This window comes from Spectribacter hydrogenoxidans (assembly GCF_031846275.1).
Classification (GTDB): Bacteria; Pseudomonadota; Gammaproteobacteria; order Nevskiales; family Salinisphaeraceae; genus Spectribacter; species Spectribacter hydrogenoxidans.
Genome location: NZ_JAVRIB010000007.1, coordinates 115,344 through 171,033 on the forward strand (window position 1 = coordinate 115,344; position 55,690 = coordinate 171,033).

Genomic DNA, 55,690 nt, shown 5'->3' on the forward strand with positions numbered 1-55,690 from the left:
CAGTCGGGCCGTGCGATAGTGTCGGCAAACGGGTACAGGTTGACCACCACCAGGTCGATCGGCTCGATGCCGTGCTCGGCCATCACCGCGCTGTCCACGTCGCGGCGTCCGAGAATGCCGCCGTGAATGCGGGGGTGCAGCGTTTTTACCCGCCCGTCCATGAGTTCCGGGGCGCCGGTGTGTTCGCTGACATCGGTGACCGGCAGGTCGGCCTCGCGCAGCGCCCGGGCGGTGCCGCCGGTGGAAAGCAGATGGACGTTCTGTTCGACCAGGCCGGTGGCCAGCGCGACCAGCCCGCGCTTGTCGGAAACACTCAGTAATGCGCGACGCACGGGCCCGGCATCGGCCATGTTCAAACTCCTTCGGGATTGGGCGCCGGACTAGCGATCCAGCGCGTACTGTTTCAGTTTCTTGCGCAGCGTGCCGCGGTTGATCCCCAGTACCTCGGCGGCACGTGACTGATTACCGGCGCTGTATTCCAGCACTGACGACAGTAGCGGCTTTTCCACCTGTTCCAGCACCATTCGGTACAGATCGCTGGGCGGTTGACAGCCATTGAGGGCCCGGAAGTACGCATCCAGACTATCGCTGACATGATGACTCAGCGGGATCGGTTGGTCCGGGCGACGGTCAGTCATCGGCGATACGGAGCACGCGCGTCAGCGGTAAGCGGTCGATCACTATAACCGCAAGCTCGAAACAGGCAAACCCCAAGCGCACTCGGGGTTGCCTAGGACGGGAAGAAGCGAATCGGATAGTTGCCGCGCCATACGGGCACGCCCTCCTGGGCACCGAAATTGATCAGGCGGACACGATTGAGAATCTTGTCCTCCAGTTCCGGGTTGTCCAGGTCGCTGGACACGATGGATGCCGAGGTGACTTCCCCGGAGGGCTGGATCTCGAGTTCCAGAACCACCGTGCCGCGCATGCCGGGATTGGTGCGCAGCCCACGCTGGTAGATGGAAAACAGCGAACTCTTGTTGCGATCAAACACCACCTGAATGGATTCCACCGATCGCGCGGCCTGACCGCCGCTGCCACTGCGGCCACTGCCGCCGCCAACAGCCTGGCCGCCGCCCGGTGGCCCCTCGACCCGGGTGGTGCTGCGGCCGGCCAGTTCGGTGCCGCCGCCCAGTTCACCCGGCGACCCCACCTGGGACTGGATGCCGGTGCTGCCTTCACCCAGATCGCTGGTGATCAGCCGGCGGGTATTGGTGTTGGCCGCTGCGCCTGCGGACAGGTCGCGCTGGGAGCGCACCGACTGCGTTGCCTGGTTGTTGCGCACGTCCTGAAGCTGATCGGCGAAGGCCATCACGCCGGAATCGCGCGCCCGCGGCTGGGGTGTGGGTTCGGCCACCTCTGGTTCAGGCTGGGGTTGCGGTTCGGGTTCCGGCGTCGGCTCGGGTTCGGGCTCCGGCACCGGTTCCGGCGGTGGTTCCTGCTGTTGTACTGGTTCCGGTGGGGGAGGCGGTGGCGGCGGCTCCTGCTGCTCGATCACCAGCTCCGCCAGCCTCGGCGGCAGTTCGTCATCCTGTTCGTCTTCCGGCAGCTCGAACAGCGGCAGCAGCGGCATCAGCAGCGACAGCAGCAGGATCGGCAGCAGGATGCCGAACAGGATGCCGGAGAACCGGCGGTCGGCGCGGTCGTCCGCGCTCCATGGCAGTTGCGGGCCAAGGGCGATCGCACTCATCCCTGGGGTTCCTGTAGGACGGCCAGCGATACTCGCCCGAATTCGGCGGCGGTACCGGTGAGCATGACTTTCCGGATCAGGCGATAGGGTAGTTCCTTGTGCGCCATGACGGTGATCTGGCCGCGACCGACGGGTGCTTCGCCCTCGGCTGCCGGTTCGGGGTCATCAAGCGCGCTGCGCTGCAGGGCCTCGGCCAGCGCCGGGATGGTGGCCTCGTCACCGGCCATTGCGCTTTCGTGATCGATGATCTCCCGGCCGTTCACCAGGATTCGGTCACGGGTCAGCATCACCACGATGGTGTCCTCGGCCTGCTTTTCGGCGCTGGATTCGGGCAGATCCAGATCCTTGGGGCTCGGCAGCGTCTGCACATCCGACGCATTCACCAGCAGGAAGAACACCAGAATGGTGAAGATATCCATCAGCGACACGAGGTTCATCGTCGGCCGCCGGTTCTGGCGGTTGTGATGACGCTCCATGCGGCGGGCGCGGCGAGAGGTCCTCATGGCGCATCTCCGAGCGCGATTTCCGGGAACAGTTCCGTCGATACGGATTTGCCGGGGTTGTCTGGATCCGGCTGTTTGGTGATGCGCACGGCATCCATCACGTTGACCAGGATGTCGTATTCGGTATCCGGCTCCAGCAGCACGCTTGCCTCGGTGACATCAGGGTTCTCGGCCTTGATTGCCTGCATGATTTCCGAGAGGCGCTCGTAGTCGAAGCTGCTGTCGTCTGTCTGCTCGATGGTGGCCACGCGCCGGCGCCCGTCACCGACGATCAACGCCGTGTCGCGCACGATTACCTCCAGCCGCAGCTTGTCCTCCTCCTCGGTCTGCTCGCTGGCGCTGGGCAGGTTGAGTTCCAGGATCGCGAGCTTGGTGAACACCGCGGTGATCAGCAGGAACGGTACCAGGATCACCATCAGGTTAAGGAACGCGGTGATATTGAGTTCACCGACGTCCTTGTCACGCCGGTGGGAAAATCGGCGACGCATCAAACTGTCTGCCCGTCCTGCTGACGCTGTGCCGGCACTGTGTTGAGGAACTTCACCGACGCCATTTCCAGGCTATCCACCACATGGGTGGTCTTGGTGGACAGCAGGGCGTGAATGAGCAGCAATGGAATTGCCACCATCAGCCCGAAGGCGGTGGTGTTCATGGCCACTGAGATGCTGGCGGACAGCAGATCGGCTTTCTCCGCCGGATCGGCATTGGCCACCGCGGTGAAGGCCTGAATCAGGCCAATGATGGTGCCCAGAAGGCCCAGCAGGGTGGCGATGTTGGCGAAGGTGGCCAAGTAATGGGTGCGGCGCTCGAGGTTGGGCACCGTCTCCATCAGTGATTCCTCCATGGCCATTTCCACGTCCTCGCGGCGGCGGCTGGTACGCAGGCGCGACAGGCCGTAGTTGAGGATGGTGCCGATCTCGGCCTTGGAATCCGCGGTGGCGGACTGGGCGCGGTCGTAATCGCCGCTGGCCAGGATCGGGCTCAGGCGGTCCCATTCCTTGCGGTTGCGGATTTCGGTGCGGCGAAGATGCCACCAGCGCTCCAGTGCAATCGCCAGGCCCAGTCCCAGAATGAACACGATCGGGAACATGAATGGCCCGCCGTTCTGGAAAAAGCTGACGATGGTGTTGTAGGCCTCCATTGAACAATCTCCTTGATTTGTATGCGCCCCGGTCCGGCGCCCGGTGCCGGTACGGGCCTGTGGGACCGACGCGGGCCCTGATTACTGCCCTTGTGCCTGTTCGTAGTATTCCAGCCGACGCTGGAATTCGTCGGGATCAATCGGTTCCAGCGGCTCCTCGACCAGCCGGGTGGGCTCGCTGGTCAGTTCGCCCACGCTGCCCTTCTTCCACGGCACGATGGTCAGGCCCTTGGGCAGTTCCTGGGAACCGAAGATGTTGCTGCCGGCTTCCGGCCCGGCGGCCGGCTGTCCTTCCGGTTGCGCCAGGGCCAGGCTGCTGACGGCCAGCATCAGCCCGGCGGCTAGAGTCGTTGCTTGATGTCGGCGATCCATAGCGCCACCTCGTCGTCTGGCTGTTCGGAGAGCGCCTGAAAGCGCTCATAGTGTGTCAGAGCCTGCTGCGGCCGACGCAGATACACGTCGTACAGAATGCCGAGATTCAGATTCGCATAACGGTTGTCGGGTTCCGCGTTCAGTGCCGCCTTGTAGGCCTGCTCCGCTTTCTGGAACTGGCCGTCGCGCCGGTAGAGCACGCCCAGACGCACCAGTGCCTCGGTCAGACCGGGCTCGAGTTCCACCGCCTTTTCGAATGCCGCGCGCGCCTCATCGTCGCGCGATTGCAGCATGCGCGCCGTACCCAGGTTGGCGTGGGCCTCCGCAAGGTCCGGTACTTCGCGGGCGAGCGCATCGAACACCTCGGCGGCGCGCTCGGCGTTGCCGGCGCGCAGCGCGCTGGCGCCGCTTTCGAAGCGGGCCGCCTGATCGCCGGACAGCCCGGTCGTGCGGGCCGGCTTGGAGGCGGTGCCGTCCTGGTCGGGACCGGGGGCCACGGCACAGCCGGCGGCCAGCAACGCCACTCCGGCGACCAGCGCCAAGTGCTTACTCAACCGTAACAATGCCATCGCTCATGCGCTCCGTCTTGGCGTACCGGGCGGGCAGCAGTTCGGCCAGTTGCGCCAGGCTCTTGCGTACCCATTCATCGTAAATGCCGTTGCCGATGCGCTCGACATTGGCTTCATGGATGCCGATGGCATCCTCCTCGAACGGGAAGGCCTGCTCCTCGAGCAGGATTTCGTATTGCGCCTTCTCGTTGCCGGACAGTTCCGACGGGCGCGGCGATTCCAGCAGCGCCTGACCGAAATCGTAATACAAATCGCCGGTGTGGTATGTGGCGGCGGTGGTCACTTCGGCGATGCCATAGTCTGCGGCCTGCCCGTAGGCGTCCAGTGCCGCCTGCAGCCGGTCCTTCTTGGCCGGCAGACTCTGTTCCAGCGGCAGGCTTAGGCGGGTGGAGTCGAACGCGGCGCGCTTGTCCCCGGCCAGCTTGAGCGAGGCCCGGGCGGCCAGCGTCCGGGTACGCTCGGTGGCCGCGCCGGCATTGTCGGCATGGGTGTCGATCAGGCGCTGACGCCAGTCGTCAGCCGCCGCCGTATCGCCGCCGTCCCGATGCAGGTCGATCAACGCGTGCTGGGCTTCGATGGTGGTCTCGAAATCCGGCGAATGCTGTGTCAGCAATGACTCGTAGGCGGCGATCGCCGCGCTCGTGGAGCCGGCCTCGGCGCTGAGCTGGGCCGTCTGCATCGCGGCGTCCAGACGCTGGGCCGACTCCAGCTGGGTCTGCTGGCTGATGCGGGCGAACTCGTCGGCCGCCGCCAGCTTGTTGCCGTCTTCCAGATGCAGTTCGGCCAGCTTGCGGGTGGCCTCGTCAGCCAGCTCGTTGCTCGGGTATTCGCTGCGGAAGGATTCCAGCAGGCTGATCGCGGCGCCGGTATTTTCTGCGCGGATCTGGGCGGCGGCGGCGTCGTACAGGGCGGTCGCGCGCACGTCCTCGGCGGTGCCGGCGGGCACCAGGCTCCGCAACCGCAGGAACTCCTCGGCGGCCGCTTCGTCCTCCCCGGCATCCACCAGGACTTCGCCCTGCTTGTAGATTGCCGTGGCTAACTGCTGTTCCCAGTTCTCGCCTTCCTGCGGCGTGGCGTTGTTGAGCAGCCAGCGCAGAGCGGTTTCGGAGTCGGCGTAGGCTTCGGCATCCTGGGCGGCGGCGGCCCGGATACGCCAGGCATTGGTCAGCTGGGTGTTGTTGGGCGGCGGCTGGTGGTCGATCAACTGCTGTGCCAGTTCGTCGGCGGTGGCCAGTTCCCCGGCGCGATAGCGGTCCTCGGCCAGGCGGGCGAGAGCGTTGATGGCGTTTTCCTCGGCCGGATACTGCTCGGCGAAGCGCTGGGTGGATTCCAGCACCCGCGGATCGGTTGCGGCGGCATCACCGGCGGCTTCGCGCCATGCCAGGATCGCCGCGTAGCCGGCTTCCGCAGCCTTTTCATTGGGCGCCGCATCGTAAGCCACCTGCTCATACATGGTAGCGGCGTCGGCGAAGCGATCCGCCTCGAACAGGACTTCACCGCGCAGGAAGGCCAGCTCGGCGGCGCGCGGGGTATCGGGGAAGATGGATAGATAGCGGGCGTACCACTCGGCGGCGGCTTCGTAGTCCACGGTCAGCCCGGTCTCCTGGGCGCCCGCGTGCAAGGAGCTGGTGATGCTGTCCAGGTACTCCTGCAGTCGTTCGCGAACCTCGTCCACGGTGAGCGGGTCCTCGCCGTACCAGGACTGCTTGTCGATGCCGTAGCGGGTCACGTAGGCCTGTTTGGCCTCCAAGGCAGGTTTGTCGAAGCCGCCGGCCTCGAGGGCCTCGATGGACGCCACTTCCAGCGCCTTGGCCTGGGGGTGTTCGGGATTGCGGCGGGCGAAGGCCAGCGCCGTTTCCGAGGCGTCAGTGTAGCGCTCCTTGTCCAGGTAGTAATCCATCAGCCTCTGCGTGAGCAGGTACTCGTAGGGCTGGGCCTGCTGCTGATCGACGAAGTCGGCCGGGGTGTACTCGGCGCCCAGCAACGCGAAGTTGAGCGTCATATTGCGCAGGGCATCCTGGGCCACTTCGGCGCTGGCCTGGGAGATATCCGACACCGCCAGGGTACCGTCCTCGGCAATGCCGTCGGTACCGACCAGCTGCCGGATCACTTCGAGTTCGTCGGACAGCGAATCCTGGTGACGTGCCAGCTTGTAATACGACCAGCCCCGCTTGTAGAGCGACTGGATATAGAAGCTGGCATCCTCGCCGCGCTCGATCAGCCAGGTGTAGTCCTCGGCCGCCACCCGGTAGCTGCCATTGACGAACCGGGTTTCGGCACGGCGGAAATAGGCCTCCGGAATCAGCTTGAAATCCGGGTAACTGTCGATCAGCCGGGTCAGCGCGGTGATGCCGGCGGCGGTGTCACCGGCCAGGTCCGCGGCGTGCGCCGCACGATAGAGCAGGTCAGCTTCTCGTTCGCGGTAGCTCTGCACCGCGACCAGACGCTGGTAGATGTTGAGCGCCCGGCGGGCGGGTTCCCGCGGATCATCGGCCTGGCTGGCGATGGCCAGCTCGGTGTCAGCCAGGCGGCGGAGAATGGGATTGCGCTCGCTGGGGTCCTGCGTGAGCTTCAGCAGTTCCCGGTAATTCTCGCGCATCTCCTCGAGACCGGCTTCGCGCGGCTCCGAGGGGGTGATCTCGATCTGGCGCTCTTCCAGGCTCTTGAGCGTGGCGGGGGCTTCATCCTGTGCCTGGGCCAGTGCCGTGGTCAGACCCACCGCGACCCCCAGGCCGAGACTGTGAAACCAGCGTGTCATGGTGCACCCCCCTCCGAGGCCCCGGCGGCAGCCGTGTCGAATAATGTGGCCCGTCCGCGCCGGATCTGGGCCAGATATGCGTCGAGAAACGCCTTGCGGCGACTCAGGATACGGTGAGTTTGCCCGCGCAGGAAGTCGGCATGCTGCTTGAGGGTTGCGATCAACTGCGATCGGGTGGCCTGAATGCGCTGCGCGGCTGCGCGCAGACGGTCGCGGCGTTGTGCCAGGCGGGGCGGCAGGGTGTCGGACGCGAGCACCTCTCGGAACACTTCCCGCTGGACCGGCTGTTCCAGTTCGGCGACTCGCTGCTGCCAGTGGTCGAGGCGGTCGAAGTTCATGCTGAGATCGTTTATGTCCGCGATGGTGGTTTGGACCCCCGGCCGGGCGAGAATGTCCGCCAGCGGCACCGGCAGCGCCGCTGCCTGGATATCCAGTGCCTGTAGCAGACGCGCCTCGGGATCGGTATCGGCCGACTGACGCGGCTCTGCAATCGTGGCGGACGTGGATAGCCGGTCCAGCAGGTCCTGGGTGGCCTGGCGCCGGGGCAGGAGCTGGTCCAGCGCCTCGGCATAGGCGGTCTCCGCGCGCTGATTGGCCGCCAGCTGCTGGAAGGCGTGGCCGGTCGCCATCAGCGCTTCCTGCACGGCGACGTCGTCGGCATTGCGTTCGGCCAGTTCCAGCCACGGTCGCAGGGCCCGGCGATAGCGTTCCTCCGCGGTGTCGCCGCCGTCCTCCCACTGGAATTCGTCGCTGTCGCGGAACATCCGTGGCCGGCCGCAGGATTCACGTGGCATCCGGCGCAGCACCGGCAGGGAATCAGGCAGCAGCCGGGCGGGATCCTCCAGGCAGCGGATGCGTCGCATCAGCACCAGGTCCTGCGGTTCGCCGTCGGGCGCCAGTTCCGACCAGCCCAGGCCGAGCAGGGCCTTGTCCGAGAACGGCCCGTCCAGGCGGATGCGCTTGAACAGCCCGCGCGCGGTGGCACCCTGGCCGAGTTCCAGAAAGCCGAAGGCCAGGACCAGATTCGCCTTGTCGCGTAATGCCCGTGCGCTTGCCGTTTCCGCATCCATGCGTCCGATTTCGTTGAGTTCGCCGGCGCCTTCCTGATTCCGGCCGGCGCGTACCAGCGCCACGCCGAGATTGTAGCGCGCGGTGAGATCGTTATCGTGATCCTCGATCCAGCGGCGCAGCGTCGCTGCCGCCTCAGCGGGTTGGCCGGCCGCCAGCTGGAGCTGCCCGCGCAACCCGCCGAGGCGGCCGGCGATGTCATCCGGGATCATGAGCACCACCCGGTCCAGGGCGGCCAGCGCCCGTTCTGGCGCGCCGCGTTGATGCCGGGCTCTGGCCAACTCGAACCACAGCCGGGTGCGCTCGGTCGCGGGCGGCTGGTCGCTCAGTGTCTGCAGGATTTGCTCAACCCGGTCGAGCAGACCCGCGGCCAGCAGCGACCGCGCGCGTGCAAGTCCCTGGGCCTCACGTGTTTCCTGATAATGGATCAGCACCTCGTGCGAGGCGCCGGTCTGCTGCAGATACTGCGCATGGGCGCCATGGAGCTCGTTTGCCGGAGCCGCCCGCAGGGCCTCGGCGGCGCCGACCGGCGCAGCGGCACAGGCCAGGCAGAAGCCGAAGGCCGCGGAGTGCCAGACTGTCATGGAAGGTCGTCGTAGCTGCGTGCGAGCAGTCCGGGCCCACCGTTGTTGCGGCCGGCGTTGTCCACAGTGACCTCGGGGGACAGCCGCAGTTCGAGCAGCCGCGGGCCCTCGGGTTTGTCGATGGTGAAGCGCTGCTCGCGGCGATAGGGCTGATTATCCAGCTGTCCCTCGAATCGCACCCGCACCCGGTGCGGGCCGGGGTTGAGCCCCGCGATGAACAGCTTCTGGGCGCCCTGGTTGGCCAGGGCTGCCCGCTCCTGGTCGCTGTAGCGATGGCGCGTGACCACCGTGCCGTCGACGCTGAGTTCCACCGCGTCGAGCATGAAATCGGTCATTGCCGGATCCACGGTGAAGAACACGGTCCAGCGGCGCGGGGCGGGATAGCTGATTTCCTGTTCGAGATCGGTCAGCTCCGCCTCGAGGTCAAGCATCTCCTGCTTGAGATTCTGGGTGGCCTGATCGAGCTCCCTCAGTTCGATCTCGGCATCCGGTTTGGCGGCAGTGGCGGCAATCATCGTCAGGGCCAGGATGACCCCGATGATCTGGCAGGCAGGGCGATTCATAAGGGGGCTTTTGCGGGACTCGTCGCTTGAAGTCATCGGCGAACTCGGTTGAAACCTTGAGTCGTCGCCGCGCGAATCCCGAGTATAGACAACCGTTGCCGAAACTGTCATGGCGTATCCGGATTGCCGGCCCGGTAGAGTGCTGCCAGCCCCTGGCGGGCATGGCTCAGGTAGCGATTTAATTGCTCGGTCACGAGGTCGCGGCGCTGTTGCTGCTGTTGTTCGACCGCCTGGCTGAGCTGCTGTTCCAGCGCCGCATGGCGGGTTGCAAGCTCTTGCACTCGTTCAGCCAGGCGGCGCAGGCGCGCCTCGTCCGGGGCAGCGGTTACCGCCGAAGCGTTCCGGGTCGATGGCAGGGCCGTGACCACACCGCCGTGCGGCATCAAGGTCAGGGCCGATCCGCGACCGTTGTCCGCGCGCCATGCATTCAATGCCGCCGCCAGATCCTGCACCGGTGCCGAGTCGGGGAGACGCGCCAGTTGTCCGGAAAGGCTGCCACCGCGGGCGCCCAGATGCTGATGCATCGTCCGCAGGTTGTTCGCGATCGCGCCCAGGGCGCGCCGAGTGGTGTCGGGCCGGCCGGGCGGTGCGGCACCCGCCGCGTCGGCCACCGCGGTTTCCAGCCGGCCGATGGCCCGCTGGAAACCCTGTTCCGCGCCGGTGGCGTCGCCTGCACGCCACAGCGCATGGGGCAGGGCGGCGAGGGCCTCGGCGACCACGGGATCGGTGGGGGCACCGCCGCGGATCGCTGCCCGCCAGGCCACTGCGGCACGACGGTATTGCGAGGATTCCGTGGCCTGCAGAGCGGCCGAATCCATCAGGCGCTGGTCGTCCTCGAAACGCCGTTGTCGACAGCTGCGGCGGCTCACCTGGTGCAGGGGGTCGGCGTCGGCCCAGAGTTCGGCATCCTCCGGCGGGCAGACCTGTAGCTGACGCTCCAGGATCGATTGCGTGAGTGCCCCGGCGCTGATTTCCGACCAGCCCAGTCCGAGCATCGCCTTGCGGCTCAGGGGTCGGTTCAGACGTACCCGTAGAAACGCCTGGCGTGCCTGGCTGCCGCGATTGCGGTTCAGCAGCCAGAAGCCGAGTAGCACGTTGGCCTGGTCGGCCAGCAGCTTGCCGGCGGGATCGGGGCCGCTATAGGTGCCCAGTGCCTGGAGGATGCCGAGACCCCGTTCGGGTTCGTCAGTCTGCAGCCAGGCCAGGCCCAGGTGGTATCGGGCCAGCCGCGGCAGGGTCTGGATTTCGCGCTGGCCTGCCAGCGCCAGGGCGGCTGGATCCCCGCGACCCAGATGCAGCTGGGCCCGGGCGAGCAGCCGGGCGCGCGCCAGCGCAGCCTCGGGGTCCAGTTGCAGCCGCATGCGGGTCAGCGCGGCGATGGCGGCTTCGGGATCGCCGGCGGCGAGCCGGGCACCTGCCAGCGCCAGATGGGCGGTATCCGCGCCGCGGTGGCGTTCCAGAATGGCGCCGGCCGAGGTGGTCAGGCCCGCCCCGGCGTAAAGCTGCGCGGCGAGCGGCTCATCATCGAGCTGTCGGGCCCGCAGTTGCGACAAAGCGGAAAGCGGTCGGTCGGTCGCGGCCTGCCAGCGGGCATCGGCCTGGTGCAGCCGCTCGGCTTGCCAGGCCGCGGATCCTGCTGCAACCAGGGAAGCCGCGACCAGCAGTACTGCGACCAGGCCGTGCGGTGCCCTCATGGCAGGTGGGTAGTCAGGGGGCCAGCAGGGCGGTCAGCCCGGCCTGCGCCTGCTGCAGGTAGGCAGCCAGCATCCGATCGGTGGCCTGTTGCTGGGTTTGACGGGCGGTCTCGGCGGTCTCGGCGAGATCGCGGGTGAGTTTTGCCAGCGTTACCTGTTGCCGGTCCAGGGCCTCGGTCAACTCTGCCCGCCGCGCGGTATTGTCCGCGAACGCCCTGTCGTAGGTGTCGAGCGCGTCCAGTCCGAGCTTGAGCTGCCCGCGTTCCACCGCGCTCGGCGAGCGTGGCGGCAGCGACCAGTCCCCGCCGCGCCGGAGTTCGGTCAGCACCTGGCCGAGCCGATCCAGCGCCTGTTGCCTGCCCGGCCCCGGAGCAGAGAGGCGTTCGGCGCGGCTTGTCTGTTCATTCAGATGTTGCTGCACGTCATCGAGGCGCTGGTTCTGTTGTCGGAATTGCGCGGCCAGACGATTCGGGAGCGATGCGTCATTGGATGTCAACTCGGCCCGGGCCTGGTTGAGGGTCTCGATTGCCTCGCGATAGGCGCGCTCGGCACTGTCCGCATCGCCGGATCGAGCCAGGACATGGGGCAGGACGGCCATCGCTTCGGCCACCACCGGGTCGGTGGGCGGACCTTTTCGCGTGGCGGTCTGCCAGGCCACGAGTGCCCGCTCCCGCTGGGTGCTGTCGCCCATGCGCAGGCGGATGAAGTTGACCATCCGGCGGCTCTGGTCGTACTCGCGGGTGCGGCATTCCCAGCGCTTGCCCTGGTCACGGCTGGCGTCGTCCTTCCACAGCTGGGCGCTGCCCGGACGGCAGCTTCGGACGTCGGTGCTGGTTTTCACCTGGGGCAGATCGAGCATCCCCAGCTGCGCCCAGCCAAGACCGAGCATGGCCTTGGCGGTGAGGGCCGTGTCGGTATCCATGCGCAGGAACACGTCACGCGCGCTGCTGGGGCGGTCGCGTTCCAGTAGCCAGTAGCCCAGTGCGAGATTGGCCTGGTTGGCCAGCAGGCGGGGCTCGGCCTCCTCGCCGCCATAGCGGCCCAGTTCGTCGAGCATTTCGGCAGCGGCCTCGTCGGCACCGATGGCCATCCAGGCAGCCGCCAGGTTGTAGTTTTCCAGCGGGGTAAGGTCGCGTTTCTCGCGCTGGCGATACAGCACGTCGACGGCATCCCGCGGACGGTCCGCCCGGAGCATGGCCAGGGCCAGCAGGTGCGATTCGTCGGGGGACAACTCGTCGGCATGCGCCAGCGTAGCGATGACCTGCTCCGGCCGGTTATGGGCGGACTGTGCACGAGCGAGGGCGGTTCTTGTCTCGCGCCGGCTTACGGGTTCGTCGATGGCAGGGACATGCTTGCCGGCACTGCCGGTCAGGTCGAGCGCCAGCAGGGCCTTTGCGGCCGCCGCCGTCGGGGTGGCGACATTGCGCCAAGCTGCCATCGCCTGCGCCGGTTGACCCGTATCGGCGAGCCAGCGGCCGTGATTCCGGTGCAGGTTCTCGGCCGGCGACGCCGCAGCGATGCCGGTGATGGCCAGAATCGAGCAGAGAAGCAGCAGCCGGTATGTCATGGCTATGCGGGTTTTCAGTGCCGGACGGCGTCGAGGCGGACCCAGCCGTCGCGGGCGGCGCCGCCCACGAAATCGAAGTCCGCGGTATAGGCCTCCTGTACTGCGTCCGCCTGCTCTGCGAGCAGGCCGGACAGACACAGGTCACCACCGGAATGAACCAGAGACGCCAGTGTGGGCGCCAGGTCGATCAACGGCGCGGCCAGGATGTTGGCCAGCACCACATCCGCCGGCGTCGCGGCTTCCACGGAACCTACGTCGACCCGCTGCTCGAGTCGATTGGCGCCCGCGTTGTCACGGGTGGCGACGAGCGACTGCGGGTCTATATCCACGGCCTGTACGTAGGCGGCGCCGAGGCTGGCGGCGGCCAGCGCCAGCACGCCGGAGCCGCATCCGTAGTCGAGCACGCGGCGGCCTACGGGCGGATGAACGTCCAGCCACTCCAGGCACAGCGCGGTGGTGGGATGGGTGCCGGTGCCGAATGCCAGGCCGGGATCCAGCCGGATGATGGCCTGGTCTGGCGACGCGGGATCCGCGGCGACCTCGGCATGGTGTGGGCAGACCCACAACCGCCGGCCGAAACGCATGGGGCGGTAATCCTGCATCCAGGCCCGCACCCAGTCACGGTCCTCGATCAGGGCGGGGCGGCAGTCGACCGACCGCGGGGCCAGCGCGTCGCGCAGTGCCGCGGCAAGTTCGGCCGGATCACGGTCGCCGGGGAACAGGCCGGTGACGGCGGCACGGTTCCAGGCCGGGGACTGGCCGGGGGCGGTTTCCACCAGCATCTCGTCACCCGAGCCGCTGACGGTGACGGCCACCGCGCCCTCCGCTTCCAGGACGGCCTCCAGCAGAGCCGGGCTGGCCCCGCTGGTCTCGATCTGCAGCCATGCGGGCGCCGCAGCGGTCACGACCCGCGCAGCAGCTGTTCGAGATAGTGAATGTGCACGCCGCCGTCGATGTGGGCGTGTTCACCCAGGATGCGTTGGTGCAACGCGATGTTGGTGTGGATGCCCTCCACCACCATTTCGGTCAGGGCGTTGCGCATCCGGGCGCTGGCCGCGGCGCGGTTCTCGCCGTGGGCGATCAGCTTACCGATCATGGAGTCGTAATGCGGCGGCACGGTATAGCCGCCGTAGGCGTGCGAGTCCACCCGGATGCCGGGCCCGCCGGGGGCATGATACTTCTCGATCCGCCCCGGCGCCGGCACGAAGGTTTCGGGATGCTCGGCGTTGATCCGGCATTCGATCGCGTGGCCGGTAAAGCGGATATCCTCCTGGCGCCAGCGCAGTTTCTGACCGTCGGCGATGCGCAGCTGCTCGGCGACCAGGTCCACCCCCGTGACCATCTCGGTGACCGGGTGCTCCACCTGGATGCGCGTGTTCATCTCGATGAAGTGGAATTCGCCGTTCTCGTAGAGAAACTCGAAGGTGCCGGCGCCGCGGTAGCCGATGCGCTGGCAGGCCGCTACGCACAGGGCGCCGATGCGCTCGCGTTCCTCGGGGGTGATGCCCGGGGCCGGACTTTCCTCGATCACTTTCTGGTTGCGCCGCTGGACCGAACAGTCACGTTCGCCCAGATGGATGACATTGCCGTGATGGTCGGCCAGCACCTGGATCTCGATGTGGCGCGGTGTCTCCAGGTACTTCTCCATGTAGACCAGCGGGTTGCCGAAGGCGCTGGCGGCCTCGCGCCGGGCCATGTCGATCGCCCCGGCCAGCGCGGATTGTTCGTAGACCACGTGCATGCCACGGCCGCCGCCGCCGCCTACCGCCTTGACGATCACCGGATAGCCGATTTCCTTGGCAATGCGGCGGTTCCCGGCGTCGTCATCCGCCAGCGGACCGCCGGAGCCGGGCACGCAGGGCACGCCGGCCGTCTGCATTTCCTGGATCGCGGATGTCTTGTCGCCCATCAGCCGGATGGTCTCGGCGGTGGGGCCGATGAAGATGAAGCCCGAGCGTTCGGCCGATTCCGCGAAATCCGCATTCTCCGACAGGAATCCGTAACCCGGATGGATACCGGTGGCGCCGGTAACCTCGGCCGTGCTCATCAGCGCCGCCATGTTCAGGTAGCTCTGGGCGGCCGGCGCCGGACCGATGCACACGGCTTCTTCGGCCAGCAGCACGTGTTTCTGCTCCCGGTCGGCGGTGGAATAGGCCGCAACCACATCAATGCCCAGTTCGCGGCAGGCCCGCAGGATGCGCAGCGCGATTTCGCCGCGGTTGGCAATCAGAACCTTATCCAGCATGGCGCGCTCAGCCGATCACGAACAGGGGCTGGTCGAACTCCACGGGTTGCCCGTTTTCGACCAGGATGGCGGTGATCTCGCCGCTCACGTCGGCTTCGATCTGGTTGAGCATCTTCATCGCTTCGATGATGCATAGCGTCTGATCGGCGGCCACACGATCGCCCACCTCGACATAGGCGTCCGCGTCCGGCGAGGGGGCGCGGTAGAAGGTGCCCACCATCGGGGCGCGCACGACATGGCCGTCCCGCGTGTCATCAGCTGGGGCCGCTTCGGCTGCCGCGGGCTGGCCGGCGGATTCAGGTGCCGCAGGTGGCGGCGCGGCGGCCGGGGGCGCGCTGGCGGGCATGCTGCCGGCCGGCGGATACCGGCCGATGCGCACGGATTCCTCGCCCTCGCTGATCTCGAGCTCGGCAATGCCCGAAGACTCGACCAGCTCGATGAGTTTCTTGAGCTTGCGTATGTCCACGCTGGTTTCCCCCTGCTGTTGTGATCAGGCGCGGTCGGCGGCGAGCCGCGCCAGTGCCGCCTGCATGGCCAGTTCGTAACCGTGGGCGCCCAGCCCGCTGATCACGCCGACGGCAATATCGGAAAAATAGGAATGGTGCCGGAACGCTTCCCGCGCCCAGATATTCGACAGATGGATCTCGATGAAGGGCGTGTCGACCGCCAGCAGCGCGTCGCGTAACGCCACGCTGGTATGCGTGAACGCCGCCGGGTTGAGCAGGATGATATTCACCCCTTCCTCGGCGCTCTGGTGGATTCGCTCGATGAGAGCGGCCTCGGCGTTGGACTGCAGGCAGGCGAACTCGACGTCGGCATCGTCGGCCTGCCGTGCCAGTCGTTGCTCGATGTCACCCAGCGTTTGCATGCCGTAGAGGCCGGGCTCGCGTTGTCCCAGTCGATTGAGATTGGGACCGTTGAGCAGAAGAATCTTGGCCACGCATGCGCCCTGATCGAAGTTGGCCCGATTGTGCCGCAACCAACCGGCGATGTACACAGCCGGCTGTTTTCGTGTCAGATCACGCCCGTTCGAGGCAAGATGGCGTCCGGTCGACCGGGCCGGATCAGGGTTTTTTCAGCAATGGCGCCAGCATTTCGTCCAGGCCTTCGCGGGTGATTTCGCCAACCGCCCGGGCCTCGATGCGTCCCCGGCGATCAATTACCAGCGTTACCGGCAAGCCCTGACCGGCGCCTAACTGGTCCTGCACCCGCATTACCGCACTGGTGTCGGCCAGCACCGGGTAGTTGATGTCGTAATCCCGGGCGAATCGGGCGGCGGTATCGGCATCGTCCACGGCCAGGCCGATGATTTGAACGCCCTGATCGGCCAGCTCGCGCTGTGCGGCGACCAGCATGGGAACCTCTTCGCGGCAGGGCTTGCACCAGGTGGCCCAGAAATTGACCACGCGAATCTGCCCGGCCCAGCTTTCGAGGGTTTTCGGATCACCGTCGAGATCGGCGATTGCCACATCCGGCAGTTCGGGCGGGGGCGCCAGGGCCAGCCACGCCGTCAAGCCGCCGGCGCCGCCCAGCAGCGCTAGGCCGATCAGCCAGCTGGCGGTGCGGCGGGTCACGGCGAGACCGCGTCGCGCAGGCGCCGGACGAAGCCGGCGGCGTCGGTTTGGCCGATCAGCCGGTAGTCGCGGCGTTCCTCGCCGTCGGCGCCGATGAACAGGATCGTGGGCGGGCCAACCACGCCGAATTCCCGCATCAGGGCGCGATGGCCACCAGTGTACTCGGTCACGTCAAGCTGCAGGGCCGCCACCCCGTCCAGCGCATCGCCGACTTCGGGCTGGTTGAATACGCGGTGTTCCATGTTCACGCATTCCACGCACCAGTCGGCATAGAAATCCACTACCGCGGGTCGACCATCGCCCGCGGCCTGCTGCATGGCCTGGCGCAGGGCATCGCTGCTCTGCACGCGCGTGAAGGGGGTCTTCGCGGCATTCGCCGCCGTGCTGGCGGACCCGCTGGTAAATGGTGCCAGCGGGCGTAGCGGATCACCCGCACCGCCGCTGGCGCCCACAACCAGCACCGCGGCATAGATCAGGGCAAGCAGGCCGGCGCCTTGGCCGAGGCTCTGAATGCCCGCGCCACGCCCGGCGGCTCGGCCAAGCGCCGATAAATGGGCCCCGTAGCCGGCAAACAGGCCTGCCCACAGCACCAACTGGACCGGTCCCGGCACAATCCGACCCAGCAGCCAGATGGCCACGCCCAGCAGAATGATGCCGAACAGCACGTTGATGTGCTGCATCCACTGTCCGGCGCGCGGCAGCACGCCACCGCCCACCGTGCCGAGCACGATCAGCGGCAGACCCATGCCCAGGCCTAGGCAGAACAGGGCCAGGCCGCCCAGCAGCGCGTCGCCGCTGGTGCTGATGTAGAGCAGGGCCCCGGCCAGCGGCGGGGCCAGGCAGGGGCCCACGATCAGCGCCGACACGAAGCCCATGAGACCGGCGCCGGCAAGGCCGCCGCGATCGCGCCCCACGGCGGACAGGCGAGCCTGCAGCTCGGCCGGTAGCTGTAGCTGGTAGAAGCCGAACATGGCGAGCGACAGCGCGACGAACACCAGCGCGAACGGGGCCACCACCCAGGGCGACTGCAGTGCGGCCTGGAGGTTGAGCCCACTCAGGGCCGCGATCACGCCGAAAACGGTGTAGGCGGCCGCCATGGCCAGCACATAGGCTGACGACAGCAGCAGGCCCCGCCAGGGCCCGACCGCGCCCGACTGGCCGACGATGATGCCCGACAGGATCGGAATCATCGGCAGCACGCAGGGCGTGAAGGTCAGCAGCAGGCCGAGGCCGAGGAACGTGGCCAGGGTCCACAGCCGCCCGTCGTCGCTCAGGGTATCGGCCAGCCGGTCCTGCTCCGCGCGGAAACCGGTAGGCGGGTCGTCGGGTGAGGACGCACCGGCGCTGCCGTCGGTGAGCGAAATTTCACGGGTTTCCGGCGGATAGCAGAGGCCGGCGTCGGCGCAGCCCTGGTAGGTGACGGCCAGCCGGGCGTTGTCGCCGATGTCCCCCTCGATCGGAATTTCCACCGACAGTGAGCGGCGGTAGGTTTCCACTTCGCCGAAGAATTCGTCTTCATGGACCTCGCCGTCCGGTATCTCCGGATCGCCCAGGCGCAGATCGTTATCGCCGACCGGTTCGAAGGCGAGGGCGTGACGGTACAGGTAGTAGTCCTCGGCGATCTGCCAATGCAGGGTCAACTTGCCCTCGGCGGGCTCGACATCCAGCACGAAGGCTTCGTCCACCGGGAGGAAGTCGCGATCGCTGCTCTGCAGCAGCCCCGACTGACCGAATGCGAGGGCGCTGATCGTCAGCAGAAGCAGCGCCAGGCCGGCTCTCGATACCTTCATGCGGGTTCCGTGGTCTCCTTGACCCATCGTAGATAGCCGTCCAATCCGTCCGCGGCTCGGACCGCCAGGATCTCGGGGAGTTCGTCGGGATGCAGTGTCAGCACCCGGGCTTTCAGCGACTCGAAACGATCGGCCGTGGTCTTGATCAGCAGGAGGAGTTCCTCGTCCACCTCTACCTGACCCTGCCAGTGGTAAACCGATTGCAGGCCGGGTACGACATTGACGCAGGCCGCCAGGTGTTCATCCACCAGGGTGCGCGAAATCTCGCTGGCCACGGCCGGCGCCGGGCAGGTGACGTAGACGACATAAACCGCCGTGTCGCGGGTTTCGGTCACGGATGGAACCTGTAGTTGCTGAGAGGGCAGCCGCCGATGGTAGGAAGCCGTGATTCCTTTGTCACTAAAGATATAACCATGACATTGGTTGAAAAGCGCGGCATATGCCCTTAGACCACCACTCCGGGCAGCAACATACAACCGATGGAGTATTCCCATGGCATTGCGACTTGGCGACACCGCGCCGGATTTCGAAGCCGATACCACCGAAGGCCGTATCCGTTTTCACGACTGGATCGGGGATTCTTGGGTGGTCTTCTATTCTCACCCCGCCGATTTCACGCCGGTCTGCACCACCGAACTTGGCGAAACGGCGCGCCTGAAGGCCGAGTTCGACAAGCGCAACGCCAAGGCGATCGTGCTTTCGGTGGACTCGGTGGAGGATCACCGCGCCTGGTCGGGTGACATCGAGGAAACCCAAGGCAGCGCCGTGAACTTCCCGATCATCGCCGATCCGGACCGCAAGGTATCCGAGCTCTACGACATGATCCACCCGGGTGCGGGCGACACCTCCACGGTGCGGTCGGTCTTCGTCATCGACCCCAACAAGAAGGTTCGCATGACCATGACCTACCCGAAGAGCGCCGGCCGCAACTTCGCGGAGATTCTGCGGGTGGTCGACTCGATCCAGCTGACCGACGGCCACAAGGTGGCCACGCCGGTCAACTGGCAGGCCGGGGAGGACGTGATCATCCTGCCGACGCTTTCCGACGACGAGGCCAGGGAACACTTCCCGGATGGCTGGAAGGAGCTCAAGCCCTATCTGCGTGTGACCCGGCAGCCGGGCTGACCACGACCGCGCCTGCATCCGCTCGACAGGGGGCGCCCATCGCGGGCGCCCTTTTTTGTGGGCGGCCCCGATGCGGGCATAATGGCGCGCCTTCTCCACGCCACCGGGAGCCTCCAGATGGGCCAGAGCGACGAGCGCAAGCGCCGCAGCAGCGTTATCACCCAGGGTCTGGCGCGCGCGCCCAATCGCGGCATGCTGCGCGCCATGGGTTATTCCGATGCCGATTTCGACAAGCCCATTGTCGGGGTGGCGAATGGCTACTCGACCATCACGCCCTGCAACGTCGGCCTCAACGTCCTGACCGATCGCACCGTGGACGCGCTGGAGTCCGGCGGCGCCAAGGCCCAGACCTTCGGTACCATCACCGTGTCCGACGGCATCTCGATGGGCACGCCGGGCATGAAGTACTCGCTGGTGTCGCGCGAGGTGATCGCGGATTCCATCGAGACTGCGTGCCAAGCCGAGAGCATGGATGGCGTCATTGCTTTGGGCGGCTGCGACAAGAACATGCCGGGCGCGATGATCGCCATGGCGCGCATGAACATTCCCGGTATCTTCGTTTACGGCGGTACCATCAAGCCGGGGCGCCTGGACGGCGAGGATCTGAACCTGGTGTCGATCTTCGAGGCGGTGGGTCAGTTCTCGGCCGGCACTATCGACAACGACCGGCTGCGGGCGGTGGAATGCAACGCCTGCCCGGGGGCCGGCTCCTGTGGCGGCATGTATACGGCCAATACCATGTCCAGTGCGTTCGAAACCATGGGCATGAGTCTGCCGTACTCCTCCACCATGGCCGCGGAGGACGATGAGAAGGGCGAGAGCGCGGCTGCGTCCGCCCGCGCGCTGATCGAGGCCATCGAACAGAATATCCGCCCGCGTGATCTGCTCACCCGCCAAGCGTTCGAGAACGCCATCGCGGTGATCATGGCGCTGGGCGGCTCGACCAATGCGGTGCTGCACCTGCTGGCGATCGCCCATGCCGCCGAGGTGGATCTGAGCATCGATGATTTCGAACGCATCCGGGGCCGGGTGCCGGTGCTGTGCGACCTGAAGCCCTCGGGGCGCTATCTCACCGTGGACCTGCATGCCGCCGGCGGTGTGCCGCAGGTGATGAAGATGCTGTTGACGGCCGGGTTGCTGCACGGTGACTGCCGGACAATCACCGGAGTGACCCTGGCGGAGGTGCTGGCCGACGTGCCGGACGCCCCGCCTGCCGGCCAGTCGGTGATCCGGCCGATGAGCGATCCGGTCTATCAGGCCGGACATCTGGCCATCCTCAAGGGCAATCTCGCCGAGGAAGGGGCGGTGGCCAAGATCACCGGCCTGAAAAAGGCCGCCATCAGTGGCCCCGCCCGGGTGTTCGACTCCGAGGAAGAGGCGATGGGCGCCATCCTGGAGGATCGCATCCGGGCCGGCGACGTGGTAGTGATTCGCTACGAAGGGCCGAAGGGTGGCCCAGGCATGCGCGAAATGCTGTCCCCCACGTCGGCGCTGATCGGGCGCGGGCTGGGCGAAAAGGTCGGCCTGATCACGGATGGCCGTTTCTCCGGTGGCACCTACGGTATGGTGGTCGGCCACGTGGCGCCGGAAGCCGCCGTGGGCGGCGGGATTGCGCTGGTCGAGGAGGGTGACACCATCACCATCGATGCGGAACGCCGTTTGCTGCAACTCGAGATCGACGACACCGAACTGGAACGCCGGCGCGCCGCCTGGCAGCCGCCGGCACCGCGGGTCACCCGGGGCGTACTGGCCAAGTACGCGCGGCTGGTGTCCACCGCAAGCCGTGGCGCAGTGACCGATTGATCCCGGCGCCAGCGCCCGGCTGATTCGGTTGCAAACAAGAAGGCCCGGCCCGCGAAACGCGGACCGGGCCTGATTTTCCCGCCTGAGGTTGGCTACTCGTCGATGACGTGCAGCTCCACGCGGCGGTTTTCGGCACGACCGGCCGGGTTGTCGCTGCCGTCCGGCTTGGTGTTCGGCGCCACCGGACGCGTCTCACCGAAGCCGCGGGTCACGAGTCGGCTGGCACGGATGCCGTTATCCACCAGATAGGCCTTCACCGAGTCGGCCCGATCCTGGGACAGATCAAGGTTGTACTCGTTGGAGCCGATGCTGTCGGTATGGCCCTCGATGCGCACGTCGAAGTCCTGCGACGACTTGAGCGCATTCACGACATTGTCGAGTCGGCTCTCTGCGCCCGCCGTGAGCGTGGCGGAATTGAACTCGAACTTCACGCCCTTGAGGACGATCGGTGCGTCTTTCTCCACTGGACAACCGGTGGCGTCCACTTCCGTGCCGGCGGGTGTACCCGGGCATTCGTCGTTGGCGTCGATCACGCCGTCACCGTCGGAATCCTTCGGCTCGGGTTCGGCTTGCGCCACCTTGTCGCCGCATTCTTCACGCGGCGCTTCCTTGGGCGCGTTCGGCGTATACCAGCATTCGCCGTCGGCATTCATCCAGACGTCACCGTCCGGATTGGTCCAGTAGGCACCATCACCACCCGAGTGATCGTCGGCCAGCGCGCTGGTTGCCGGCAACCCCATCAAGGCCCCCGAGCAGGCAATTGCCGCGAAGCCTTTTGCCAATGTCCAATTCCCCATGAGTCCTCCACCGTATTTTTGTGCGAGCACTACGACCTTATCGGCAAACGACGCCGGAGACAATTGAAGATTTCATGTCTGCGCGAGGAGCGCCGCGGTGCACGCGGTGAATGTCTTCAGGAAACCTTCCGCTCGGCGGGTGTTTCGGCGATGCGAAAGAACGCACGGGCGGTAGCGCTGGTGCTGCGTGCCAGAGCCTCGGGCGCGGTGCCGCGTGCCTCGGCAAGCCGCGTCAGCACATGCGGCAGATGCATGGGCTCGTTGCGCCGTGTACGCGGTTTGGGGCGGATGCTGCGAGGCATCAGATAGGGGGCATCGGTTTCGATCATCAGCCGTTCGGCCGGCACGCTGTCTACCATGTCGAGTAGGTGGCGACCGCGGCGCTCGTCGCAGATCCAGCCGGTGATGCCGATATGGCAATCCAGGTCGAGGCACTCGAACAGGGCGCGGCGATCGGCGGTAAAACAGTGCACCACGCAGTCCCCCAGGGCATCCCGGTGTTCCCGCAGCACCGCGATGAAACGGTCGTGGGCATCGCGCTGGTGCAGGAACACGGGCAGGCCGGTGGCCGCTGCGATCTCGAGCTGACGGGCAAACACCCGTTCCTGGATGGGTCGCGGGCACAGGTCGCGGAAGAAATCGAGTCCGGTTTCCCCCACCGCCACGATCTGCCCGTCGCGCGCCGATGCGGTGATCTGCGCATAAAGGTCGGCATCCGCCTGATCGGCATGGTGCGGGTGCAGGCCGGCGGTGGCGTGTAGCTGCCCGGGGTAGGCCCGCGACAGTTCGGCGGCGCGACGGTTGCTGTCGGCATCCGAGCCGGTGACCACGATCTGCGCCACGCCCGTCGCGTGGGCGCGATTGATCACTGCGTCCAGGTCCTCTTCAAAGCTCTCGTGCGCCAGGTTGGCGCCTATATCGATCAGATCGTCCATGCCGTCGGCATCCCGTTGGTCGTGAGTCTCGGGCGGACCGGGGTGCCGCGTGCATCCCGAATCAGGGTCCCTGACAGGCAGGCGGGCGGTCCGGCCCGTCGCAGTTGATGTCATTGGTGGGTGCACCGGTGCCCCCGGGTTCCCGGTCGCCCTCGTCAATCGCGCCGTCCACCACGAGGAACAGGATCACCGCACCACTGGCCGCTACGGCCACGGTGCCGAGGTTGTTCTTGAGGTAGTCGACAACACCGCCGGATTCATCGTCCTGCCTGAGAATCAGTTCGCGCGACACGATTGGCGTGCCGCCCAGGTGGAGGTGGTCGAACCCGTTTCGGTCGAACTGCCATTCTACCAGTGCGGCTTTACGATCCTGTTGCTCGACGCGCCAGTCGTGATCCAGGCGCAGGCCGTAATTCAGGCCGGCTTCGGTGCCGGTGGGACCGTCGAAATCGAAGCCCATGTACAGGGAGGCGTTGGCACCGTAATCGATCTCGGCGGCAGCGCCACTGGAGGCGCCGAGACAAAACGCCCCGATAACCATCATCCGTTTCAACATCGTGTTCCCCTCCCCCTCGGGCCGGCGGCTGGCCGGCGATTTTTTATCGAAACCGGAATGAGGTTAGCGGCGCGCTGAACCTCTGGCAAGGCGCATTGTCGGATTGCGATCAGGTGTCCTGAAGCGGGCCCTGCGGCGTGCAATGTCCTGTCATGGCTCGCGCCTTGCGGTGACTTGCTACAATCTCGCGCCTTTACCGTTTGGCTACCTGGTGGGCTATGGGGCTTATGTCGTCGCGCGTTTGTGCTGCCGTATTGCTGGTTTTTGTGGTTACCGCCGCTTCAGCGGCGGATCGCTATGTCAGCGATGAACTCTCGATCAATCTTCGGCGCGGGCCGGGCAATGACTATCGCATTACCCAGCTGCTGGACGCCGGCGAACCGGTGACGGTGATCGAGACCGGCGACGGCTGGACCCATGTCCGTACGGAAGGCGGCTCGGACGGCTGGGTGCTGACCCGCTTCCTGTCAGATGAGCCGGCCGCCCGCACCCAGCTCGCCGAGATGCGCGAACGCGTGACGGAGCTGGAGGAGAGCAATGCCTCGCTGCGGGAAGAGCTGTCCGAAGTAATGGAAGGCTCCTCCGAACTGGGCGCACTGAAGAAAGAGCTGGTGGCCGAGAACAAGGCCCTCAAGCAGGAACTCAGCCAGATCAAGGAGACGTCGGCGAACGCCGTCCGTATCAATCGCGAGAATCAGGAGTTTCGCGAGCAGATTCTGTCGATGGAAAGCGAGGTCGAGCGCCTTCGCCACGAGAATCAGGCCCTGCAGAGCCGGCGTGACGGCATGAAGGTAGGGGCCATCATCCTGCTTGGCGGTATCCTGCTGGGTCTGGTGTTGCCGCTGTTTCGCCGGCGTTCCCGTAACAGCTGGGATTCAATCTAGCCCTTCTCCCGCGCGGCTGCGCCCCGCGCCGTCAATCGAGATCATCGATGGAACATCAGCTCGGCCATACCCTGGTTCTGATCGTCTTTCTAGGCGTCTTCTCCCAGTGGGCGGCATGGTGGCTGCGCATGCCCGCCATCGTGCTTTTCCTGGTGTCCGGCGTGCTGGCCGGGCCGGTACTGGGGCTGGTGGATCCCAGCGCGGACTTCGGCGATATCCTGCGCCCGGTGGTGGGCCTCGCGGTGGCGGTGATCCTGTTCGAGGGCGGGCTGAGCCTGCACTGGCACGAATTCCGCGAAGCCGCCGCCGGGGTGCGGCGCCTGATCACCGTGGGCGCGGCGCTGACCTGGGCCTTCGCCAGCACCGCCGCCTATTTCATCGGCGGCCTGTCGCTGCCGGTATCGCTGGTATTCGGGGCGATCCTGATCGTGACCGGCCCCACCGTGATCATTCCCATGCTGCGGCAGGCGGGCCTGAACCGCCGCACCGCCTCCTACCTGAAGTGGGAAGGCATCATCAACGATCCCATCGGCGCGCTGCTGGCGGTGCTGGTGTTCCAGTATTTCGTGGTTACCGGCGATACCAGCAACGGCGCGCAGGTGTTCGTCGACCTGGGCTGGGCGCTACTTGTGTCCCTGGCGATGGGAGCGGGTACCGGTTCCGCGCTGGGGTGGGCGTTCAACCGGACGCTGGTGCCGGAATACCTCAAGGCCCCGGCCACGTTCGCGCTGGTGCTGGTGATCTACACCCTGGCCAACATGGTCTTTGCCGAGGCCGGTCTGCTGGCGGTCACGGTCATGGGCATGGTGATGGGCAACATGCAGATTGCCGGCATGGTGGAGCTGCGCCGGTTCAAGGAATACATCACCATCCTGATGGTGGCCGTGGTGTTCGTGGTGCTCACGGCCGATCTCGATCCCCAGGTGTTGTCCCATCTGGATTGGCATGCCGCCGCGCTGGTGCTGGCGGTGATGTTCGTGGTTCGCCCGGCGGCAGTGCTGCTGTCCACCATGTTTTCCGGCATGGACTGGCGCGACCGGGTGCTGCTGGCCTGGATTGCCCCGCGCGGCATCGTGGCCGCGGCCGTGGCCGGTGTGTTCGGGCCGTTCATGGTCGAGGCCGGCTACGACGGGGCCGAACTGCTGCTGCCGCTGATCTTCGCGGTGGTGTTTTCCACCGTGATCCTGCATGGCTTCACCCTGGGCCGGCTGTCCCGCTGGTTGCGGTTGTCCGCCGATCCCCATGGCGTGCTGATCGTGGGTGCGTCGCCCTGGACCACGGAACTAGCCCGGGCGCTGACCAACGAACTCAACGTCTCCACCCTGCTGGTGGACTCCAGCTGGCACCGGCTGCGCCAGGCCCGGCTGGCCGGGGTGCGCGTGCTCTACGGTGAGGTCCTGTCGGACCAGATCCAGCAATCCCTGGAACTCAATGAAATTGCCTGCCTGCTGGCCGCCACCAGCAACGATGCCTATAACGCCCTGGTCTGCAATGCGTTTTCCAAGAATCTGGAGCACGACCGCGTATTCCAGCTGCCAATGTATGCGGCCGATCAGAGCAACGAGGCCAAGCTGGTGGCGCAGCCGCTGCGGGGCCGCCCGGCGTTCCACGAGAACGCCCAGTACGAAGAGCTCTGGCGCCGGCATTTCCAGAACTGGCAGTTCTTCAAGGCGAGGCTCAGCGACACCTATGGCTACGAGGACTTCCGCCGCGACCTGCCGCCCGAAGCGTTCGTGATCGCGGTGCTCTACCAGGATGGCATTCTGTTGTTCCGGCCGGCCTACCGGAATGGCCACCGCCCCTCGGCGGGCGACACCATCGTCTACTACGCACCCCGCCGTTCGCAGACGGCCCGCTCGGATACGGATGCCACGGAAGACGCCGAGGATACGGATGCGGGCACTCAGCCTGCCTCCTGAGTGATGACCTGGCCCGACCGCAATCAGCGCCGGGAAGCCAGTGTCCCGGGGCCGGTGGGAAATCTCGCCGCCACCATTGAAACGGGTGCCGAGGCGCCGCGTGGCATCGCCGTGATTTGCCATCCCCATCCGCTACATGGCGGTACGCGTCAGAACAAGGTGGTCACCACCCTGGGGCGGGCCGCCCGCGCGGCCGGATTCGATGCGCTGCGGTTCGATTTTCGTGGTGTCGGCGACAGTCAGGGCGAGCACGACGACGGCATTGGCGAACAGGATGATTGCCGGGCGGCTGTCGCGTATGCGCGGGATGCATGCGCTGACTTGCCGATCGCGCTGATGGGGTTTTCCTTCGGGGCGGCCACCGCGTTGCGGGTTGCGGCCGCCGACGGTGCCGCGGCACTGATCACCGTCGGCCTGCCGGCTGGCTATTTCGAGGGCAGGCTTCCGACGCCCGATTGCCGATGGCTGGCCGTGCATGGCAGTGCTGACGAGATCGCGGATCCGGACGCGGCACGCGCCGCGCTGACCACGTTGACGACGCCGCCGCAGATGCAGTGGATGCCCGAGACCGGCCACTTCTTCCACGGCCGTCTGGGCGAGCTAAAGCAGATGGTGGCCGACTTTCTCCGGGCGGAGCCGATGTGAATGCCATGCGGCGGCTGCTCCCAGCTCTGATCTGGCTGGCGATCGGGCCGGCGGCGGCCGAACGGGTCGATCTCGGTCCCTTCTCCGGAGGCGAGATCGACGGCTGGCAGACGCTTGGTTTCGACGACATTGCCGCCAGCGACTATGCCCTGGTCGAGCAGGATGGAAGCCGGGTGCTGCGCGGACAGTGCGACAACGGCGCCGCCGTGTTCGGCATCGAACAGCGCATCGATCTCGAGCAAACCCCGTATCTGCACTGGTCCTGGCGGGTCGATAACGTTTACGCCGATCTTGATGAGCGCACGCGGGCCGGAGATGATTTTCCGGCCCGCGTCTATGCGGTAATCGATGGTGGCTGGCGAATCTGGCGGACCCGCGCCATCAACTACGTCTGGGCCAGCCGCGAACCGGTCGGCGCCGCCTGGCCCAACCCGTTTAAGGAACAGGCCATGATGGTCGTGGTCGAAAGCGGACCCGGTGGCTGGCAGCACGAAGCGCGCAATGTTCAGGCCGATTTCCGCCGCCACTTCGACCGTGACACCGATCATATCGATGGCATCGCCCTGATGGTCGACTGCGACAACCTTGGCGGCCGCGGCCGTGCCTGGTTCGGTGACATTTTTCTCAGCGACAGCCCGGAAAGGACACCCTAGACGTGAATCTGCTGGAACGACTCAAGACCACCCTCAACGATCCCGCCACCCGCGACAGCAATCCCGAGCACACCCGCGAACTGGCCGCCGCGGTGTTGTTGCTGGAAATGGAACATGCGGATCACGAGCACGATCCGCGTGAACAGGACGAGATCCGGCGGCTGCTGCGCGAGACCTTCCACCTGACCGGGGACGAGGTCGCCGATCTGCTGGAAGCGGCGCGGCCGGCCCAGCGCGAGGCGATTTCGCTGCACCGCTTCATCCAGGTGCTTAACGACGGCATGGATGTCACCGACAAGCGCCGGGTGCTGGAGATGCTCTGGCAGGTGGCCTACGCCGATGCCCATCTGGATGCGCACGAGGAGCATCTGCTGCGGCATCTGGCCGAGCTGCTGCACCTGCCGCATCGGGAATTCATTCAGGCGAAGCTGGCGGTTCAGGGCGAAGCCCCCTGATCGGCGGCGTGGGTCAGCGCGGGTCCCGTCGCAGCCGATATAGGGCGATTTCACCCAGCAGGTTGGGCAGCAGGCGCATGCCCCAGGTGCTGCGATGGGCGTGGTTGACCATGTGGCGGCGCGTGATGGTGATGCCGAGCATGCGGCACAGCCGTTCGAAATCTCGAACCGTGCACAGATGGATGTTGGGCGTGTCGTACCATTCGTCGGGCATCGCCCGGGATATCGGCATCACCCCCCGCAGCGCAATCGACAGGCGCGGTTTCCAGTGGCCGAAATTGGGGAAAGTCACCACACTTTCGCGACCGATGCGCAGCATCTCCGCCAGCAGCAGGTCGGGGCGCCGCACTTCCTGCAGGGCGGCGGTCATCAGTACCACATCGAAGCTGTCGTCCTCGAACTGGGATAGGCCGTCGTCCAGGTCCAGCTGCAGGACGTTGACGCCCGCCGCCACCGAGGCGATGACATTGTCCGGATTGATCTCCAGCCCGTAACCGGTCACGCCCTGGGTGGCCATCAGCCGCGCCAGCAGGGTGCCGTCGCCACAGCCGAGGTCGAGCACCCGCGCGCCCGGCTCGATCCAGCGGCTGATGATGTCCAGGTCGGCGCGCAACTCGCCGGTTTCCGATACGGCTGGGTCGGTACTCATACGCCGGCCTCCTCGGCCACCCGGTCGAGGTACCCGTTCAGGGTGCGAACGTAGTGGGGCATGGTCAGCAGGAAGTCATCGTGGCCGACATCGGAGGTAATCTCGGCGTAACTGACGTGCTTGCCGGCATCGACCAGGGCATCCACGATTTCCCGCGATCGGGCCGGTGAAAAACGCCAGTCCGAGGTGAAGGAAATCACCAGGAAGCGGGCCAGCGCCGGGGCGAAGGCCTGGGCCAGCTTGCCGTCGGCCCGGGCGGCCGGATCGAAGTAGTCCAGCGCCTTGGTCATCAGCAGGTAGGTGTTGGCATCGAAACGGTCCACGAAGGACTGGCCCTGATAACGCAGATAGGATTCCACCTGGAATTCGACGTCGAACCCGTAGTTGATCCGGCCGCCGCGCAGGTCGCGGCCGAACTTGGCGCGCATGGCCTCATCCGACAGGTACGTGATGTGGCCGAGCATCCGGGCCAGCATCAGGCCGCGACGCGGTACCACCCCGTGCTCGTAATAGCGGCCGCCGTGGAACTCCGGATCGGTGACGATCGCCTGTCGGGCGATCTCGTTGAATGCGATGTTCTGGGCGGACAGCCGGGGCGCCGCCGCAATCACCAGTGCGTGGCGCAGCGCCTCGGGATAATCGATGGACCACTGCATCACCTGCATGGCCCCGAGGCTGCCGCCGGCCACCGCAGCCCAGCAGTCGATGCCCAGGTGCCGCTGGAGGATGCGTTGCGAACGCACCCAGTCGGCCACCGTGACAACCGGGAAGTCGGGACCGTAGGGCCGGCCGGTGGCCGGATTGTGGTCGCCCGGGCCGGTGGAGCCCTGGTAACCGCCCAGATTGGCCGGGCAGACCACGAAGAATCGGTTGGTGTCGAAGGGCTTGCCGGGCCCGATGCACTTGTCCCACCAGCCCGGCTTGTCATCGTTCTCGCTGTGGTAACCGGCGGCATGGTGATTGCCGGACAGGGCATGGCAGACCAGGATGGCGTTGCTGCGATCCGCGTTCAACTCGCCGTAGGTCTCGAAGACCAGTTCATAGGGACCGAAGGTCTTGCCGCAATCCAGCGGCAGCGGCTCCGCCACCTGCAGCGATTGCGGCGTGACGATGCCGACGGAATTGGCGGGCAGGGTACGGGGCATTCCCTGGCTTACCGGAACAGACCCGGCAACGGCAGCAGACGGCTGATCACCTGCAGCCCGATGATCACCACCAGCGGCGAGATGTCCAGCCCGCTGATCGGCGGCACGTACTGGCGCACCGGACGCAGCAGCGGCTCGTTCACGCTCCACAGCACCGCCGTGGCCGGGGTGTGGTGGCCCGGCGTCAGCCAGCTGGCCAGGGCCTGGATCAGGATAGTGAAGGTGAACAGGTTACACACCATCACCAGGGTCTTGAGCAGCGCCCACCAGGCGATTGCGATCGGTTGCGCGGCGATGGCCTCCGGATACAGCCAGATATCCACCTGGATGTTGACGAAGCACAGCAGCACGGCCAGCGACAGAGCGGCCAGATCGATGTTGCGCCAGCGGGGAATCACCCGCCCCAGCAGTCCGACCGGCGGATTGGTGACTTGCCACACGAACTGCGAGATCGGGTTGTGGAAATCGGCGCGCGCGATCTGGAGCAGCATCCGCAGCAGCAGCACGATGATGTACAGCGCGAACAGCGTGTCCACCAGGAACATCAGGGCATTGTTGGCATTGCCGGCGGCCATGGGGCTCCTTGGCTATTGGTCGGCGATTTGCGCGGCCAGCTCGCGCGAGCGGCCGGCGGCGGCCCGCATGGCCTCCGCCACGAGCAGGTCGAAACCGCCTTCGTCGAGAATGGTCAGCGCCCGCTCGGTGGTGCCGCCGGGCGAGGTGACGTTGGTCCGCAGGGTGGTGGGCGAATCGCCGGACTCCACCGCCATGCGCGCGGCACCCAGGGCGGTCTGTCGCACCAGCCGGGTGGCGATTTCCCGGTCCAGGCCGAGTTCCTCGGCGGCGGCCTGCATGGCCTCCATGAACGCGAAGAAGTACGCGGGACCGCTGCCCGAGGTGGCGGTGACCGCGTCGAGGTCGTCCTCGCGATCCACCCAGAGCGTTTCGCCGGCGCCGGCCAGAACGGTTTCGGCCGCGGCGCACTGGTCGGCGCTGACGTGTTCACCGGCGAACAGGGCGGTGATACCGGCCCCGATCAGCGCCGGGGTGTTGGGCATGCTGCGAACCAGGGGCAGGTCGGCGTCCAGCCACCGGGCGAGCGCCGCCAGCGGCACCCCGGCGGCAATGGAAATCACCAGCGGCCGCACCTGTCCGGCCAGCGAAGCCAGCTCGCCGACCACGGTGGCCATGATCTGCGGCTTGACCGCCAGTACCCAGATGGTGGCCTGCGGCAACAATTCCGCCGGCGCCGCCGCGGCCCGGACACCGAAGCGTTCGGTCAGGGCAGCACGCTTGTCCGCATCCGGCTCGATCACTGCCACTCCAGCGGACGGGTGACCGTTGGCCAGCAACCCGCCGATCAGGCTTGTTGCCATGTTGCCACCGCCGATGAACGCGATTGTATCGGGCATACCAGATCGTGAATCAGGACCAGCGCGGCATGATACTGGATGGCCTGCCAGCCTGCCCACACTGCCCGCCGGGTCTGCCTGTTACGATAGCGCCTGCGCTCAATTCCGCCCCGACATGGTAACCGACCTGACCACCGATTCCGTCCGCCCCGAAGCCCAGGCTGTGGACGTGGGCGATGCCGAATACCTGCGGCGTATCGCCGCGGCCCGGGTCTACGACGTGGCCATCGAGACCCCACTGGAACATGCGGTTCAGTTGTCCGACCGGTTGGGCAACAACGTCCTGCTCAAGCGTGAGGACCTGCAGCCGGTGCATTCCTTCAAGCTGCGCGGGGCCTATAACAAGATTGCCGGTCTCAGCGACGAGCAGCGCGCCCGCGGCGTGATCTGCGCCTCGGCCGGCAACCATGCCCAGGGGGTGGCGTTGTCCGGCCGGAAACTGGGCATCCGCGCGGTGATCGTCATGCCGCGGACCACGCCGTCGATCAAGGTCAAGGCGGTGGGCGCGCTCGGTGGGGAGATCATCCTCCACGGCGACAGCTTCGATGAAGCGGCGGCGCATGCCAACGAACTGGCCGCCCGGGACTTGCTCACCTATGTGCATCCCTACGATGATCCCGAGGTCATCGCCGGCCAGGGCACCATCGGCATGGAGATCTTGCAGCAGCACCCGGATGATCTCCACGCCATCTTCTGCTGCGTGGGCGGCGGGGGACTGATCGCCGGGGTCAGTGCCTATGTCAAGAGCGTGCGGCCGGATATCCGGGTGATCGGCGTGGAACCGGATGACGCCCCGAGCATGACCCGCGCGCTGGAGGCCGGCGAGCGCATTACCCTGGATCATGTGGGGCTGTTCGCCGATGGTGCGGCGGTGCGCTGCGCCGGCGAAGAGCCCTTCCGTGTGGCCCAGCGCTGTGTCGACGCCATGATTACCGTGACCGCCGACGAAATCTCGGCCGCCGTGCGTGACATCTTCGAGGACACCCGTTCCCTGGCCGAACCGGCCGGCGGCCTGGCCCTGGCCGGTTTGAAGAAATACGTGGCCGAAACCGGCGTCAGCGGTCAGTCGCTGGTGGCGATTCACAGCGGCGCCAACGTCAATTTCGACCGCCTGCGTTACATCGCCGAACGGGCGGAGCTGGGCGAGCATCGCGAGGCGCTGCTGGCGGTGACCATTCCCGAGCGCCCGGGTGCCTTCCGTGCCTTCTGCCAGGCTCTCGGGGTTCGTGGCATCACCGAGTTCAACTACCGCTACTCGGGGCCGGGCGAGGCCCACATTTTTGCCGGGGTCAAGCTCACCGAAGGCCCGGCCGAGCGCGACCGGATCATCGAACTGCTGGCTGGCGAGGGTTACGCGGTAACCGACCTCAGCGCCAACGAAATGGCCAAGCTGCACGTGCGCTACATGGTTGGCGGGCGCACCTCCGGGGTGACCGATGAAATGCTGTTCCGGTTCGAGTTTCCGGAACGCCCCGGCGCCTTGCTGAACTTCCTCGACAACGTCGGCGACCGCTGGAACATCTCCCTGTTCCACTATCGCAACCACGGTCATGCCTACGGCCAGGTGCTGGCCGGCATGCAAGTGCCGCCGGGCGAGCGGGAAGCGTGTCGCGAGTCGCTGGATGCGCTGGGTTACGAGTACGAAGAAGAGACCACCAACCCAGCCTACGGCTTCTTTCTGGCCAGCGGCTGATCCGGCGCAGCAACCCCCGTCGGGGTTCTACTCCAGCGACAGGATGTAGCGCCAGTGGGCCTCATCCACCGGCATAACCGACAATCGGTTGCCGCGACGGATCAGCGCGAATCCCTCCAGCGTTTTCGCGTGTTCCTTGAGTTCCTTGAGGCTAATAGTGCGATTGAGTTCCCGTTCGAATCCCACATCCACGTGGTACCAGCGCGGATTGTCGGGATCGGATTTCGGATCGTAGTGGCTGTCGTCCGGGTCGAACGCGGTGGGGTCGGGATAGGCCTCACGGGCGATGGTAGCGATGCCGACGATGCCCGGTTCCGCACAGTTGGAGTGGTAGAAGAAGACCTGGTCGCCCCTCTTCATGTCGTCGCGCATGAAGTTGCGGGCCTGGTAGTTGCGCACGCCGTCCCAGGGCTCGGTCTGGTCGGGGCGGTTGCGCAGATCCTCGAGGCTGAATTCCTCGGGCTCGGACTTCATCAACCAGTAGCGCATGAACAGGGGCTCCTAGACAGGTTCGCCGCCCGGATTCTACCCGATGCCTGCAGGGGCCGGCTTCGGCCGGATCACGCCCGATTCGGTCACGATGGCATCCAGCGGAACATCCCAGTCGGCCGCCGTCAGGGCGTCGACCTGCTGCACGTCGAAGGCCAGACCGACCAGCCGCGGCCGGCGCCAGCATCGATCCCGCAGAAAGGCAAAACTGCGGTCGTAGAAGCCGCCACCCATGCCCAGCCGGTTGCCGGCCGGGTCGAAGCCCACCAGCGGGGTGAGCACCAGATCCATGGCCCGGGCCGGGTAATCGGTGCCCACCGGTTCCGGAATGCCGAAGCGGTTGGCACGCCAGATCGGCGCCTGCCAGGGGCGGAATACCAGCATCCGGTTGCGGACCACCGGGGCGAAGTACTGGCGCCGGGGGTCGGCGTCGGCAAGCGGGGCAGGGTCGATTTCGCCGCCCACACCGCGGTAGACGGCGACGGATCGGGCGCGCACAAACGCCGGCAGGCGGCACAGACGCGCTAGGGCGCGTTCGGTGGCCCGGTGTCGCTGGCATGGTTCGAGCCGCCGTCGGGCGGCCTGCAACGACCGCCGCAGGCGCTGGCGCGCGTCGGGGTCGTGGCTGTCTGGGTAAGTCGGCATCTCCCGCCTGTGCCGTCGGTGGCCTGTGACCTTGAGACAAACGCTCAAGTGGGGCCAACCACGTCGCCTTAGGCTTTCCGCTACGAGGCGGACATGCTCACCAACGATGCTTCATGACCCCGGGTTTCGTAATTAGGCTCAAGGGGTACCCGGCAACCGTCGAACACGGCAGGAGAGCCGAAGCTAATGCTACGCGGGGCTAACCCTTTTCATCAAGCGCGGATTCGATGCGTAGCTGCAACTGGGACAGCCGGTCGCTGGCCTCGTCATCGACCGGAGCGCGCTTGCGGCGCTGTTCCATGTCGAGCAGATCCCGCGCCATGTTGAGCGCGGTCATCACCGCGATGCGTTCCATGCCCAGGGTCTTGCCCTTCTTCTGGACGGTGGTCATCCGGCGCGACAGATATTCGGCCGATGCCAGTAGCGCCTCGCGCTCTCCTTCGGGGCAGGCCACCTGGTAATCCCGACCGAGGATGCGCACGGTCAGCTGGGTCTGGTCTCGCGAGGCGGAGGTCATGAGTCGGACACCTCGGCCTCGGCCTCCAGCGCCTTCAGCCGCTCCGTCAGGGCCCGCAGGCGCTGACTGGTCTGCTCGCGCAAAGCCTGGTGGCGATTCTCGAGCTCACGATGGCGGGCCTGGAGTTTCTCGTAGGCCGCCAGCAGCTCGGTGAGCCGATCCTCGAATTGATAGATGTCGAATGCCACCATGACCGCAGGACTGTAACGAATGCGCCGAGTATAGACCGGAGGCGCCCCAACGGGGCAAATGCCTACCCGGCCGGGACCGGGTAGGCGGTTCAGGGGGTGGGCTAGCGGACCAGCAGGAACAGCGCCCCGTCGCCTCGGCGCACATGAAGCAGCAGCTGTTGCGCGTCGCTGTTGACCAGCTCGCGGAAGGCTTCGAGCGAGTCCACCGGCCGGCGGTTGACCGAAGTTATGATGTCGCCCGGGCGCAGGCCCGAGGAGGCGGCGGGGCTGCCGCGCGCGATATCGAGGACAGCCACGCCTTCCACTTCTCCGGCCAGATCGTGATCCTCCGGAATCGCGCCGATCTTGGCGCCTTCCAGGGCGGGGAAACCGGTATCGCCATTCCCAGCGCTGGCCTGAGTCTCGTCGGCCTTGGTCAGAGTGGCGGTGACGTTTCTGGTCTCGCCGTCGCGCAGCAGCTTGATGCGCACCTTCTCCCCGGGGGACCGCAGACCAATGGCATTGGCCAGCTCGGAGAAATCCTTGATGTCGTTGCCGTTGATGCCGGTGATCACGTCGCGCTCCTGGATCCCTGCCTTGTCGGCGGGCGACCCTTCGACCACCTGGGCGATCAGCACGCCGCGCGTGACATCAAGGTCCATCGCTTCGGCAAGCTCGTTGGTGAGGTTCTGGCCGACCACGCCAAGTTGACCGCGCCGGACCTCGCCGAACTCCATGATCTGCTCGACGACGGTGGTGGCAATATTGGTGGGGATGGCGAAGCCGATGCCGATGTTGCCGCCGGAACGCGACAGGATCGCGGTGTTGATGCCGACCAGCTCGCCCTCGAGGTTGACCAGGGCGCCGCCCGAGTTGCCGGGGTTGATCGATGCGTCGGTCTGGATAAAGTCCTCGTAGCGGTTGCCCAGACCGTGGCGGCCGAGCGCGCTGACGATGCCCGAGGTTACGGTCTGCCGCAGGCCGAAGGGGTTGCCGATGGCGACCACGAAATCGCCTACCCGCAGATTGTCGGAGTCGGCGACCGTAATCTCGGTGAGATCGTCGGCGTCCACGCGGAGCACGGCGATGTCGGAATCCGGATCGGTGCCGACCACTTCGGCGGTCAGTTCGCGGTCATCCTGTAGCCGGACGGTCACCTCGTCGGCATTCTGGATCACATGATTGTTGGTTAGCACGATGCCCTTGTCGGCGTCGACGATCACACCCGAACCCACGCCGCGGGGCTGCTGCGGTTGCGGGTCGTCCGGAATGCCGAAGAAACGCCGGAAGAAGGGGTCGTTGAACATCGGGTGATCCGGCGTCTGGCGTGCCTTGCCGGTGACCTGAATGCCAACCACGGCGGGCATCACCTCTTCCAGCATGGGTGCCAGGGTGGGCGGATCCCCGCTCAGGCCGGCGGGCAGCTCGGCGTGGGCGGCCGGTACGAAGGCAAGGCCGGTGGCGGCAAACCCCGCCAGCAAAAGCGAACGGATCGTCATGGATGAATCCTTGAAGCTTGTGGAATGAAACCCGTAGCGCGGGCGTCAGTTACCCGATCTGACCATGAACGCCGTAGGTTAGTTTCAGCGCAGGCGTGGGTTGAGCGTGTAGGTGCCGGTCACCGAGGCCGTGGCCAGCACGTGGCCGTCCAGCGCCGCCAGCACGTCCGGGCCGGTGAAATCGCCATCGACCGGACACCGCGGCAGGTCGGTGGCGATCAGCCGGAACTCGTAGCGGTGCGGGATGCTGTCGTTCCAGGGCGGGGCGGGGCCGTCGTAGCCGTAGTAATGCCCGCCCAGGTCGGGATCGCCCGCGAACCAGTCGGTGTAGGTATTGAGGCCCTGGCGGGCGCCAGCCGGGCCGGCGGGCTGGCGCTTGCCGCCCGGCGTGACCTCACTGGCGCAGGCCCCGGCGGCAATGCCGTCGCTGTCGGCGGGCAGGTCGACCATCACCCAGTGGAAGAAGTCCACCCGTGGCAGATCGGCTGGGACTTCGCGGTCTTCCTGGTTGACGTCGTCCGGCTTGCTGGGCGCGTCCGGGTCGATACACAGCAGTACCAGCGACTGCGTGCCGTCCGGCGCCCCGGACCAGGCCAGATCCGGGTTGTGATTGTCGGAAAAGCGGAAATGGTTGTCCGCGTCCGGCTGCGCAAAGGCGTAGTGATCGGGGATCGGCTGGCCGTCGGCGAACGCGGTGGTGGTCAGTTGCATCACGCTTTCCTTGTGGGCGAAACCTGATCGGACACTGGGGTCGGATGACCCGGCACGCAAGCCACTGGTCAGAACCGCGACAGCACGCGCTGCAGGGTGGATTCCACCCCGCTGGACAGCCGCTCGCGCAGGCTCTGGCGGGTCTTCCAGCGCACCTCGTAGATGGCCCGTTCGTCCTTTGCGGCGGTCAGTAACAGGTCATCGCTGGTGCCCACCGCATCGATCAGGCCGAGGTCCAGTGCCTGGGTGCCATGCCAGTGTTCGCCGGTGGCCACGCGGTCGACGTTCAGGTCGGCCCGGTTGTCGGACACGAACTGCTTGAACAGGCCATGGGTGGATTCGAGCTCCTCGCGGAACTTCGCCCGGCCGGCATCGCTGTTTTCGCCGAACATGGTGAGCGTGCGTTTGTGCTCGCCGGCGGTGTGCATTTCGATGTCGACGTTCTTTTCCTTGAGCAGCCGGTTGAAGTTGGGCATCTGGCCGACCACACCGATCGAGCCGATGATGGCGAAGGGCGCGGCGACGATGCGGTCGGCCACGCAGGCCATCAGATAGCCGCCGCTGGCGGCCAGCTTGTCGACCGCGGCGGTAAAACGGATGCCCCGGTCGCGCAACCGGCGCAACTGGGAGGCGGCTAGGCCGTAGCTGTGCACCAGGCCGCCGGCCGATTCCAGCCGGAGGAGCACTTCATCCTCGGCTTCGGCGACCTGCAGCACGGCGGTGATTTCCTCACGCAGGTTGGTCACCGCCGAGGCGCGGATGTCGCCATCGAAGTCGATCACGAACAGTCGGCCCTTGTTGTCCGGCTTGCCCAGCTTGGCCGCCTTCGCCTTCTGCTTGGTCTCGGCCTTGCGGCGCTTATCGCGGGCCTTGCGGGCCGGCTTGTCCAGTAGTTCGTCCTGCAGCGTGCTGACCATGCGGTCAAACCGCTGGTTGACGTTGTGGATTTCCAGGCCATCGCCGCTGATCTGACGTGACTGCTGCACGGTGGCGGCGATCCAGGCCACCAGCAGGCCGATTGCCGCGACTACGGTCACGGCCTTGACCAGGAACAGGCCGTATTCGGCGGCCAGTGAAATGAGGGTTTCCATAGTGCTCCGGGCAGGGGAAAACGCAAAAGTGTAACGGCTTGTGCCCGGTGCCGTGCGGCCGGGCACGCGAGTTCGAGTGTGGTCAGCGATTGTTGGCGAAGTATTGCCGGCTTACCCGGAACACCACCGGGCCCAGCAAGATCAGCGCGATCAGGTTGGGCACGGCCATCAGGGCGTTCATCACGTCGGCCACCAGCCACACCATGCCGAGATTGGCCACCGCGCCCACGAATACCGCCACCACCCACAGCAGCCGGTAGGGCACTACCACGCGCGGGCCGAACAGGAATTCCGCGCAGCGTTCGCCATAGTAGGACCAGGCCAGCAGGGTGGAGAACGCGAAGATCACCAGCCCGAAACTCACCAGCCAGCCGCCCGGACCGGGCAGACCCTGGGTGAAGGCGGTGGCGGAAAGCTGCGCGCCGGTTTCGCCGCTTTGCCAGGCCCCGGTGACCACGATCACCAGCGCGGTCATGGTGCAGACGATGATGGTGTCGATAAAGGTGCCCAGCATCGCCACCACGCCCTGGCGCACCGGATCACGGGTGCGGGCGGCGGCATGGGCAATGGGCGCGCTGCCCAGACCGGCTTCGTTGGAGAAGATGCCCCGCGCCACCCCGAACTGGATCGCCATCAGCACCCCGGCACCGGCGAAACCGCCGGCGGCCGCGGTGCCCGTGAACGCGTCCGTCACGATGGTGCCCAGCGCGCCCGGTATGGCCGGCGCATTCACCAGCAGGATGACCGCGGCGCCGGCCACGTAGACGATGGCCATGAACGGCACCAACTTCTCCGCCACCCGGGCCAGACGCTGGACGCCGCCGATGATTACTGTGAATACCGCCATCGCCATGACCAGGCCGGTCAGCCAGCTGGGCACCGACAACGATTCGCGGAAGACCTGCGCCACCGAATTCGACTGCACGGTGTTGCCGATGCCGAAGGCGGCGATCATGGCAAAGAAGGCGAAGGCACCGCCGAGCCAGGCCCAGCGCTGCCCGAGGCCGTTGCGGATGTAGTACATCGGCCCGCCCACATGGGCGCCGTCGGCGTTGATCTCGCGGTATTTCACGGCGAGCACGGCCTCGGCGTACTTGGTGGCCATGCCCACCAGCGCGGTCACCCACATCCAGAACACCGCGCCCGGGCCGCCCAGGAAGATCGCCGTGGCCACCCCGGCAATGTTGCCGGTACCCACGGTCGCCGACAGCGCCGTGGCCAGGGCCTGGAACGGCGTGATGTCGCCGGCATCCTCGGCAACCGTGCGACGTCCGGACAGTGCCAGCCGCACCCCGAAACCGAGCTTGCGCCAGGGCAGCAGGCGCAAACCCAGGGTCAGATAGACACCGGTGCCCAGCAGCAGGGCCAGCATCACCGGTCCCCACAGCCAGCCACTCAGGGTTTCCAGAACGCTCGTGATCGTGGCCATGGTGTTAACTCAGAAGCGTGTTGATCAGGATGAAACCGATACCGGCGGGGGCGACCACGCGGAGGATCCACAGCCAGACCCGTGCCAGCGGCAGCGGCGCACGGCCGTCATCGGTGGCCGCCGCCACCGCGGCCGGCCCCATCACCCAGCCGACGAACAGGGCGATGAACAGGCCGCCCAGCGGCAGCAGCAGATCGGTGAGTCTGGTCATCCAGTCCAGGAAAGACGCGTCCGCGAATACCAGCCCGCCGACGGCCCCCTGGGACAGGGCGCTGGGCACGCCCGCCAGAAAGCACACGCTGGCGGCGGCCAGCGTAGCGACGCGGCGGCTCAGCGACCATTCGTCCACCAGATAGGTCACCACCACTTCCAGCAGCGACACCGACGAGGTCAGCGCCGCCACGGTCAGCAGCACGAAGAACATCACGCCGAATACGGTGCCCGCCGGCATGCTGGCAAACACCGCCGGCAGCGTGACGAAAGCCAGCCCTGCGCCCTCGCCGGGGTCGAAGCCGAAGGCGAATACGGCCGGCAGGATCATCAGGCCCGCGAGCAGTGCCACCGTGGTGTCCAGCGCCACAATGCTCAGCGCCGAACTGGGCAGGGCCTGCTGGCGCGACATGTAGGAGCCGTAGGTGATCAATGCCCCCATGCCCAGCGATAGCGAGAAGAACGCCTGGCCGATTGCCGCGCCCCAGGCTTCCGCATCCAGCCGGCTGAAGTCGGGGGTTAGATAAAAGCGCACGCCCTCCATCGCGCCAGGGAGGGTCACCGATCGCACAACCAGCACGATCAGCAAGATGAACAGCAGCGGCATCAGGAGCTTGGCTGCACGCTCGATGCCGCGGCCGATGCCGCCGACCACCACCAACGCGGTCAGCACCATGAATACTGCCGCGTACACCACCGGCCGCACGCCTTCGCCGATGAAAGCGGTGAACGCCTGGCCCAACACATCGGCGTCAGTGGTCGCCAGGGCCCCGGATGCCATGTAGCCCACATAGGCCATGGTCCAGCCGGCCACCACGCTGTAGAAAGACAGGATCACGAAACCGGTGAACACGCCCAGCATGCCCACCAGTGGCCAGGCCCCGCCGGCCAGCTTGCGAAAGGCGCCGATGGGATCGCGCTGGGCGGTGCGGCCGATCACCAGTTCCGCCATCACCAGACTGACCCCGAACAGGAATACCAGCCCCAGGTACACCAGCAGGAAGGCGCCGCCGCCGTTGTCGCCGGTGACATAGGGAAATTTCCAGATGTTGCCCAGCCCCACGGCGGAGCCGGCAGCGGCCATCACGAAGCCCGCGCGCGAGCCCCAGTGCTCCCTGGTCATGCAGTTATCCCCCAACGGTTGACGGGTCGGTCAGCGTACGTCCGGAGTGTAGCCGAAGCCATGAGTGGGATTCAGGCCTACCGAAGGGTCCCGCTGCGCAGCCGGGCCAGGTAGTCCCGGTAGGCGGCAATCGCCCGCGGGGCCAGCAGCAGGGTCAGAGGCAGGTTGATGCACAGCATGAGGGCCACGCCGAATACGCCCACGGCGTCCAGGTCGCGGGCGCCCTCCACCCAGCCGGCACAGGCCAGCCAGATCACCGTGCAGAAACCCAGGCGATAGGGTGCCACCCAGCTGTCGCCAAACAGGTAAACCACCCCCTGTTCGCCGTAATAGCTCCAAGTGATCATGGTGGATACGGCAAACAGCCAGATCGCCAGGGTGATCAGCCACTGGCCCAGCCCCGGCACGGCGCTGTCGAAGGCGCGAGCAGTCAGCGTCGCCCCGGTGAAGTCCCGGTACAGGCCGTTATCCACCAGTTGGGGCGGCGAATCGGCCGTCAGCGACTGCCAGTTGATCACCGGCCCGCCATCGGCGTTGCGGATTTCGCCGAACAGCCGCTGGCGTTCGCCATTGTCACCGATGGCGACGACAAAGATCCGGTCGCCTGCCGCCAGCGTTACGTCATCCGCGGCCGGTGCCGGCGAGTTGGCCAGCGACCAGGTGTTGTCCCCGGTCGATTTCCAGGCCGGTGCCGGATCGAGCTGCAGGCCCGCATCGCGCTGCCAGATACCGGTCGACAGGATCACCAGCGCGGTGATGGTGCAGACCACGAGCGTGTCCACGAACGGTTCCAGGCCGGCGACGATGCCCTCGCTGACCGGTTCCGAGGTTTTCACCGCAGCGTGGGCGATGGGGGCGGTGCCCAGGCCGGCTTCGCTGGAAAACAGGGCCCGCTTGAGTCCCCAGATGAAGGCCATGGCCATGCCGCCGCCCAGAAACGCGCCAGTGGCGTCGGTATGGGAAAACGCGCCGCGAAAAATGGATGCAATCACGCCTGGCAGGGTATCCGCCTGCAGGGTGAGCACGACCAGCCCGGCCAGGACATAAAGCACCGCCATGCCCGGCACCAGCCAGCCGGCCACGGCCCCGACGCGCTTGACCCCGCCCAGCGTGACCAGTCCCACCACTGCAGCCAGAATGCCGCCGGTTACCAGCGGCGGTACGCCGAAATAGCTGCGGGTAGTATCCGCCACGCTCCAGGACTGGAAAACCGCATTGGCGGCCAGGGCATTGGTGATCAGCGCCACGCAGAACAAGCCGCCAATCCAGGCCCCGGGCCGGGTCAGCCGCGGTGACAGGGCAGGCAACCCGCGCCGGGCCACCCACATGGCGCCACCGTGGGGATTGTCCGGGTCATCGGTATTCCGGTAGAGCATGGTCAGGGTGACCTCGACCATCTTGATCGCCATGCCCGCCAGTCCCACCACCCACATCCAGAAGATCGCCCCGGGCCCGCCGAACTCCAGTGCCAGAGCCACCCCGGCGATGTTGCCCAGGCCGATGGTGGCCGATAGCGCCGCGGACACCGCCTGGAAATGGCTGATGGCGCCGCTGCCCTTGCCGGTGTCGTAACGCCCGGTGATCAGTGCCGCCCCGTGCGTCAGTGCCTTGAGCTGGCCGGCACGCGTCCACAATGTGAACAGCGCGCCGACGGCCAGCAGAGCAATCAGTACCGGGGCGGAGAACACCGCCGCGTTGACCCCGTTGATCAGGGCCAGCAGCCAGTCGAGCGAATCCTGCATGCAATGCAGCGTAAAGGATGCCCGGCGCGCGGACCACGGCGCCCCGTATGTCCCGACCCGTCACCGCGAGCGGTCACAAGCGACGCCGTCACCTCCGGGCTCTGTCCCCGGGCGCTGGAGGTCATAACCCTCATTGCGAACGGCCAGGCCGCGCGGCAATCTCTGGGTCTGGTTTCTACCAGCGCATGGTTGCCGCGCCCTGATGACGCCGCTGCCACGGCCGACCAACTGTCATGACGGGCTGTCCGCCGGTGCAGGGGATCGCCTGACGGCGCTGGCTGGTGGCCGCATCCTCGACCCGATCGCGAAGTTTTTTCCCTGTACCCCTTGAAACCCGTTGGCTTGGCTCCATGCTTAGCACTCGCCACGAGGGAGTGCTAACAATCCCTTGCGGCGCCGGCATCGTCCGTGGGCGGATGCCGGACCAAGGGAATTCCAGACATTTCAGTCAATCGACAACGAGGAGAAGGGTGGTATGAAAATCCGTCCTCTGCAGGATCGCGTCGTGATCAAGCGGCTTGAAGAAGAGCAGACGACTTCCGGAGGCATCGTGATTCCGGACTCGGCCGCCGAGAAGCCCCAGCGGGGCACGATCACCGCGGTCGGCAACGGCAAGGTGCTCGACAACGGGGAAACCCGCGCGCCGGAGGTCAAGGTGGGTGACACCGTGTTGTTCGGCAAGTTCTCCGGCACGGAGATCAAGCTGGACGGCGAAGACGTCCTGGTGATGCGCGAAGACGATCTTCTGGCGGTGCTGGGCTAGAACGCCCCCACCGCTTTTTTACTGGGCAATCGCTTTAACCAACGAATTCAAAGAGGAAGCTAGAAATGGCTGCCAAGGAAATCAAATTCGGGGAAGACTCGCGCCAGCGACTGATGCGCGGCGTCAATACCCTGGCCAACGCCGTCAAGGTCACGCTGGGTCCGAAGGGCCGCAACGTGGTCATCGACAAGAGCTTCGGCTCGCCCACCGTCACCAAGGACGGTGTCTCCGTTGCCAAGGAGATCGAGCTTGAAGACAAGTTCGAGAACATGGGCGTGCAGATGGTCAAGGAAGTCGCTTCCAAGACCTCCGACGTCGCCGGTGACGGTACCACCACGGCCACCGTGCTCGCACAGTGCATCGTGCGCGAAGGCATCAAGGCTGTGTCCGCCGGCATGAATCCGATGGAGCTCAAGCGCGGCATCGACGCCGCCGTGAAGGCTGCCACCGACGAGCTGGCCAAGCTGTCCAAGCCCTGCAGCGACGAGAAGGCCATCGCGCAGGTCGGCTCGATCTCCGCCAACTCCGACGAGGCAGTCGGCAAGATCATTGCTGACGCCATGAACAAGGTCGGCAAGGAAGGCGTGATCACGGTCGAGGAAGGCTCGGGCCTCGAAAACGAGCTGGACGTCGTGGAAGGCATGCAGTTCGACCGCGGCTACCTCTCGCCGTACTTCATCAACGACCAGCAGACCATGCAGGCGGAGCTCGAGAATCCGTACATCCTGCTGTTCGACAAGAAGATCTCCAACATCCGCGACATGCTGCCGCTGCTGGAAAGCGTGGCCAAGCAGAATCGTCCGCTGATGATCATCGCCGAGGATGTGGAAGGTGAAGCGCTGGCCACTCTGGTGGTCAACAACATGCGTGGCATCGTCAAGGTTGCCGCCGCCAAGGCGCCCGGCTTCGGTGATCGTCGCAAGGCGATGCTGGAAGACATGGCCGTGCTCACCGGCGGTCGCGTGATTTCCGAAGACCTCGGCATGAGCCTGGAAAAGGCGACGCTGGAAGACCTCGGCGAAGCGTCCAAGGTACAGGTGGGCAAGGAAGACACCACCGTCATCAGCGGCGCCGGCACCAACAAGGCGATCGAAGCCCGCATCAAGCAGATCCGCGCGCAGATCGAGGAATCCTCCTCGGACTACGACAAGGAGAAGCTGCAGGAACGCGTGGCCAAGCTGGCCGGCGGCGTGGCCGTGATCAAGGTCGGTGCTGCCACCGAAGTCGAGATGAAGGAAAAGAAGGCGCGTGTCGAGGACGCCCTGCATGCCACCCGTGCCGCGGTGGAAGAAGGCATCGTCCCCGGTGGCGGCGTCGCCCTGCTTCGCTGCACCAAGGCGCTGGAAAAGCTCGAAGGTACCAACACGGAGCAGAACGCGGGCATCCGCATCCTGCGTCGTGCGGTCCAGGAGCCCATGCGCCAGATCGTCTACAACAGCGGCGCCGAGCCGTCCGTGGTGGTCAACGAAGTGCTCTCGAAGAAGGGCAACTACGGCTACAACGCGGCCACCGGTGAATACGGCGACATGGTCGAAATGGGCATTCTCGACCCGACCAAGGTCAGCCGCACCGCGCTGCAGAACGCGGCCTCCATCGCCGCGCTGATGCTGACCACCGAGGCCTGCATTGCCGACGTCCCCGAGGACGACGACAAGGGCGGCATGCCTGGCGGTGGTATGGGCGACATGGGTGGCATGGGCGGCATGATGTAGTAGCCGTCCGCGCTCAGATTGCGCTGATTTTAAGGCCCCGCTGGATTAGTCCGGCGGGGCTTTTTTTTTGTGCGCCCGGCACGGGCGCACTCTTGCAGGTGGAAGTCCTGCCGGGAGTTGGTCACGACGACCGAAGCGAAGCGCAACTGCGTGAGGGCGACCGAGCGTGGAGAGGAAGCGTGGAGCGAAGCTGCGAGCCGATGGACAAGAACCGGATATAAGGCGCTGCCGAGCAGGGCGAGTGGGCACGAAACCACGAAGCTCTTGTGACCAAGGCGAAGCGGCGTAGATTCGGCGGTTGTGCGGTGAAGGAGTGCGTTCTTACCCGGGGAGATCTCGCCTTGTGCCTGAAAGGGCGACGGTGACGAATCGGAGCGAGAAGTCAGCAGAGGCCATAGTAGTTTCCGTATGGAAGCGAAGGGCCGACGGAGTTGGAGGGTGAAGCCGACCGCCTTTTAGCAGCGAGGAACCGATTCCGGTGGATCGAGGCAAGGCAGACTCGGGCGACGCGCCGGTCGTGTTCAATGCGCGTTACCCTCAACAATTCCAACCGCCCGGTGCGGACCCGCATGCCGGGTGGTGTGGGAGGGGTCGGTCAGTCACTCTGACCGCCCCTATCCCGATCCAAAGTTAGCGCAGATATAATGGCAGCCTTGCTATTTTTTTGATCTTTTAAGTATGGCGAGTATCAAGAGAAAACTCCGTGTAATGGGTCAGACGCTCCTGGATGCCAACGCTGTTAAGGCGTACTGGTGGGATGGTGAACCAAATTTCGGTGATTTAATGACGCCTTACTTTCTGAGGCGGGCATGCGATAAAAATGTAATAAATGTGCGAGGTGTAAGATCGTCGGTAGGTGATGCGCTTGTCGGTGTTGGGTCAATACTTCATGACCTGCGTTATCCCGGTGCGGTCGTTTGGGGGAGTGGTTTTGGGAAGTTGGCCGTAAAGCAGTTTAAGTTGCCGCCCCCGATTGAAGTTCTGGCGTTGAGGGGAGAGTTAAGTCTATCCATTGCGCGAGACGCGGGATGGCCGAATGCGGATACGCTTGGAGATCCGGGCTTGCTAGCGTCCCGTTTGATGCCTCGGCAAAAAATTAAACGAAAGTACATAATTGTCCCGCATCACTCCCATCATGATGTTTTTTTAAGAGCTTTGCCGGAAGAAGTGTGCAATATTACAAGCGCCAAGCAATCACCTGCGGCTGTTCTCGGTGCAATTTCGGAGTCTGAAGTTGTCGTTTCTTCATCGCTGCACGGCGTAATCGTTGCTCATTCTTACGCCAAGCCTTGGGTATGGGTCAATATAAAAGAGCATCCGCTATATGGTGGGGAATTTAAATTTAGAGATTTTTTTAGTGGCATGAGTTTGACGGATGTTGCTGAAGTAAGTATTTCAGAGTACGAGATCCGATCAATGCTTGTTTCCGTCATTAGAGATGCATTTTTCCCATTGGGGCGCTCGGTTACCGAATGCCAGGAATCGCTTATTAATGTCTTGAAGGGCTCGCAATTCTCCGAGAGAAATGAATTGTTAATTCATCTGTAAGAAGGGTAACTAGGGCTGCTCTAATGATTTCAATGCACTAGTTAGGCGGTCATTTACCTCATTTGTTGGAATGAGTTCGGCTGCGTTGTCATGCCTAACCTGAGTGTGCCAGCGCATTCTTTCTGGAGACTTGCCAGTAAAGTGTTGAGCGGCTTGCTCATGGTGGTCCACGGCCCATTTGAGATGTTTATATGGCCCAGTACGCATGCTCGGACTAACTACATGCAAGGCAATTACCGTAAGACCACTTGTGTTGGCAAAATGAGCCGGGCCTGAATCTGGAGTGACTAGGAGTGTGGCGTTATCCATGACCGCAAGCAGTCCCTTAATCGAAGTGTGACCGATAAGGTTCAGTACTGACCCGCGCATCTGACCGATAATGGCATCGCCCAATTCGCGTTCGTTATCCGTTGGGCCGCCTATGAGAGCGACGCGTAGACCATGGCGCTTGATGGCGTAGTCGGCCACTTCGGCGTAGCGTTCCGATGGCCAGTTACGCCGGGGGTCGCTAGCACTCGGACTTATGAGCAGAGTTGGTGGGCCGGGCGGCAATAGCATTCGGGCTTCTTTCCTAGCCTCGTCGGGGATCGGCACCGACCAGTTCATGTGCCGACTGCTGATTCCCAGCGTTTCCAGTTGCGCGAAATAGCCGTCAACCATGTGCGGCCCGCTGGCCGGCCGGCTTAATACATCGACAAACCAGGGTTGCCCGTCACGGGCGCGTCGTGGTTCGCAGCCGAGGCGCAGATCGGCACGGATATGTCGGCTGGGTAGATTTGCCCGCAGCGATGGGTGTGCATGCAACAGGACGTCGAATCGCCGCCTGCCGAGCTGTCGTTTCAGTTTGGCGTTGCGCGACGGATCCCGCTTGTCGTAGACGATGAACTCGATGTCCGGTAAGTCGCCGAGCAGGGCGGATTCGGCTTTGCCGATGACCCAGGTGATTCGGGTGTCGGGCCACTCGCGCTGCATGGTGTGGATGGCCGGCACCAGGTTGTAGCAATCCCCCAGCGCCGACAGCCGTAGCAGACAGAGGGTGGCGGGCGGTGCATCCAGCGGCAGCTTGCGGCGACGCAGACCCATTCTATGGCCGAGGCTTCGGCCGATGACAGATGCGATGCTCATGAGCGGTATTGGGCGGTGTGGCGAGGACGCAATTGCATGCAGCAAGGATACCCGGCGCAACGCGATGGACGTACCCCTTGCGACGCGATTCCCGCAGCCGGGATAGCCGGCGGGCCGGGGCACCGGTATTCTCCGCGCCTGAACGGCGGCGCGTGACGCCGTCCGGCTCCGGCAGGATTCTTCGAGGTCGACTACCCGTGAAAGCGCCGCGACACGCCTATCCCTACGAGGCCACGCCCGGTTCCGCGGCAGTCGCTGGCCCGTTGCCGTTGGCCTGTGCCGTGATCACCCGCGACGAGGCCGACAACATCGGGCGATGTCTGGCCAGCGTAGCGGGCTTGGTGCGCGAAATCGTGGTCGTGGACTCCGGTTCCACCGATGCAACCTGCGAGATTGCTCGAGAGTACGGCGCGCGTGTCATTCACCGAGACTGGACCGGGTTTGCGGCGCAGAAGCAGTTCGCAATGGACCAGTGCAGCCAGCCCTGGCTGCTGTCGCTGGATGCCGACGAGGCCCTGGAGCCGGCTGCCCGGGCGGCGATCGAGGCCTTGTTCGCTGGAGACAGCGAGCCGGCTCACGCGGGCTACGAGATCAACCGCCTGACCTGGTATCTCGGCGACTGGGTGCGCCACACCTGGTATCCGGAATGGCGCCTGCGGCTGGTTCGCCGCGACCGCGCGGCATGGCGGGACTACAACGGACACGACTACCTGGCGGTCGATGGCGAGGTCGCCCGTCTGGGCGGGCATCTGCTGCACTATTCCTACCGGAATCTCGAGCACCACATGCAGCAGTCAATCCACTACGCCCGCATGTCGGGCCTGCAGTTGGCGCAAGGTGACCGGCGCATCCCGATCTCGAAGTTGTTCTTTTCGCCGCTCGGCCGTTTCATTCGTCTCTACCTGCTCAAGCAGGGCTGGCGTGACGGGTGGCGGGGAGTGTTGCTGGCGTTCAGCTCCGTCATGTCGGGGTTCCTGAAGTACGCCTTTGCGCTCGAGGCGCGGCAGGCGCGCGATTCGGCGAAGACGCCGCCGGACGGTGATTCATGAGGCGGGGCCGGCTGCAGCGGCGATTGGTCTCTACCACCGTGGTCCTTACCAGCTACAACCAGCGTGAGGTGTTGCCGCTTGTGCTGCAGGCGCTGGCACGACAGAGCGTGCGTCTGGATGAGCTGATTCTTGCGGACGATGGGTCCCGCGACGATTCACTGGCGATTGTGCGGTCCGGCGCCCGCGAACATGACCTGCCGCTTGCCGCGGTACTTACCCAGGACGATCTCGGCTTTCGCAAGGCCACGATACTCAACGCCGCAATCCGCGCCAGTCGGGGACAGCAGCTCGTGTTCCTGGACGGCGACGTGCTCCCCGGCCGCGACTGGTTGTGCGCGCACCGGAGCCGGTTTCGCACCGGCACCTACGTGGTGGGCAGCTATGCTCGGCTCAGTGGCCCGGAAAGCCGCCTGTTCCGCCCCGATAACGTCGGCCAGCAGCTGGATGGCCTCTGTCGGCATGCCGGTCATGACCGCTGGTTTCGACGGCATGATCTGAAAGCCCGCTGGTACGCTCTGACCCGCAAGTTCAACCGGCCACTACTCCACGGCGGCAATTTTTCGGTGGACCGTGGCGTTCTGTTCGGCGTGAACGGCTTCGACGAGCAGTTCAACGGTTTCGGCGGCGAGGACTCGGATCTGCGTTGCCGCATGAACCTGTACGGCGCCCGTCCGATCAGTGCCATCCGCGCGGCCAAGGCCTTTCACCTGGAACCGGAGCCCGCCGCCGGGGATCGCCCCAGCGCCATTGCCGACCGACGCCCCTACAGCGAAAGCCCTTATCAGGCCCTCAAGGCAACGCGGGTCTGGGCCGAACTGGGTCTGACGCGGCATCCGGTGCCGGTCGATGCCGCCAACCAGGATGAAACCGGGTGAAACTTTTCGGTACCAAGGAAATCAAGACGTATGTCGAGCAGATCCTGCATGCCCGCCGCGATGAACTGGAGGGGCGAACGGTGGTGGACGTTCCGGCCGGCTCCGGCCATTCCAGCCGCATCCTGCAGTCGCTTGGCGCAAAAGTGGCAGCGCTGGATCTGTTCCCGGACTTTTTCCGGGTGGCGGGGCTGACCTGCGGTCAGGCCGATCTCGCCGGCCGGCTACCGCTGCCCGACGAGCACGCGGACTACGTCCTGTGCCAGGAAGGCATCGAACACATGGCCGACCAGTTGCATTCGTTCGCCGAGCTCAACCGCATCATGAAACCCGGCGCGACCCTGCTCATGACCACACCGAATTACGGCATGTTGCGTGCGCGGCTGAGCTACCTGCTGGGGGAAACCGAGTTCTACGCCAAGCTGATGCCGCCTAACGAGCTGGATTCCATCTGGTTCTCGGAAGGCCGCAGCGACAAGCTTTACTACGGGCATATTTTCCTGCTGGGCATTCATAAGCTCCGGCTGCTGGCGCGGTTGTCGGGATTCCGCATCCGCAAGATCCATCATCTGCGGGCCAACCACACCTCGCTGGCTCTCCTGGTGCTTTTCTATCCATTCATCCTGCTGACCAATATCGCTGCTTACCGTCGGGCGATGCGCAAGCGCACGGATATCGACGCCGAGAGCAGGCGAACGGTCTACCGCGAAACCCTGCGGCTGGCCCTGGATCCCCGGCTGCTGGTCGACGGTCATCTCTGTGTGGAGTTCGAGAAAATCGGTACCTCGGCGGAAACGGCTACCGAACTCCGGGGCAAGTACACCGGCTTCGACATCGAGACCTGACGCGCTACCGCGATCAGCCTGCCCGGCCGGCCAGCCAAACCCCCAGTTCACGCCCCACCGCCGCGTAATCGATTGCCGTCATATCGAACGGCGCCGCGCCGTCGGGCGGGGTGAACGCGAATCGCCGTGCTTCGGGTGCCAGTGTCTGCCAGCGCAGGGGGCCGGCGGTGGGCAGGTTCGGGTAGAAGGTGGCCGTGGGTCGGGCCAGGGCCCCGGCCAGGTGAGCCGGGCCCGTGGAACCGCTGATGAACAGGTCGGCATGGCGCAGGTTGCGCGCGAAATCCACCAGCCCACCCTGCGAGTGGTACACGGTGGGCGAAAGGTGCTGCATCGTACCGGCAAGCTGCTCGGCAAGCGGTAGCTCGTTCGGCCCCGCGGTGATCACGAAGCGGCAACCGCTTTCCGCAATACTGTCAGCCACCCGGGTGTAATCGGCCGGCGTGGGCGCCGGCGCGGATCCCCCGCTGCCCGGATGAATGAATACCCAGTTCCGCTCGGGTGGCAGGCCGTGTTCGCGTCCGAATGCGACCCGGTCGTCGTCCGTGACATCGTCGAAATGCAGCAGCGGCGCGCCCGGTGCCGGCCCCGGCTCGTCGCCGGCGAGGCGGATCAGCGCATGGGACAGGTCAAGGTTGTAGGCCCATTCCGGCTTGATCGACTGCGAGCGTCGCTGACGAACTCGATGGTTGTAGAAAATCTGCGCCAGCTTGCTGGCCGGGCCCAGGCGCCGGGGGATGCGCTGCCGCCAGATCGCCAGCGCGTTGGGGAAATCGGAGAAATAGCTCACCGCCGCGGCTGGTCGGGGCTTGTCGTGCCAGGTGTCCGGCGAGAAACGGCCACGTCCATCGACCACCGGCAGCGCCCAGACGTCATCGATGAACGGGCAGGCCACCACGATCGGCGCGGTGTAGCTGGATACGGCGGCAACCACCGGCCGGTTCGGCCAGTGTTGCTTGACGGCCGCGAAGGCGGGCAGGCTCAGCAGCACGTCCCCGAGCCGGTCGGGGCGCAGGAGTAGAATCGGGCCATCCGGCAGCCCCTCGACAAAGTTCGAGGTGCCGGGTTCCGGCCGGTCAGCGGCGATGCGCAAGGGAGTTCACGGGTTGGGGATGCGGGTTCTGGAAGTCTGTTTTGCCGATGGCAGCGGTGGCCTGGAATTGTATGCCGCGCACACCAGCCGGGCGCTTCAGGCGCGCGGACACGATGTGCTGACGCTGACCACCGAGGATACGTTATTCGCGCGACGCTGCTCACGCCCCAGCCGGGAAGCAGCCCCGCGCGGGGCACTGCGGCGTTGGCGGCTGCTGCGCCGGGCGCTGAATGAATTCCGGCCCGATATTCTGCATCTGCACCACCGCGTCGATTTCGCCCTGTGCTCGCTGGCCTGCCGGCTTGCCGGGCGGCAGCGGCCGGCGCTGGTCTACCATCGGCACATGGAGCTGCCCGCCTCGCCCAAGAAGGACTGGTATCACCGCCAGCTCTATGCTCGTGTGGACTTGCTGATCGCGGTGACCGAGCGCATCCGGCGCACCGCGGTCGAGATGCTGCCGCTGGCGCCCGAGCGCATTGTGGCGCTGCACGCCGGGGCGCCCGGGCTCGATGGTCCGGCCCCGGCCGTGGATCGCGCCGGCTGCCGGCTGCGGGTCGGCTCGTTTTCCCGCATCGAACCCCGCAAGGGTCAGGACACCCTGATCCGGGCGCTGGGCAGGCTCAAGCGCGACGGCTATCCGGTGCAACTGGCGCTGGCCGGCCAGGTCCATGACCCCGATTACTACCGGTCCCTGCAGTTGCTGGCCGAGGCCGAGGATGTCGCCGACCAGATCGAGTATCTGGGTTTCCTGGATCAGCCCCAGACGGAAATGGCCCGTTGCGACGTGAATCTGCACGCCGCCGAGATCGAGACCTTCGGGCTGGTGATCATCGAGTCCATGCGGGTAGGGGTGCCGGTGATCGCGGCGGAATCCGGCGGCGTGACCGAAATCCTGCGCGATGGCGATAACGGTCTGCTTTATGCCCCCGGTGACGATGCCGCACTGGCGGTACATCTGCGGCGCTTGATGGAGTTCCCGGCCGAGCGTGAGCAGCTGGCTCGCCGGGCCAGCGAGGACGCTGCCGGCCGTTTTTCAACGGAGGCGCACTACGACCGGCTGGAAGCCCATTTCGCCGCGTTGCTGCCCGCGCCCCCTGCAACCGGAGCGGCAGCATGAGTGCCGATACGCCGACCGCGCCGGCGGGCGTATCCCCGGCCACCGTCGACCGGGTCGCCACCGCCAGCGAATTCGCCTGCCGCTGGATGCTGGCGCGGCCTGACCGCTTCGCCGAACTGGTGGCGGCGGGCGTCCTGATTACGCCCGCGGACCGGGCCGAGCTGGATACAGCCGCCGCGGCCCTGGGCGAGACGGCCGATCCCGCCGGTTGGCTGGCCGCCTGCCGTCAATTGCGCAACGAGTGGCTGTTCCGTATCGCCTGGCGGGATCTCACCGATCAGGCGGATCTGGAAGAGACGCTGATCGCGTTATCCGATCTGGCCGATGTCTGCCTCGAGGCGGCGCTGACCCAGGCGGAAACCGAACTGGCCGAGCGCCATGGCCACCTGCACGATGACCAGGACCGGCCGCAACGGCTGATCGTGCTGGGCATGGGCAAGCTCGGCGGGCGCGAGCTGAATTTTTCCTCGGACATCGACCTGATCTTCGCCCATCGCGGCGCAGGCGAGACCGACGGCAGCCGGCCGCTGGACGCGGCGGAATACTTCAAGCGGGTGGCCCGCCGGCTGGTTCAGCTGCTTGCCGAGCAGACGGCTGATGGCTTCGTCTACCGGGTGGACACCCGGCTGCGGCCGTTCGGCGACAGCGGGGTGCTGGTGGCCAGCCTGCCGGCGCTGGAGCAGTACTACCAGACCCACGGGCGCGAATGGGAGCGCTATGCCTGGATCAAGGCACGGCCGGTAGCCGGCGACATTGACGGCGGGCGGCGGGTGATCGAGATGCTCCGGCCCTTCGTCTACCGGCGATATCTGGACTACAGCGCGTTCGAATCGATCCGCGACATGAAGGCCCTGATCAATCGCCAGGTGGCTCAGCGGGGCATGGAGGACAACATCAAGCTGGGCAGCGGCGGCATCCGGGAAATCGAGTTTATCGCCCAGGCCTTCCAGCTGATCCGCGGCGGTCACGAGCCGGCCCTGCAGGATACTCGCCTGTTGCCCACGCTGGCGCGGCTGGGAGAGCAGGGTCACATTCCGGCGCATGTCGCCCGGGATCTGGATCGCGCCTATCGCTTTCTGCGCCGCCTGGAGAATCGCCTGCAGGCCTGGGCCGATCAGCAGACCCATGACCTGCCGGCCGATGATGATCGGCGCAAGCGTCTGGCCGTGTCGATGGGGTTCGAGGACTGGTCCGCGCTGTCCACCGCGGTGGCGGACTGGCGGCGGCGGGTGCACGACGCGTTCGAGCAGGTGTTCCTGTCACCCCAGACCGATGAGCCGGTCGCCGAAGCCGATGACGACATCCTCGCCCTGTGGGAGGGTGACATGGACGCCGATGCCGCGGCCGAGCTGCTGGCGACCTACGGCATCGACGACGCCGAGCCGGTGCTGGCGGCGGTGGCGCGTCTGCGCGACGACAGCCTCTACCGTGCCCTGGCCGACCGCGGCCAGCGCTGGATGACACGGTTGTTGCCGCTGCTGTTCGGGGCGGCGGCAGCTACCCCGGAGCCCTCGCTGGCCATGCAGCGATCGCTGCAGGTGATGGAGGCGGTCACCGGCCGTACCACCTATGTGGCGCTGCTGGTCGAGCATCCCACTGCGCTATCGCATCTGGTGCGATTGTGCGCGGCCAGTCCCTGGATTGCCGAGCAGATCAAGGCGCAACCGGTTCTGCTCGACAGCCTGCTCGATCCGCGGGTGCTATATCGCCCGCCGCGCAAGTCGGAACTGTCCGCGGCACTGGCCGAGGAACTGGCACCCGTGCCCGAGGCGGATTTGGAAAACCGGATGGACCTGCTGCGGCGATTCCGTCAGCGGGCCCTGCTGCGGGTGGCCGCGGCCGATGTGAGCGACGCCATGCCGCTGATGATCGTCAGCGATCATCTCACTGAACTGGCCGAGGTGATTCTCACGGCTGCCCTCGACATGGCCTGGTCACAGATGATGTCGCGCTACGGCCGGCCGACAATCCGTGGTGGCGACCGCGATGGCGAGGTGGCCCGGTTCGCGGTGATCGGCTACGGCAAGATGGGCGGCATCGAGCTGGGTTACGGGTCCGATCTGGATCTGGTGTTCGTCCACGACAGCCCCGGTGACCAGGAAACCGACGGCGACAATCGCTGCCTGACGCACCAGGCCTTCTTCCTGCGGCTGGCGCAGCGGCTGATCCATGTGCTCAATACCCAGACCGGTGCCGGGCGGGCCTACGAGGTGGATATGCGCCTGCGCCCCAGCGGCCAGTCCGGCCTGCTGGTCGGCCATATCGATGCCTTTGCTGCCTACCAGCGCGAGCAGGCCTGGACCTGGGAGCATCAGGCGCTGGTGCGGTCGCGTCCCGTGGCCGGTAACGAGTCGCTGGGCGAGGTCTTCCGGGTGGTGCGGGCCGACATCCTCGGCGCGGCGCGGGATGTCGACAAGCTGCGTCGGGAGGTCGCCGGCATGCGTCGCAAGATGCGCGACAACCTCACCCGGCGGGAGCCGGGCAATCTCGACCTCAAGCAGACGCCGGGCGGACTGGTGGATATCGAGTTCCTGGCCCAGTTCGCGGTGCTGCGCTATGCCTGCGAGTGCCCGCCGTTGCTTCGCTTTTCCGACACTATCCGGATTCTGGAAACCCTGGAATCCGCCCAGTTGCTGGATTACGACACCACCAGGCAGCTCACCGATGCCTATCGCGCCTACCGGATGCGGGTGCATGCCGGGGCGCTGCAGCAGTCACGGGCAATGATCGGCGAGACCGAATTGCAGGCCGAGCGCGATGCGGTGCAGGCCGCCTGGCAGGCCTGGATCGGTGAGCCCGACGATCAGGCCGAATCCGGCCCCGATATGGCGCCCAAATCCAGGCCGTAGCCCTCGCGCAATCTTGCCTCGAAGCGGCCCCAGTACAGGCGGATGCGGTTGCGGGCCATGAAGGCGAGGTGGTTGCGGATCGGGATGTAGTCGCGGTTGCCGATGTCGTCGATCATCAGCAGGTCGCCACCGCGGTCCGCGCGGCGGCGGAACACCAGATTGCGCGGGGCGATCTCCTGCGAGATTACCCGGTTGTCGATCAGGAAGCGGCGCAGGGCGCGCATGGCGGGGGTCAGCTCGGCGGCTGTCAGCGACTCGTGGGTGGCCGGGTCCAGATAATGCTCCAGCGTGCGCGACACCCGTCC

Annotated in this window: 56 protein-coding genes and 1 other RNA gene (2 of these 57 only partly in view); 16 read left to right on the forward strand and 41 right to left on the reverse strand. The window is 65.9% G+C overall.

The window, feature by feature from the left end:
• The 20 genes from purH to cutA form a co-directional block, all read right to left on the reverse strand.
• Nucleotides 1–350, reverse strand: partial view of a bifunctional phosphoribosylaminoimidazolecarboxamide formyltransferase/IMP cyclohydrolase gene (gene purH / locus RM532_RS08320; protein WP_311652798.1) — the 5' end (the start) only. It extends 1,228 nt beyond the left edge of the window; the window shows 350 of its 1,578 coding nt (coding positions 1–350); it begins with the start codon at nt 348–350; its stop codon lies off the left edge, out of view.
• Nucleotides 351–380: 30 nt separating this feature from the next.
• Nucleotides 381–638, reverse strand: coding sequence for a helix-turn-helix domain-containing protein (locus tag RM532_RS08325; protein WP_311652799.1), 258 nt, complete (start codon nt 636–638; stop codon nt 381–383).
• Between the two features lie 92 nt (nt 639–730).
• Entirely contained in the window at nt 731–1,690 is a 960-nt protein-coding gene (locus tag RM532_RS08330) for an AgmX/PglI C-terminal domain-containing protein (RefSeq protein WP_311652800.1), read from the reverse strand.
• Nucleotides 1,687–2,193 (reverse strand): ExbD/TolR family protein, encoded by a 507-nt coding sequence (locus RM532_RS08335; protein ID WP_311652801.1) that lies wholly within the window; start codon nt 2,191–2,193, stop codon nt 1,687–1,689. The genes RM532_RS08330 and RM532_RS08335 overlap by 4 nt, the downstream gene beginning before the upstream one ends.
• Nucleotides 2,190–2,681, reverse strand: coding sequence for an ExbD/TolR family protein (locus RM532_RS08340; RefSeq protein ID WP_311652802.1), 492 nt, complete (start codon nt 2,679–2,681; stop codon nt 2,190–2,192). Before RM532_RS08340 ends, RM532_RS08335 begins: the two co-directional genes overlap by 4 nt.
• Nucleotides 2,681–3,334, reverse strand: coding sequence for a MotA/TolQ/ExbB proton channel family protein (locus RM532_RS08345; RefSeq protein WP_311652804.1), 654 nt, complete (start codon nt 3,332–3,334; stop codon nt 2,681–2,683). Before RM532_RS08345 ends, RM532_RS08340 begins: the two co-directional genes overlap by 1 nt.
• A gap of 81 nt (nt 3,335–3,415) precedes the next feature.
• Complete coding sequence (locus RM532_RS08350; RefSeq protein WP_311652805.1) at nt 3,416–3,706, reverse strand: hypothetical protein; 291 nt, start codon at nt 3,704–3,706, stop codon at nt 3,416–3,418.
• Nucleotides 3,676–4,260, reverse strand: coding sequence for a tetratricopeptide repeat protein (locus RM532_RS08355; protein WP_311652806.1), 585 nt, complete (start codon nt 4,258–4,260; stop codon nt 3,676–3,678). The genes RM532_RS08350 and RM532_RS08355 overlap by 31 nt, the downstream gene beginning before the upstream one ends.
• Nucleotides 4,253–7,033, reverse strand: coding sequence for a tetratricopeptide repeat protein (locus RM532_RS08360; RefSeq protein WP_311652808.1), 2,781 nt, complete (start codon nt 7,031–7,033; stop codon nt 4,253–4,255). Before RM532_RS08360 ends, RM532_RS08355 begins: the two co-directional genes overlap by 8 nt.
• Complete coding sequence (locus RM532_RS08365; protein ID WP_311652810.1) at nt 7,030–8,685, reverse strand: tetratricopeptide repeat protein; 1,656 nt, start codon at nt 8,683–8,685, stop codon at nt 7,030–7,032. The genes RM532_RS08360 and RM532_RS08365 overlap by 4 nt, the downstream gene beginning before the upstream one ends.
• Nucleotides 8,682–9,248: a hypothetical protein gene (locus tag RM532_RS08370; protein ID WP_311652811.1), complete on the reverse strand. Its 567-nt coding sequence runs from the start codon at nt 9,246–9,248 to the stop codon at nt 8,682–8,684. The genes RM532_RS08365 and RM532_RS08370 overlap by 4 nt, the downstream gene beginning before the upstream one ends.
• Before the next feature lie 107 nt (nt 9,249–9,355).
• Complete coding sequence (locus RM532_RS08375) at nt 9,356–10,942, reverse strand: hypothetical protein (RefSeq protein WP_311652812.1); 1,587 nt, start codon at nt 10,940–10,942, stop codon at nt 9,356–9,358.
• 13 nt (nt 10,943–10,955) lie between these two features.
• On the reverse strand, nt 10,956–12,509 hold the full coding sequence (locus RM532_RS08380) for a hypothetical protein (protein ID WP_311652813.1): 1,554 nt from the start codon (nt 12,507–12,509) through the stop codon (nt 10,956–10,958).
• Between the two features lie 14 nt (nt 12,510–12,523).
• A complete protein-coding gene (gene prmA / locus RM532_RS08385) occupies nt 12,524–13,414 on the reverse strand; it encodes a 50S ribosomal protein L11 methyltransferase (RefSeq protein WP_311652814.1) in 891 nt (296 codons plus the stop codon).
• Complete coding sequence (gene accC / locus RM532_RS08390) at nt 13,411–14,754, reverse strand: acetyl-CoA carboxylase biotin carboxylase subunit (RefSeq protein ID WP_311652816.1); 1,344 nt, start codon at nt 14,752–14,754, stop codon at nt 13,411–13,413. Before accC ends, prmA begins: the two co-directional genes overlap by 4 nt.
• Nucleotides 14,755–14,761: 7 nt before the next feature.
• Entirely contained in the window at nt 14,762–15,220 is a 459-nt protein-coding gene (gene accB / locus RM532_RS08395) for an acetyl-CoA carboxylase biotin carboxyl carrier protein (RefSeq protein WP_311652817.1), read from the reverse strand.
• 24 nt (nt 15,221–15,244) lie between these two features.
• The gene (gene aroQ / locus RM532_RS08400) at nt 15,245–15,694 is read right to left on the reverse strand and encodes a type II 3-dehydroquinate dehydratase (protein ID WP_311652818.1); all 450 of its coding nucleotides are present in this window, start codon (nt 15,692–15,694) and stop codon (nt 15,245–15,247) included.
• 124 nt (nt 15,695–15,818) lie between these two features.
• Nucleotides 15,819–16,328, reverse strand: a complete 510-nt coding sequence (locus RM532_RS08405) for a TlpA family protein disulfide reductase (RefSeq protein WP_311652819.1) — start codon at nt 16,326–16,328, stop codon at nt 15,819–15,821.
• Nucleotides 16,325–18,118 (reverse strand): protein-disulfide reductase DsbD, encoded by a 1,794-nt coding sequence (dsbD, locus tag RM532_RS08410; RefSeq protein WP_311652820.1) that lies wholly within the window; start codon nt 18,116–18,118, stop codon nt 16,325–16,327. The genes RM532_RS08405 and dsbD overlap by 4 nt, the downstream gene beginning before the upstream one ends.
• Nucleotides 18,115–18,453, reverse strand: coding sequence for a divalent-cation tolerance protein CutA (cutA, locus tag RM532_RS08415; RefSeq protein ID WP_311652821.1), 339 nt, complete (start codon nt 18,451–18,453; stop codon nt 18,115–18,117). Before cutA ends, dsbD begins: the two co-directional genes overlap by 4 nt.
• Before the next feature lie 157 nt (nt 18,454–18,610).
• On the opposite strand from cutA, the gene RM532_RS08420 reads away from it, so the two are divergent.
• Both RM532_RS08420 and ilvD read left to right on the forward strand, forming a co-directional pair.
• Nucleotides 18,611–19,243 (forward strand): peroxiredoxin, encoded by a 633-nt coding sequence (locus tag RM532_RS08420; protein WP_311652822.1) that lies wholly within the window; start codon nt 18,611–18,613, stop codon nt 19,241–19,243.
• A gap of 117 nt (nt 19,244–19,360) precedes the next feature.
• A complete protein-coding gene (gene ilvD / locus RM532_RS08425) occupies nt 19,361–21,046 on the forward strand; it encodes a dihydroxy-acid dehydratase (RefSeq protein WP_349255293.1) in 1,686 nt (561 codons plus the stop codon).
• 92 nt (nt 21,047–21,138) lie between these two features.
• Here the strand turns inward: ilvD and RM532_RS08430 are convergent, their stop codons facing one another.
• From RM532_RS08430 to RM532_RS08440, 3 genes are all read right to left on the reverse strand, one after another.
• Nucleotides 21,139–21,786 (reverse strand): OmpA family protein, encoded by a 648-nt coding sequence (locus RM532_RS08430; RefSeq protein WP_311652824.1) that lies wholly within the window; start codon nt 21,784–21,786, stop codon nt 21,139–21,141.
• 173 nt (nt 21,787–21,959) lie between these two features.
• Entirely contained in the window at nt 21,960–22,778 is an 819-nt protein-coding gene (locus tag RM532_RS08435) for a TatD family hydrolase (protein WP_311652825.1), read from the reverse strand.
• A gap of 61 nt (nt 22,779–22,839) precedes the next feature.
• Nucleotides 22,840–23,334, reverse strand: a complete 495-nt coding sequence (locus tag RM532_RS08440; RefSeq protein ID WP_311652826.1) for a hypothetical protein — start codon at nt 23,332–23,334, stop codon at nt 22,840–22,842.
• Between the two features lie 227 nt (nt 23,335–23,561).
• Here RM532_RS08440 and RM532_RS08445 point away from each other — a divergent pair, with 227 nt between their 5' ends.
• The 5 genes from RM532_RS08445 to RM532_RS08465 are packed head-to-tail and all read left to right on the forward strand — an operon-like array spanning nt 23,562 to nt 27,890.
• Entirely contained in the window at nt 23,562–24,218 is a 657-nt protein-coding gene (locus RM532_RS08445; RefSeq protein WP_311652827.1) for a TIGR04211 family SH3 domain-containing protein, read from the forward strand.
• A gap of 47 nt (nt 24,219–24,265) precedes the next feature.
• Nucleotides 24,266–26,137: a cation:proton antiporter gene (locus tag RM532_RS08450; RefSeq protein WP_311652828.1), complete on the forward strand. Its 1,872-nt coding sequence runs from the start codon at nt 24,266–24,268 to the stop codon at nt 26,135–26,137.
• 3 nt (nt 26,138–26,140) lie between these two features.
• Nucleotides 26,141–26,782, forward strand: a complete 642-nt coding sequence (locus tag RM532_RS08455; RefSeq protein ID WP_311652829.1) for an alpha/beta hydrolase — start codon at nt 26,141–26,143, stop codon at nt 26,780–26,782.
• A gap of 5 nt (nt 26,783–26,787) precedes the next feature.
• The gene (locus tag RM532_RS08460; RefSeq protein ID WP_311652830.1) at nt 26,788–27,435 is read left to right on the forward strand and encodes a DUF3047 domain-containing protein; all 648 of its coding nucleotides are present in this window, start codon (nt 26,788–26,790) and stop codon (nt 27,433–27,435) included.
• Nucleotides 27,436–27,437: 2 nt separating this feature from the next.
• Nucleotides 27,438–27,890, forward strand: coding sequence for a tellurite resistance TerB family protein (locus RM532_RS08465; RefSeq protein ID WP_311652831.1), 453 nt, complete (start codon nt 27,438–27,440; stop codon nt 27,888–27,890).
• A 13-nt stretch (nt 27,891–27,903) separates the two neighbouring features.
• Here RM532_RS08465 and metW read toward each other — a convergent pair whose 3' ends face one another.
• The 4 genes from metW to proC are packed head-to-tail and all read right to left on the reverse strand — an operon-like array spanning nt 27,904 to nt 31,096.
• Entirely contained in the window at nt 27,904–28,539 is a 636-nt protein-coding gene (gene metW, locus RM532_RS08470) for a methionine biosynthesis protein MetW (protein ID WP_349255288.1), read from the reverse strand.
• Nucleotides 28,536–29,684: a homoserine O-succinyltransferase MetX gene (metX, locus tag RM532_RS08475; protein WP_311652832.1), complete on the reverse strand. Its 1,149-nt coding sequence runs from the start codon at nt 29,682–29,684 to the stop codon at nt 28,536–28,538. The genes metW and metX overlap by 4 nt, the downstream gene beginning before the upstream one ends.
• 8 nt (nt 29,685–29,692) lie before the next feature.
• Nucleotides 29,693–30,259 carry a YggT family protein gene (locus tag RM532_RS08480; RefSeq protein WP_311652833.1) on the reverse strand — a complete coding sequence of 189 codons (567 nt, stop codon included), beginning with the start codon at nt 30,257–30,259 and terminating at the stop codon, nt 29,693–29,695.
• A gap of 12 nt (nt 30,260–30,271) precedes the next feature.
• Entirely contained in the window at nt 30,272–31,096 is an 825-nt protein-coding gene (gene proC, locus RM532_RS08485) for a pyrroline-5-carboxylate reductase (RefSeq protein ID WP_311652834.1), read from the reverse strand.
• A gap of 115 nt (nt 31,097–31,211) precedes the next feature.
• On the opposite strand from proC, the gene ilvA reads away from it, so the two are divergent.
• Complete coding sequence (gene ilvA, locus RM532_RS08490) at nt 31,212–32,789, forward strand: threonine ammonia-lyase, biosynthetic (RefSeq protein WP_311652836.1); 1,578 nt, start codon at nt 31,212–31,214, stop codon at nt 32,787–32,789.
• A gap of 27 nt (nt 32,790–32,816) precedes the next feature.
• Here the strand turns inward: ilvA and RM532_RS08495 are convergent, their stop codons facing one another.
• From RM532_RS08495 to RM532_RS08545, 11 genes are all read right to left on the reverse strand, one after another.
• The gene (locus tag RM532_RS08495; protein ID WP_311652837.1) at nt 32,817–33,278 is read right to left on the reverse strand and encodes an EVE domain-containing protein; all 462 of its coding nucleotides are present in this window, start codon (nt 33,276–33,278) and stop codon (nt 32,817–32,819) included.
• A gap of 36 nt (nt 33,279–33,314) precedes the next feature.
• The gene (locus RM532_RS08500) at nt 33,315–33,923 is read right to left on the reverse strand and encodes a 5-formyltetrahydrofolate cyclo-ligase (RefSeq protein ID WP_311652839.1); all 609 of its coding nucleotides are present in this window, start codon (nt 33,921–33,923) and stop codon (nt 33,315–33,317) included.
• Nucleotides 33,920–34,101, reverse strand: a non-coding RNA gene (gene ssrS / locus RM532_RS08505) — 6S RNA. Before ssrS ends, RM532_RS08500 begins: the two co-directional genes overlap by 4 nt.
• Nucleotides 34,102–34,122: 21 nt before the next feature.
• Entirely contained in the window at nt 34,123–34,440 is a 318-nt protein-coding gene (locus tag RM532_RS08510) for a cell division protein ZapA (protein WP_311652840.1), read from the reverse strand.
• Nucleotides 34,437–34,631 (reverse strand): hypothetical protein, encoded by a 195-nt coding sequence (locus RM532_RS08515; protein WP_311652842.1) that lies wholly within the window; start codon nt 34,629–34,631, stop codon nt 34,437–34,439. Before RM532_RS08515 ends, RM532_RS08510 begins: the two co-directional genes overlap by 4 nt.
• A 101-nt stretch (nt 34,632–34,732) precedes the next feature.
• Nucleotides 34,733–36,109 carry a DegQ family serine endoprotease gene (locus RM532_RS08520; protein WP_311652844.1) on the reverse strand — a complete coding sequence of 459 codons (1,377 nt, stop codon included), beginning with the start codon at nt 36,107–36,109 and terminating at the stop codon, nt 34,733–34,735.
• An 84-nt stretch (nt 36,110–36,193) separates the two neighbouring features.
• Nucleotides 36,194–36,820, reverse strand: coding sequence for a YbhB/YbcL family Raf kinase inhibitor-like protein (locus RM532_RS08525; protein WP_311652845.1), 627 nt, complete (start codon nt 36,818–36,820; stop codon nt 36,194–36,196).
• A 68-nt stretch (nt 36,821–36,888) separates the two neighbouring features.
• On the reverse strand, nt 36,889–37,911 hold the full coding sequence (sohB, locus tag RM532_RS08530) for a protease SohB (protein ID WP_311652846.1): 1,023 nt from the start codon (nt 37,909–37,911) through the stop codon (nt 36,889–36,891).
• Between the two features lie 82 nt (nt 37,912–37,993).
• A complete protein-coding gene (locus tag RM532_RS08535) occupies nt 37,994–39,340 on the reverse strand; it encodes an alanine/glycine:cation symporter family protein (RefSeq protein ID WP_311652847.1) in 1,347 nt (448 codons plus the stop codon).
• A 4-nt stretch (nt 39,341–39,344) separates the two neighbouring features.
• On the reverse strand, nt 39,345–40,673 hold the full coding sequence (locus RM532_RS08540) for a sodium-dependent transporter (RefSeq protein ID WP_311652849.1): 1,329 nt from the start codon (nt 40,671–40,673) through the stop codon (nt 39,345–39,347).
• A 77-nt stretch (nt 40,674–40,750) separates the two neighbouring features.
• Complete coding sequence (locus tag RM532_RS08545; RefSeq protein WP_311652850.1) at nt 40,751–42,415, reverse strand: alanine/glycine:cation symporter family protein; 1,665 nt, start codon at nt 42,413–42,415, stop codon at nt 40,751–40,753.
• Nucleotides 42,416–42,890: 475 nt separating this feature from the next.
• Between RM532_RS08545 and groES the strand changes: the two genes are divergently transcribed.
• The 3 genes from groES to RM532_RS08560 all read left to right on the forward strand — a co-directional run bounded on the left by groES (nt 42,891) and on the right by RM532_RS08560 (nt 46,438).
• Complete coding sequence (gene groES / locus RM532_RS08550; protein WP_311652852.1) at nt 42,891–43,178, forward strand: co-chaperone GroES; 288 nt, start codon at nt 42,891–42,893, stop codon at nt 43,176–43,178.
• A gap of 65 nt (nt 43,179–43,243) precedes the next feature.
• The gene (groL, locus tag RM532_RS08555) at nt 43,244–44,890 is read left to right on the forward strand and encodes a chaperonin GroEL (RefSeq protein ID WP_311652853.1); all 1,647 of its coding nucleotides are present in this window, start codon (nt 43,244–43,246) and stop codon (nt 44,888–44,890) included.
• 708 nt (nt 44,891–45,598) lie between these two features.
• Complete coding sequence (locus tag RM532_RS08560) at nt 45,599–46,438, forward strand: polysaccharide pyruvyl transferase family protein (RefSeq protein WP_311652854.1); 840 nt, start codon at nt 45,599–45,601, stop codon at nt 46,436–46,438.
• 9 nt (nt 46,439–46,447) lie between these two features.
• Here the strand turns inward: RM532_RS08560 and RM532_RS08565 are convergent, their stop codons facing one another.
• Nucleotides 46,448–47,563, reverse strand: a complete 1,116-nt coding sequence (locus tag RM532_RS08565) for a glycosyltransferase family 9 protein (RefSeq protein ID WP_311652855.1) — start codon at nt 47,561–47,563, stop codon at nt 46,448–46,450.
• Nucleotides 47,564–47,760: 197 nt separating this feature from the next.
• Here RM532_RS08565 and RM532_RS08570 point away from each other — a divergent pair, with 197 nt between their 5' ends.
• Genes RM532_RS08570 through RM532_RS08580 form a run of 3 tightly spaced genes read left to right on the forward strand, consistent with a single transcriptional unit; the run spans nt 47,761 to nt 50,329 of the window.
• Complete coding sequence (locus tag RM532_RS08570; RefSeq protein ID WP_311652856.1) at nt 47,761–48,612, forward strand: glycosyltransferase family 2 protein; 852 nt, start codon at nt 47,761–47,763, stop codon at nt 48,610–48,612.
• The gene (locus tag RM532_RS08575) at nt 48,609–49,487 is read left to right on the forward strand and encodes a glycosyltransferase (RefSeq protein WP_311652857.1); all 879 of its coding nucleotides are present in this window, start codon (nt 48,609–48,611) and stop codon (nt 49,485–49,487) included. Before RM532_RS08570 ends, RM532_RS08575 begins: the two co-directional genes overlap by 4 nt.
• The gene (locus RM532_RS08580; protein ID WP_311652858.1) at nt 49,484–50,329 is read left to right on the forward strand and encodes a class I SAM-dependent methyltransferase; all 846 of its coding nucleotides are present in this window, start codon (nt 49,484–49,486) and stop codon (nt 50,327–50,329) included. Before RM532_RS08575 ends, RM532_RS08580 begins: the two co-directional genes overlap by 4 nt.
• 13 nt (nt 50,330–50,342) lie before the next feature.
• Here RM532_RS08580 and RM532_RS08585 read toward each other — a convergent pair whose 3' ends face one another.
• The gene (locus RM532_RS08585) at nt 50,343–51,419 is read right to left on the reverse strand and encodes a glycosyltransferase family 9 protein (RefSeq protein WP_311652859.1); all 1,077 of its coding nucleotides are present in this window, start codon (nt 51,417–51,419) and stop codon (nt 50,343–50,345) included.
• On the opposite strand from RM532_RS08585, the gene RM532_RS08590 reads away from it, so the two are divergent.
• A complete protein-coding gene (locus RM532_RS08590; protein WP_311652860.1) occupies nt 51,412–52,536 on the forward strand; it encodes a glycosyltransferase family 4 protein in 1,125 nt (374 codons plus the stop codon). The two genes, RM532_RS08585 and RM532_RS08590, sit on opposite strands and share 8 nt — an antisense overlap.
• Entirely contained in the window at nt 52,533–55,385 is a 2,853-nt protein-coding gene (gene glnE, locus RM532_RS08595; RefSeq protein WP_311652861.1) for a bifunctional [glutamate--ammonia ligase]-adenylyl-L-tyrosine phosphorylase/[glutamate--ammonia-ligase] adenylyltransferase, read from the forward strand. The genes RM532_RS08590 and glnE overlap by 4 nt, the downstream gene beginning before the upstream one ends.
• Here the strand turns inward: glnE and RM532_RS08600 are convergent.
• Nucleotides 55,340–55,690: the 3' portion of a YrbL family protein gene (locus tag RM532_RS08600; protein WP_311652862.1), read on the reverse strand. It continues 315 nt past the right edge of the window; the window shows 351 of its 666 coding nt (coding positions 316–666); its start codon lies off the right edge, out of view — the gene reads right to left on this strand; its stop codon occupies nt 55,340–55,342. The genes glnE and RM532_RS08600 overlap by 46 nt on opposite strands.

Excerpts from the sequence above, each read along its gene's own strand:
- RM532_RS08350 (WP_311652805.1), bottom strand. The coding sequence starts at position 3,706 with ATGGATCGCCGACATCAAGCAACGACTCTAGCCGCCGGGCTGATGCTG.
- RM532_RS08370 (WP_311652811.1), bottom strand. The coding sequence starts at position 9,248 with ATGAATCGCCCTGCCTGCCAGATCATCGGGGTCATCCTGGCCCTGACG.
- RM532_RS08535 (WP_311652847.1), bottom strand. The coding sequence starts at position 39,340 with ATGGCCACGATCACGAGCGTTCTGGAAACCCTGAGTGGCTGGCTGTGG.
- RM532_RS08525 (WP_311652845.1), bottom strand. The coding sequence starts at position 36,820 with ATGCAACTGACCACCACCGCGTTCGCCGACGGCCAGCCGATCCCCGAT.
- groES (WP_311652852.1), top strand. The coding sequence starts at position 42,891 with ATGAAAATCCGTCCTCTGCAGGATCGCGTCGTGATCAAGCGGCTTGAA.
- RM532_RS08495 (WP_311652837.1), bottom strand. The coding sequence starts at position 33,278 with ATGCGCTACTGGTTGATGAAGTCCGAGCCCGAGGAATTCAGCCTCGAG.
- metW (WP_349255288.1), bottom strand. The coding sequence starts at position 28,539 with ATGAGTACCGACCCAGCCGTATCGGAAACCGGCGAGTTGCGCGCCGAC.
- RM532_RS08515 (WP_311652842.1), bottom strand. The coding sequence starts at position 34,631 with ATGGTGGCATTCGACATCTATCAATTCGAGGATCGGCTCACCGAGCTG.
- RM532_RS08365 (WP_311652810.1), bottom strand. The coding sequence starts at position 8,685 with ATGACAGTCTGGCACTCCGCGGCCTTCGGCTTCTGCCTGGCCTGTGCC.
- accC (WP_311652816.1), bottom strand. The coding sequence starts at position 14,754 with ATGCTGGATAAGGTTCTGATTGCCAACCGCGGCGAAATCGCGCTGCGC.
- RM532_RS08430 (WP_311652824.1), bottom strand. The coding sequence starts at position 21,786 with ATGGGGTTGCCGGCAACCAGCGCGCTGGCCGACGATCACTCGGGTGGT.
- RM532_RS08330 (WP_311652800.1), bottom strand. The coding sequence starts at position 1,690 with ATGAGTGCGATCGCCCTTGGCCCGCAACTGCCATGGAGCGCGGACGAC.
- RM532_RS08480 (WP_311652833.1), bottom strand. The coding sequence starts at position 30,259 with ATGGCCGCCGGCAATGCCAACAATGCCCTGATGTTCCTGGTGGACACG.
- RM532_RS08440 (WP_311652826.1), bottom strand. The coding sequence starts at position 23,334 with ATGTTGAAACGGATGATGGTTATCGGGGCGTTTTGTCTCGGCGCCTCC.
- RM532_RS08450 (WP_311652828.1), top strand. The coding sequence starts at position 24,266 with ATGGAACATCAGCTCGGCCATACCCTGGTTCTGATCGTCTTTCTAGGC.
- RM532_RS08380 (WP_311652813.1), bottom strand. The coding sequence starts at position 12,509 with ATGACATACCGGCTGCTGCTTCTCTGCTCGATTCTGGCCATCACCGGC.
- RM532_RS08445 (WP_311652827.1), top strand. The coding sequence starts at position 23,562 with ATGTCGTCGCGCGTTTGTGCTGCCGTATTGCTGGTTTTTGTGGTTACC.
- RM532_RS08590 (WP_311652860.1), top strand. The coding sequence starts at position 51,412 with ATGCGCAAGGGAGTTCACGGGTTGGGGATGCGGGTTCTGGAAGTCTGT.
- RM532_RS08575 (WP_311652857.1), top strand. The coding sequence starts at position 48,609 with ATGAGGCGGGGCCGGCTGCAGCGGCGATTGGTCTCTACCACCGTGGTC.
- RM532_RS08340 (WP_311652802.1), bottom strand. The coding sequence starts at position 2,681 with ATGCGTCGCCGATTTTCCCACCGGCGTGACAAGGACGTCGGTGAACTC.
- RM532_RS08420 (WP_311652822.1), top strand. The coding sequence starts at position 18,611 with ATGGCATTGCGACTTGGCGACACCGCGCCGGATTTCGAAGCCGATACC.
- groL (WP_311652853.1), top strand. The coding sequence starts at position 43,244 with ATGGCTGCCAAGGAAATCAAATTCGGGGAAGACTCGCGCCAGCGACTG.
- dsbD (WP_311652820.1), bottom strand. The coding sequence starts at position 18,118 with ATGAAGGTATCGAGAGCCGGCCTGGCGCTGCTTCTGCTGACGATCAGC.
- RM532_RS08560 (WP_311652854.1), top strand. The coding sequence starts at position 45,599 with ATGGGTCAGACGCTCCTGGATGCCAACGCTGTTAAGGCGTACTGGTGG.
- RM532_RS08325 (WP_311652799.1), bottom strand. The coding sequence starts at position 638 with ATGACTGACCGTCGCCCGGACCAACCGATCCCGCTGAGTCATCATGTC.
- RM532_RS08540 (WP_311652849.1), bottom strand. The coding sequence starts at position 40,673 with ATGACCAGGGAGCACTGGGGCTCGCGCGCGGGCTTCGTGATGGCCGCT.
- proC (WP_311652834.1), bottom strand. The coding sequence starts at position 31,096 with ATGCCCGATACAATCGCGTTCATCGGCGGTGGCAACATGGCAACAAGC.
- RM532_RS08565 (WP_311652855.1), bottom strand. The coding sequence starts at position 47,563 with ATGAGCATCGCATCTGTCATCGGCCGAAGCCTCGGCCATAGAATGGGT.
- RM532_RS08375 (WP_311652812.1), bottom strand. The coding sequence starts at position 10,942 with ATGAGGGCACCGCACGGCCTGGTCGCAGTACTGCTGGTCGCGGCTTCC.
- RM532_RS08455 (WP_311652829.1), top strand. The coding sequence starts at position 26,141 with ATGACCTGGCCCGACCGCAATCAGCGCCGGGAAGCCAGTGTCCCGGGG.
- RM532_RS08460 (WP_311652830.1), top strand. The coding sequence starts at position 26,788 with ATGCGGCGGCTGCTCCCAGCTCTGATCTGGCTGGCGATCGGGCCGGCG.
- RM532_RS08510 (WP_311652840.1), bottom strand. The coding sequence starts at position 34,440 with ATGACCTCCGCCTCGCGAGACCAGACCCAGCTGACCGTGCGCATCCTC.
- RM532_RS08360 (WP_311652808.1), bottom strand. The coding sequence starts at position 7,033 with ATGACACGCTGGTTTCACAGTCTCGGCCTGGGGGTCGCGGTGGGTCTG.
- glnE (WP_311652861.1), top strand. The coding sequence starts at position 52,533 with ATGAGTGCCGATACGCCGACCGCGCCGGCGGGCGTATCCCCGGCCACC.
- ilvA (WP_311652836.1), top strand. The coding sequence starts at position 31,212 with ATGGTAACCGACCTGACCACCGATTCCGTCCGCCCCGAAGCCCAGGCT.
- sohB (WP_311652846.1), bottom strand. The coding sequence starts at position 37,911 with ATGGAAACCCTCATTTCACTGGCCGCCGAATACGGCCTGTTCCTGGTC.
- ilvD (WP_349255293.1), top strand. The coding sequence starts at position 19,361 with ATGGGCCAGAGCGACGAGCGCAAGCGCCGCAGCAGCGTTATCACCCAG.
- RM532_RS08335 (WP_311652801.1), bottom strand. The coding sequence starts at position 2,193 with ATGAGGACCTCTCGCCGCGCCCGCCGCATGGAGCGTCATCACAACCGC.
- RM532_RS08545 (WP_311652850.1), bottom strand. The coding sequence starts at position 42,415 with ATGCAGGATTCGCTCGACTGGCTGCTGGCCCTGATCAACGGGGTCAAC.
- RM532_RS08435 (WP_311652825.1), bottom strand. The coding sequence starts at position 22,778 with ATGGACGATCTGATCGATATAGGCGCCAACCTGGCGCACGAGAGCTTT.
- metX (WP_311652832.1), bottom strand. The coding sequence starts at position 29,684 with ATGCCCCGTACCCTGCCCGCCAATTCCGTCGGCATCGTCACGCCGCAA.
- RM532_RS08500 (WP_311652839.1), bottom strand. The coding sequence starts at position 33,923 with ATGCCGACTTACCCAGACAGCCACGACCCCGACGCGCGCCAGCGCCTG.
- RM532_RS08345 (WP_311652804.1), bottom strand. The coding sequence starts at position 3,334 with ATGGAGGCCTACAACACCATCGTCAGCTTTTTCCAGAACGGCGGGCCA.
- RM532_RS08520 (WP_311652844.1), bottom strand. The coding sequence starts at position 36,109 with ATGACGATCCGTTCGCTTTTGCTGGCGGGGTTTGCCGCCACCGGCCTT.